Below are 56,425 nucleotides of genomic sequence, written 5' to 3'. Positions count from 1 at the left end.
TCGCCACCACCGAGCTCCTGCGCGCCGCGGGGGCCCGCGTGGCCGTCATCGACGTCCAGGACGTCCCTGTCGCCGTGGACCTGGCGCTGCGGTGCGACATCTCGGTGGAGGAGGAGGTCGTCTCCGGCGTGCGCCGGGCCCACGACGCCCTCGGGGGCATCGACGTGGCCGTGCTCAATGCCGGCGTCGGCGGTTTCGGCGCGCTGGTCGACCTGTCGAGCGCCGAGTGGGACCGGGTGATCGGGGTCAACCTGCGGGGCACCTTCCTGTGCCTGCGCGAAGTGGGCAGGGCGATGGTGGCGGGCGGTCGGGGCGGCGCGGTCGTGGCCGTGGGCTCGATCTCGGGGTTCCTCGCCGACCGGATGATGGGCCACTACAGCGTGTCCAAGGCCGGCGTGGCGGCATTGGTGCGCGTGGCCGCCCGAGAGCTCGGGCCCTTCGGCATACGGGTGAACGCCGTGGCCCCGGGGACGACAGACACCCCGATGTTCGCGTCGACCACGCGACTGCCCGGGTTCCGGGCGCGCGTCGCCGAGCGTGCCGCCCTCGGGGAGATCGGGACACCGCAGGGCGTCGCCCACGCCATCACGGCGTTGCTGCGACTCGACTGGGTGACCGGGCAGGTGTTGGCCGCCGACGGCGGCGTGTCACTGTGGAGCCCGATCGACCCGGCCGAGAGCCTGGGGTCGTAGCGCGCCGATGGGGGCCCGCGTCCACCACAGCGCCGTCCACGTCCGCGACCTCGACGCCAGCGTGGCCTTCTACCGCGACGGGCTCGGCCTCGACGTGCTCATGGACCGGGGGTTCGACGGCGACTGGCCGGCACTGTTCGACGTCCCGACGACGCGGCTGCGGTCCGTCTTCCTCGGCGACCGCAGCCACCCCGACGCCGGGGTGGTCGAGCTCGTCGTCTTCGGTGCCGGGCCCCCGGCCGGCCCGGGCGCCCGGCACGCCGCGGGCGCCGCCGGCCCGTCGCCGGGGCCGCCGCCGGGGCAGCCGCCCGCCGGCTTCTTCCTGCTGTCGTTCTTCGTCGACGTGGAGGAGGCGCTCGGGCGCCTGGCCGGCCTGGGGTACGGCCCGTTCCGCCGGATCGAGCAGCCCGGTCCGGCGGGGCCGGTGTCCATGGTGACCCTCGACGATCCCGACGGCGTGCTGATCGAGCTGATCGACGTGGCGGTCCCGGCCGGGGGCGACCGGCCGGGACCGGCACACGGGTAGGCACCGTGGCTGGGGGCGGGGACCGCATCCGCACCACGCACGCCGGGAGCCTGCCGCGGCCCCGGGCCCTCGCCGAGCTGCACGGGCGCCGCAGTCGGGGCGAGGTGGTCGACCCCGACGAATTGCGCCGGGCGGTGGAGGCGGCCACCGCAGCCGTCGTGGCCGCCCAGGTCGACGCCGGCATCGACATCGGCAACGACGGGGAGCAGAGCCGCGAGAGCTTCTTCACCTATGTCCGGCACCGCATGACGGGGTTCGGCGGGGCGAGCGAGCGCCCGCTCATGCAGGACCTCCTGGACCATCCCGACTTCCTGGACCTGGTGGTGCCGCGCAACCGTCGCCGCCAGGTGAACCTGATGGCCGCACCGGCGGCGGTAGGCGCCGTGGCCTACCGCGACACCACCGAGGTCGACGCCGAGTGTGCGCTGGTGGCCGGCGCCCCGTTCGAGCAGACGTTCATGACGGCGGCGTCGCCGGGCATCGTGGCCGCGGCGATGGAGAACCGCCACTACCCGTCGATGGAGGAGTACGTCGACGCCGTGGCCGCGGCGATGCGGGTCGAGTACCGCGCCATCGTGGATCGGGGGCTGCTCCTGCAGATCGACGCCCCCGACCTCGCGCTGGAGCGGCACACCCTGTTCGCGCCGCGCCCCCTGGACGACTTCCTGGCCTGGGTCGAGCTGGTGGTGGGGGCCGTCAACGGCGCCCTCGAGGGGATCGCCGCCGACCGGGTACGGCTCCATGTGTGCTGGGGGAACTACGAGGGACCGCACACGCTCGACGTCCCCCTCGACGAGATCCTGCCCCTGCTCTACCGGGCCCGGGTGGGCGCCCTCGTGGTGTCGATGGCCAACCCGCGCCACGCCCACGAGTACCGCTGCTTCGAACGGCACCCGCTCCCGGCGGGCATGGCCCTCGTGGCCGGGGTGATCGACACCACCACCAACTACGTCGAGCATCCCCAGGTGGTGGCCGAGCGCCTGGAGCGGGTGGTGGACGCCGTGGGGGACCCCCGGCGCGTGGTCGCCGGCACCGACTGCGGCTTCGACACGTCGGCGGGCATCGGCGACATCGCCCCGTCGGTGGTGTGGGAGAAGCTCAGGGCGCTGCGGGCGGGAGCGGACCTGGCCACGGCGAGGTTGTGGCCCGCCACCTGACGGGCGGGGCCCCCACAGCACACGCATAAGGTGGGGCCGACCGGGCGCGACGGCGCCCACGACCGAGCGGTGAGGTGCCGATGGAGTACGTAAACCTGGGGAGCACGGGCCTGCGCGTGTCGCGCGTCTGTCTCGGGATGATGAGCTTCGGCAACGACAGCGACCGCGCCTGGGTGCTCGACGAGGACGCCGCCGAGCCCATCGTGCGGGCGGCGGTGGAGGGGGGCGTCACCTTCTTCGATACCGCCGACACGTACTCGAACGGGGCCAGCGAAGTCGCCACCGGCCGGCTCGTGGGCAAGATGCTCACCCGCGACGAGGTCGTCATCGCCACCAAGGTGTTCATGCCGGTGACCCCGGGGGAGAACGGCGGCGGTCTGTCGCGCAAGCACGTGCTGTCGGCCATCGACGCCTCGCTCGGTCGGCTCGGCATGGACTACGTCGACCTCTACCAGGTCCACCGCTGGGACTACCGCACGCCCATCGAGGAGACCATGGCCGCCCTGCACGACGTCGTCCGGTCGGGCAAGGCGCGGTACATCGGCGCCAGCAGCATGTTCGCCTGGCAGTTCGCCAAGGCGCAGCATGTGGCCGACCGCAACGGTTGGACCCGGTTCGTGTCGATGCAGCCGCACTACAACCTCCTCTATCGGGAGGAGGAGCGCGAGATGATCCCCCAGTGCGTCGACCAGGGGGTCGGGGTCATCCCGTGGAGCCCCCTCGCCCGGGGCGTGCTCACCGGCAACCGCACCCGCGACGGCGAGCGGCGCACCACCCGCTCGGGGACCGATCCCTTCACGGACTACCTCTACAGCCAGCCGTCGGACTTCGACGTGGTGGACCGCGTCGCCGCCGTGGCCGCCGAGCGCGACGTCCCGCCGGCGCAGGTGGCGCTGGCGTGGCTGCTGCACAAGCCCGGCGTCACCGCCCCGATCGTGGGCGCCACCAAGCTGGCCCACCTCACCGACGCGCTGGCGGCCGAGAAGCTGTCCCTCGCCGCCGAGGAGATCGCCCGCCTCGAGGAGCCCTACCTCGCCCATCCGGTCCTCGGGCACTCCTGACGCCGCCGTGCCCCCGGCCGGCCGCGGCGCCCGCCCGGGGCGCGGCGCCCCGGCGCGTCGCGCTCAGACCAGGATGCGCTCGTCGGGGGCGCGCACGCCCACGACGGCGAGCACCCGCCCGAGCCCGAGGAACATCCCGCAGCACATGGTGAGGTCGGCGAGCTCCTCGTCGGAGAACGCCGCGTGCAGCCGTCCCCACAGGTCGTCGCCCATGCCCAGGTGGTCGATGGCGAAGCGCTGGGCGAATTCGGCGGCGAGGCGCTCGCGCTCGCTCAGCGCCGAGCTCGCCCGCCAGTCGGCGACCTCGCCGTAGAAGCCCTCGTCGACGCCGGCGGCCGCACCGTGGCGGGCGCGGGTGTCCTGGCACACCACGCAGTCGTTGATGAGGGCGATCGTCCACCGGGCGGCCTCGCGCTCGCGCAGCGCGAGCGTGGTGTTGGTGTAGACGGCATCGGAGAGCGCGCCCATGCCCACCGCCATCTCCGGGCGCAGCAGCGCCCAGTCGACGTGCTCGCCGTAGCCGCGTTCGGGGAACGAGATCCGTGCCATGCCCGAACGCTACCGCGCCCGCTCGTGCCCGGCCGGGTCCCGGGGACCGCCGCCGCCCCTCCGATGGGGCCCCTGCGCCGCGGCCCATGCGCTGAGGCCCGCGCGCTGCGGGATGGTGCGAGGATCGGGACGGCGCGATCGGAGAGGAGCCGGGCGGGTCGCCCGGGCCTGACAAGGAGGCGATGATGCGGTTGGACGCAGGCAAGGTGGCCGTCGTCACGGGGGCGGCGAGCGGGATCGGCCTCGGGCTGGCGGAGCGGTTCGCCCGGTCGGGGCTCGACGTGGTGCTCGCCGACGTCGACGAGCCGGGCCTGCAGGCGGCATCCGAACGGGTGGGCGCGGCCGGCGTGTCGACGCTGGCGGTGGTCACCGACGTGAGCGATCCCCGGGCGGTGGAATCGTTGGCGGCCGCCGCCGTGGAGCGGTTCGGGTCCGTCCACGTCGTGTGCAACAACGCCGGGGTGGTGAGCCTGGCCGACCCGTGGTCCGGCCCGCTGGCCGCATGGGAGTGGGTGGTGGGCGTCAACCTGTGGGGCGTCGTCCACGGCGTCCGGGCGTTCCTGCCGCTCCTCGTCGCCCAGGGTGAGGGGCACATCGTCAACACCGCCAGCATGGCCGGGCTCGCGCCGGGGTTCGGTGCGGCGTACGACGCCACCAAGCACGCCGTGGTGGCGCTGACCGAGGACCTCTACACCACGCTGCGCATGACGGGGCTGCCCGTCGGGGTGAGCGTCCTGTGCCCGGGATGGGTGCGCACCGGGATCATCGACGCCGAGCGCAATTGGCCGGGGCACATGGGGGCCGTCCCGCCGCACGGGTTCGGCAGCGGCGTGATCGCCACCCATGTCCGGCGGGCCCTCGACGAAGGGGCCCCCGTCGCCGCCGTGGCTGACGCCGTGGCCGACGCCGTCGAGGCCGCCCGGTTCTGGGTCCTGCCGCACCCCGAGTTCGTGGACCTCGCCGTCCGGCGTTGGCACAGCATCGCCGAGGGCGCCGACCCCGAGCCGATGCAGGACGTGCCCGGGCTCCCGCCGGCGGGCCAGATCGCCGGGGAGATCGCCGCCCTGCTCACCCCGCCGGTGTCGTAGGCCACCGCGCCCCGGCGCCAGCAGGCCCGTGCCCACCCGCGGTGGGGCGGAGCGCGGGCCTACCCTAAGCCGGTGCGGGGCGCGGCGTCTGTGGTCGTGGTGGGGTCCGGAGCGGCCGGGCTCACGGCCGCCCTGGCCGCCGCGGGTGCGGGCGCCGACGTGCTCGTGCTCGAAGGCGCGGGCGCCGTGGGGGGGACGACCGCCATGTCGGGCGGCGTGGCGTGGCTGCCGGGCCACGGGCGCGCGCCGGGGGTGTGCGGCGACGACGATGCGGGCCGAGCGCTGGCGTACCTGTGCGCGGCGGCGGGCGGCGACGTGGACGTCGGGCTCATGCGCGCCTTCGTCTCCGACGCCGGCAGGGTGGCCGCCGAGCTGGAGCGGCGCACACCCCTGCAGTGGGAGGTGCTCGCCCACTGGCCCGACTACCGCGGCGAGCTCACCGGCGCCAGCGCGGGTGGGCGGTCGCTGTGGCCGCGGGCCCTCCGGCTCCCGGCGGCGGTCGAGGCCCGCATCCAGCCCGCCCTCGACCAGCCGAGCCCGGCGGAGGCGACCCCGTCGGCGCGATCGCGGGCCGTGCCGGCCAACGACGGGGTGGTGCTGCGTGGCCATGTGCGCGGCCGCGCCCTCGTGGGTGGCCTGCTCGCCGCGGTCCTCGACGCCGGCGCCGAGGTGAGGACGCGGGCGCGTGCCGGCGCCCTGATGGTCGACGACGGCGCGGTGACGGGCGTGGTCGTCGACGGGCAACACCACACGGGACGGGTCGTGCTCGCCGCCGGTGGCTTCCAGCACGACGCCGGCTTGGTGGCCGAGCTGCTGCCGGGCGCGGCCGTCGCCCCCATGGGGCCGCCGGGCTGCGCCGGCGACGCCGTGCGCATGGCGCGGGCGGCCGGTGCCGTGCTCGGCAACACGGCGGAGAGCTGGTGGATGCCGGCGATGGCGGTGCCGGGCGAGGCGGTCGGGGGCACCGCCCACTACCGGCCACTGCACGGGGAGCGCGCCCAACCGGGGGCGATCATGGTCGACGCCACCGGCCGGCGGTTCGTGGACGAGGCCCAGAACTACGGCGACGTGGGCCGGGCGATGCGGGGTGCCGGCCCGGGTACCGACGCGCCGGCGCCGGCGCCGGCGCGGGGGACGGCGCCCTGGTGGCTCGTCTTCGACGCCGCCTACCGCCACCGGTACCCCGTCGGGCCGCTCGACCCCGGCGGGCCCGACCCCGGATGGCTGGTGCGGGGAGACGACCTCGCCGGGCTGGCACGCGCCACCGGGTTGCCGGGCGACGCGCTGGCGGCGACGGTGGCCCGCTTCAACGCCGGCGCGGCGATCGGCGAGGACCCCGACTTCGGCCGGGGCTCGTATCCCTACGACCGGTGGATCGGGGACCCGGGCGCTGCGCACCCGACGTTGGCACCGATCACCGAGGCCCCCTTCTACGCGCTGGACGTGCACCTCGGATGCATGGGCACCAAGGGGGGGCCGCGCACCGACGACCGCGGGCGCGTGCTGTCGGCGTCGGGCCGGCCGATCGCCGGCCTCTACGCCGCGGGCAACGCCGCCGCCAGCCCGTTCGGCACCGCCACCGCCGCGGGTGGGGCCACCCTGGGCCCGGCGCTCGTCTTCGGGTTCCGCGCCGGCGAGGCCGCGGCGGGCGACCGGTGACCGACACCCGCCGGGGCCCGGCCGCCGACGCCCGGCGCGACGTGCCGCACGGCGCCCGCATCGTGCAGGCGCTGCTCGACCAGGAGACCCGCCCCGTGCCCCCTGCCCTGCGCGCCGTGGGCAGCGCCCTGGAGGACGCCGCCGGTGGACGGCCGTCGGGTGTGGCCCGGGCGCGCTACACGAGCCGCGCCGTGCACGACCTCGAGGTCGACCGGGTGTGGCGGCGGGTGTGGCAGATGGCGTGCCGCGAGGAGCAGGTCCCCGAGGTCGGCGACTGCGTCGTCTACGCCGCGCCCGGAGTGTCGCTCGTCGTCGTGCGCAGCGCACCCGGCGAGCTCCGCGCCTTCCACAACTCGTGCCTGCACCGGGGGACGCAGCTGCGCACGCAGCCCGGCCACATCGGCGAGTTGCGCTGCCCGTTCCACGGCTTCACCTGGGATCTCGACGGCTCCTTCGCCGGCATGCCGTGCCCCTGGGACTTCCCCCACGTCGACGCGGCGAGCTTCGGCCTGCCCGAGGCCCGGGTGGGGACGTGGGGGGGCTTCGTCTTCGTGACGGTCGACCCCGAGGCGGAGCCCCTCGAGGACTACCTCGAGATCCTCCCCGAGCACTTCGCCCCGTGGGACCTCGGTGACCGGTACCTCGCCGCGCACGTGGTGGGCGCGGTGCCGTGCAATTGGAAGGTGGCCCTCGAGGCGTTCATCGAGAGCTACCACACCGTGGCCGTCCATCCGCAGCTGCTCACCACCAGTGGCGACGCGCAGACCCAGTACGACGTGTACGACGGTGTCCGCCACGTCAACCGCATGATCACGCCCGTCGGTATCGCCAGCGAGCACGTGGGGCACCCCGTGGCCGAGCAGGACATCGTCGACGCCATGTTCCTCACCAAGGACGACCCCGACGCGGTGGTCCCCGACGGGTCCACGGCCCGGCAGGTGCTGGCCGATCGCACCCGGCGGCGACTGGCCGAGCGCACGGGGGGCGACTATTCCACCGTCACCGACTGCGAGGCCCTCGACGCCATCGAGTACTTCGTCTTCCCCAACTTCGTGCCGTGGGCCGGGTACACCACCCCCCTCGCCTACCGGTTCCGGCCCGACGGCGACGACCACCGCCGCGCCGTGATGGACGTCATGCTGCTCGAGCCCGTGCCGGTGGGCGGCCCGCGGCCCGCACCTTCCCCGACGCGCCACCTGGCCGACGGCGAGCGCTGGGCCGACGCCCCCGAGCTCGGGTACCTCGGCCGCATCCTCGACCAGGACACGGCCACGCTGGCGCGGGTCCAGCGCGGCCTCGAGGCGTCCGACGGCCCCGCCGTCACCCTGGCGAGCTACCAGGAGAGCCGCATCCGCCACTTCCACGACACACTCGGCTCGTACCTGGGGGAGTGACCGTGCCCCGGCCCGCACCCCTGCTCACCTCCTGCTGGGAGGCGGACGATGCCGATGGCCCCCTGGGCACGACGGTGGGCGGGATCCTGCGCGACGCGGCGCGTCGCAGTCCCGACACCGTCGCACTCGTGGAGGGTGTCCCCGAGCTCGACGAGCGGCGCCGGTGGACGTACGCGCAGCTCCTCGCCGACGCCACCCGCGCCGCGCACGCCCTGGTCGAGCGGTTCGCGCCGGGCGAGCGGGTGGCGGTGTGGGCCCCGAGCATCCCCGAGTCGCTCGTCCTCACCTACGCGGCGGCGTTGGCGGGCTTGGTGCTCGTCCCCGTCAACCCCCAGCTGCGCGCCGAGGAGGTGGGCCACGTGCTGCGTCAGTCGGGGGCGTCGGGCCTGTTCCTCGTGGCCGAGCACCGGGGCCTCGACCTCGCCGCCACCCTGGCGTCGGTGCGCGCCACGATCCCCGCCCTGCGGGAGGTCGTCGACCTCGGTGCGTGGGAGGCCTTCTGTCCCCCCGTCGCAGGCTCACCGGAGGCAGGCTCACCGGAGGCAGGCTCACCGGAGGCAGGGCCCCCATCGTGGGACGCCGCGCCCTCGCGGGTCATGGGCCCCGACGACGTGGCCCAGCTCGTGTACACGTCGGGGACCACCGGCGTCCCCAAAGGGGCGCTGCTGACCCACCGGGGCATGACGAACGCGGCGCGCCTCGGTGCCCTGCGGTTCGGCATGCGGCCGGGCGACGTCTACGTGCACACCATGCCGCTGTTCCACGTGGGCGGGCAGGTGGTCGCCTTTCAGCTGTGCCAGTCGTCGGCCACCACCGTGCTCGTGCCGTCGTTCGACCCCGGACTGGTCCTCGAGCTGGTGGAGCGCGAGCGGGCCACCCTGACCTGCGGGGTGCCGACCATGCTGCTCGCGCTCGTCGAGCACCCCGACTTCACCCGCCGGGACCTGTCCTCGCTGCGGGCCGTGAGCGGGGGAGGGGCCGTCGTCCCCACGGAGCTCGTGCGCCACGTGGAGAAGGCCCTCGGCGTGCAGTTCGCCATCGTGTTCGGCCAGACCGAGGCGAGCGGATTCATCTCGCAGACCCACCTCGACGACGCGCCCGAGGACAAGGCCGCCTCCCTGGGCGTGCCGCTGCCGGGCGTGAGCGCCCGGGTGGTGGACCCGGCCTCCGGTGCCGTGGTGCCCTGCGGCGCGGTCGGTGAGCTCGAGGTGCGCGGGCCCAACGTGATGGCCGGCTACCACGAGCTGCCCGAGGCGACGGCGGCGAGCTTCCGGGCCGGCGGGTGGCTGCGCACGGGCGACCTCGTGACCATGGACGACCGCGGGTTCCTGCGCATGGCGGGGCGCCTGAAGGAGATGATCGTCTCGGGAGGCGAGAACATCTTCCCCGTCGAGATCGAGAACGCCCTCGCCGAGCACCCCGACGTGGCCCGGGTCGCCGTGGTGGGCGTGCCCGACGACCGCTGGGGGGAGGCGGCCGTGGCGGTCGTCCTGCCCGTGGCGGGGCGCTCCCCGTCCGGGGTCGGGCTCGAGGGGTACCTCCGCGAGCGGCTGGCGGCTTTCAAGGTGCCGCGCCGGTGGCGCTTCGTCGACACCTTGCCGCTCACGGCGAGCGGCAAGGTGCAGAAGCACGTCCTGCGCATGCAGCTCGCCGACGACCCGGCCGACCTCCCCGGCTGATCCGCTCGCGGCCCTCCTTGTGGGGGTGCGCCCCCGGTGTCACCATGAGTCCCGCACCACCGGCGAGGGGGCCACGGGCCGGCAAGGAGGGACAGCGTGCACGACCTGATCGTCCGTGCCGGCACCGTCGTGGACGGCACCGGGTCACCGCCGCTCACCGCCGACGTGGCTGTCGACGACGGCCGCATCTCCATCGTGGGTGCGCTGGCCGGCGCCGCCGCCCGCCGCGTGATCGACGCCGAGGGCATGCTGGTCACCCCCGGGTGGGTGGACGTCCACACCCACTACGACGGGCAGGCCACGTGGGACGAGGTCCTGGCCCCGAGCGCGTGGCATGGCGTCACCACGCTCGTGACCGGCAATTGCGGCGTGGGGTTCGCTCCCGCCCGCCCTGACCGTCACGACTGGCTGATCGGCCTCATGGAGGGTGTCGAGGACATCCCGGGCACGGCGCTCGCCGAGGGGATCGAGTGGGAGTGGGAAACGTTCCCCGAGTACCTCGACGCGCTGGAGCGCCGCCGCTGGACCGTCGACGTGGGCACGCAGGTGGCCCACGGCGCGGTGCGCGCCTATGTGATGGGCGAGCGCGGCGCCCGCAACGAGCCCGCCGACGCCGCGGACATCGCCGCCATGCGCGCCATCGTGGCCGAGGCCCTCGCCGTCGGCGCGCTGGGTTTCTCCACGTCCCGCACCATCGCCCACCGCGCCATCGACGGCGAGCCGGTGCCGGGGACCTTCGCCGCCGAGGAGGAGCTCTTCGGGATCGGTGCCGCGCTGGGCGAGCTCGGCACCGGGATCTTCGAGCTCGCGCCCGTCGGCGTGGCCGGCGAGGACCTCGCCGCGCCGGCCAAGGAGGTCGACTGGATGCGCCGCCTGTCCGCCGCCATCGGCCGGCCCGTGACGTTCGCCCTCCTCCAGGTCCCCCCGGCCCCCGACCTGTGGCGCGAGCTGATGGACGCGTCGCTGGCCGCCGCCGACGAGGGTGCGCAGCTGTGGCCGCAGGTCGCCGCCCGGGCCACCGGCCTGCTGTCGGGCCACCACACCACCTACTGCGTCCTCGACGTCGTCCCCGCGTACCAGGCGCTCAAGGCGCGCCGGCTGGCGGACGCCGATCTGGCGGCGGCCCTGCGCGACCCGTCGGTGCGCCGGGACATCCTGTCGTTCCGGCCCGACGAGGCCACGGCCCGGGCCCTGGCGGACGGGTTCGCCATGACGTTCGTCCTCGGCACGCCGCCGAACTACGAGCCGGGCCCCGAGGACTCGCTGGCGGCGGTGGCAGCGGCGGCGGGCCGCGACCCCCTGGACGTGGCCTACGACGTCATGCTCGCGGACGACGGGCACGGCCTGCTGTACGTGCCGATCCTCAACTACGCGTCGCTGAGCCTCGACCCCGTGCGCGAGATGCTCCTGCACCCGAGGGCCGCCGCCGGGCTCGCCGACGGCGGTGCCCACTGCGGGTCGATCTGCGACTCCTCGCAGCCCACGTTCATGCTGACGCACTGGGCCCGCGACCGGACGCGCGGCGAGCGGCTGCCGCTCGAGTGGGTCGTGAAGAAGCAGACCCACGACACCGCCGCGCTCTACGGGCTCACCGACCGCGGCACCCTCGAGCCCGGCAAGCTCGCCGACATCAACGTGATCGACTACGAGCGACTGCAGCTCACCTCGCCGAGGGTCGTGGCCGACCTGCCCGCCGGGGGGCGGCGACTGGTGCAGGGGGCTGTGGGCTACCTCGCCACCGTCAAGTCGGGGACGACCACGTTCGAGGGCGGCGAGGACTGCGGGGCGCGCCCGGGCGTGCTGCTGCGCGGGGCACGGTGAGAGCCCGCCGGTGTCAGGGCGACGTGCGGCCGGTGACGTATTCCAGGATGCGGGTGTGCTTCTCGGTGTCGAGCAGCATGAGGTCGACGAGCAGCGGCCACAGCGTGCCCGTGTAGGAGCGCAGCCGCCGCCGCAGGCGCCGGAGCTCCGTTCGGTCACGCTTCTCCGAGGCGAGAAGCGCCTTGGTCTGGGCGACGAGCTCGGCGTCGTTGTCGACGTCGCCGATCCCCGAGCGCGGCAGGGCGGGCACGGGGCTCGTGAGCGTCCCCCAGGCGATCGCCTCGGCGATCTCGGCGAGGGTCTGGTGGTGCCGGCGCTCGTCCTCGATGATGAGACGCACGAGGTAGCGGGTCGCCGCCGAGGTCGACTCGTGCGCCAGGCGCTCGTAGCGCTCCAGGAGCACGCCCTCCTCGCGGCCGTGGCGCGTGATCCACTCGACCAGGTCCCGCTCGTCGGCACTGGCCCCGGCCTCTCGCAGGCCCCGGGTCGCCGAGTCGAACGGGTCGTCCCGGGGGGGCGCCGCCGCCGACGGGGTGTGGTTCGAGAAGCTGTCCATGTCCACACTGTCGTCACAGGGGCCCGGGCGCGAACAGGGTCCAAGGTCCCGAGGCTCCCGGGCCGAGCGCCAGGCGGCATACGGTGGGGGCGATGACACCCGGTGGCGACACCCTGCGGCAGATGTTCGGCACCATGACGCTGATCGCGGCCTGCGACGACGCCCTGCGCAGCGCCATCTCGGCGGGCGAGGCGACCCTCTCCTACTACTCGCCGCGCGGCCAGGAGGCCGTGGCGGCGGGGTTCGGTGCCGCCCTGCGTCCCGATGACTACCTCGTGACCACCTACCGGGGGATGCACGACCAGATCGCCAAGGGCGTGCCGCTGCGCCCGCTGCTGGCCGAGATGGTGGGGCGGGCCGAGGGCACGGGCAAGGGGAAGGGCGGGCCCATGCACGTCGTGTGGCCCGACGCCGGGCTCATGCTGACGACGGGCGTGGTCGGCTCGGGCCTACCCATCGCCGCGGGCCTGGCCTGGGCGGCGCAGCGTGACCACGCCGGGGCTCCGGCGGCGGGCTCCGGTGCCGCCCGCGGTGCCGGGCCGCGCGTGACGGTCGCCTCGTTCGGCGACGGGGCCACCAACATCGGCGCCTTCCACGAGGCGGCCAACCTGGCCGCCGTGTGGCGGCTGCCGGTCGTGTTCCTGTGCCAGAACAACGGCTACGGCGAGCACACCGCCTTCGCCGACCATCAGCGCACCGCGCACGTGGCGCAGCGCGCCGCGGCCTACGGCATGCCCGGGGTGACCGTCGACGGCAACGACCCCGTGGCCGTGTACGAGGCCGTCGCCGAGGCCGCCGCCCAGGCCCGGGCGGGGGAGGGCCCCACCCTCGTGGAGGCCGTCACCTACCGGCTCTTCGGCCACGTCTTCGGCGATCGCATGGCCTACGTCGACCCTGCCGAGCTCGCCGCCGCGTGGGAGCACGAGCCCGTGGCCCGGTTCCGGCGCCGACTCATCGAGCAGGGGCTGCTCACCGAGGAGTCCGCGGCCGAGGTGGAGGCCCGGTGCGCGGCGCGGGCCACCGGCACCCTGTCGGAGGTCCTCGGCCTCCCCGAGCCCGGCGCCGACGAGGTGCTCACCGACGTCGTCTCGCGGTCGCTGCCGCTGACGGTGCCGGCGTCGGCACCGGCAGGCGACATGAGCGTGCGGTCCGCCATCACGCTGGCGCTCGACGAGGCCCTGTCGGCGGATGACCGCGTGGTGCTGCTCGGCGAGGACATCTCCGACACGGGCGTGTTCGGGGTGACCAAGGGGCTGGCGGCCAAGCACGGCAGGGACCGGGTGCGCGACACCCCCATCTCCGAGCAGGCCATCGTGGGAGCGGCTGTGGGCGCCGCCCTCGGCGGGCTGCGGCCCGTGGCCGAGGTGATGTTCATGGACTTCCTCGGGCTGTGCCTCGACCAGCTGGCCAACCACGCCGCCAAGCTCCGCTACATGTCCGGTGGCCTCACGCCCGTCCCCATGGTGCTGCGCACCGCGGTGGGTGGCGGGCTGCAGGTGGGGGCCCAGCACTCGCAGATGCTCGAGGCCTGGCTCGCCCACGTCCCGGGGCTGAAGGTCGTCGTGCCCAGCACGCCGTCGGACGCCCGGGCCCTGCTGGCGTCGTGCATCGCCGACGAGGACCCCTGTGTCTTCATCGAGCAGGTGCCCCTCCTCGCCCGCAAGGGGCCGGTCGACGGCACGCCGGTCCCGCTCGGCGTGGCCGACGTCAAGCGGCCCGGCTCGGACGTGACCGTCGTCACCTACGGTCGCCAGGTGCACGAGGCGGTGGCGGTCGCCGAGGCCCTCGCCCCCCGCGGCGTCGAGGTCGAGGTCCTCGACCTGCGGTCGCTCGTCCCCCTCGACGAGGCCGCCGTCGTGGACTCGGTCAGGCGCACGCGCCGGGCCGTCGTCCTGCACGAGGCCGTCGTCACCGGCGGTTTCGGGGCGGAGCTCGCCGCGGGGATCTCCGAGGTGCTGTTCGACCGGCTGGCGGCGCCCGTCCTGCGCGTCGGGGCCCTGCCCGCCCCGCTCCCCTACGCCAAGGGGCTCGAACGCCTCGCCCTGCCCGGGCCCGACCGCCTGCTCGAAGCGATCGAGTGGGTCATCGCCTTCTCGCGCTGAGCGCCCGGCCGTGCTGCTGCGCCTGCCCAAGATCGGCATGGAGATGACCGAGGCGGTCCTGGCGCGCTGGCTGGTCGACGACGGGGCCGTCGTCGCCAAGGGCCAGGCCCTCTACGAGATGGAGACGGACAAGGTCACCAACGAGGTCGACGCGCCGGTGGCGGGGCGGGTGCGACTGACGGCGCGGGAGGGCGAGACGTACCAGGTCGGGGACCCAGTGGCCGAGATCGGGCCCTGATCCCGGGCGGGGTGGCCCAGGTCGCGACAGCCCGACCGGGGCGCCCGCCGCCCGACGTCGCGACTGTCCGACTCGACGCCGGACACTGTCGGCGACGGCATGCCATCCTGGGCCGGCCCCGTGCCGCGTCGGCCCGGTGCTCTCGGAGGAGGCGTGGTGTCGCTGCCATGGCGCGGTCAGCTGGCGGGCCGCATGGACGAGCACGTCGTGACCTCGACGGCGCTGCGCGGCAACCCGCTCGGCGACGCCGTGGAGCGGCCCCTGTGGGTGTACGTCCCCCCGGGGTACGACGACGGCGACGCCCGCCTGCCGTCGGTCTACGTCATCCAGGGTTACACCGGCCACGTGGCCATGTGGGCCAATCGCGACCCGTTCCGCCGGCCGTTCCCGGAGGAGGCCGACGCGCTGTTCGCCTCCGGCCAGGCGCCGCCGTGCATCGTGGTGTGGGTCGACGCCTGGACCGCCTACGGCGGGTCCCAATTCGTCGACTCACCGGGGACGGGCAACTACCACACCTACCTCTGCGAGGACGTGGTCCCCTTCGTCGACGCCCGCTATCGCACGCTCGACGCCGCCGCCCATCGCGGCATCCAGGGCAAGTCGAGCGGGGGGTTCGGGGCGATGATCACACCGATGCTGCGTCCCGACCTCTTCGGCGGGCTCGCCTCTCACTCCGGGGACGCGCTGTACGAGTGCTGCTACATCCCCGAGTTCCCGAAGGCGGTGCGCGCCCTGCGGGCCTGGGACGGCGACATCGGCCGCTGGTGGGACGACTTCAGGGCGCGTCCCCCGTTCACGAGGTCGGAGGACCACACGCTGCTGATGCTGCTCGGCGTGTCGGCGTGCTTCTCCGCCGAAGAGGACGGCACACCCGTGCTCCCGTTCGACCCCGCCACCGGGATGCTGCGCCCGCAGGTCTGGGATCGCTGGCTGGCGTGGGACCCGGTGCGGATGGTGCCCCGGCACGCCGACGCGCTGCGCGCCCTGCGGGCGGTGTGGATCGACGCCGGCACGCGTGACGAGTGGTACCTGGACCTGGGCGCCGTGGCCGTGCGGGACGCCTTGGCGGGCGTGGGGGTGACCGACGTGCGCTTCGAGTTGTTCGACGCCACCCACGGCGGCGTCAGCTGGCGCTACCCGAAGTCGCTCGCCTTCCTGGCCGAGCGCCTGTCGCCCGTCACTCGCTGAAGATCTGCTCCACGAGCGTCGCCACCAGGCCGCCCACCAGGGCGTCGGACAGGTCCCGGGCGATGGTCGTGCCGACGTGCTCGCTGACCTCGCCGCCGGTCGTGGTGGGACCCACCTTCAGCTTGACCCGGACGAACTCGCACGCCTCGGTGGCCGTGATCGTCAGCCGGCCGGGCCCGCGGCCGCCGAACCGGTCGAGCCACAGGGCGAGGTCGAAGCTCCGCGGCACCCGGGCGGGCTGGTCGCGCAGGGTCTCGGTCACACGGGCCTCGAGGCCCCATTCCCGGAGCATCGCCGCGCTCGACTCCAGCACGGGGCGCAGCTCACCGTGGCACTGGGTGCGGAAGGCGTCGAAGGAGGCCTCCGCCTGCGCCCGCAGGGCGTTGTGGCGGGCGCTGCGGGCGGCGTCCCCCGACAGGCCCGCCGACAGGACCAGGTCGATCCGGGACTTCCACAGGTCCTCGCCACGCGCCGCGGGGTCGAACACCTGCGGCTCCGTCGCCCGCCGGGCCCGGGGCCCCGCCGGCGCGCCCGTGGGCACGACGGTGAGCGGCGACGGGGCGGCCGTCCGCCACAGCCGTTCGTCACGTCCGTTGTGCCCCACGGTGTGGGTGTCGTCGACGATGGACATGCGCCCCCCTGTTGACCGGCCGCCGCCCCCCGGCGCCGCCCGACGGTCCACCCTCGCAGGCCTTGCTCACCGGACCCTCTATGCCGCCTCAACAATCGGCCAACCGGGACGGGCCGCGTTCGGGCGTAGCCTGGGCCCGACGACAGGAGGCCGGGGATGATCGAGACGTCCGAGATCGAGATCACCTTCACCGAGGACGGCGACCACACCGAGGCCCGGGCGTCCCTCCTCCTGCGAGGCGCGACCTTCACCGGGTGGGGGCGGGCCCGGCGCAATCCCGCAGACCCCGACGTGCCCATGGTGGGGGAGGAGCTCGCCGCCGCACGCGCCCTGTCCGAGCTGGCGCACGCGTTGGTGGAGGGCGCCGCTCAGCTCATCAGCGATCGCGAGGTCGGCCCCGCTCGTCCGGAGACGTGAGCGCGGCGGTCGCGCCCCTGCTGCACTGCGCCGGCCTCACGCGGAGCTTCGGCGACCGGCTGGCCGTCGACGACGTCAGCTTCGCCATCGAAGCGGGCGAGATCTACGGGCTCCTCGGCCCCAACGGCGCCGGCAAGACGACCACCATCAAGATGGTGTGCGGCCTGCTCCGGCCCGACCGGGGGACCATCACCGTCGACGGGCGCCCGGCGGCGGACGACCTCTCGGTGAAGAGCCTCATCGGCTACGTGCCCCAGGACGTCGCGCTCTACCCGGACCTCACAGCCCACGAGAACCTTGCCTTCCTGGGCCGCCTCTACAAGCTGCGCGGCGCGCTCCTCGGCGAGCGCGTGGGCGAGGCGCTCGAGCTCACCGACCTCACCGATCGAGCCGGAGACCGGGTCGACTCCTTCTCGGGCGGGATGAAGCGCCGGCTCAACATCGCGGCCGGCCTGCTGCACCATCCCAAGCTGCTCGTCCTCGACGAGCCCACCGTCGGCGTCGACCCCCAGAGCCGCCACGCCATCCTGGAGCGGGTGCAGGCCTTCGGCCGCACGGGCATGGCCGTGCTCTACACCACGCACTACATGGAGGAGGCCGAACGCGTCTGCGACCGGGTCGGCATCATCGACCGCGGGCGCCTGGCCGCCGAGGGGACGCGACGCGAGCTCGTCGCCCAGCTCGGCGAGCGGGACCGCATCGAGCTCGGCGCCACCGGGGACCTGGAGCGCCTGGCGGCGGCGTGCCGCGCCGTGCCCGGAGTCGACGAGGCTGCCACCGCCGACCACGCCGTGCACCTCCTGGCGACCGAGGGCCGCCGGGTCCTCCCCGCCGTGCTCGAGGCGGCCGAGCACGCCGGCAGCACGGTCAACAGCGTGGACGTGGTGGAGCCCGACCTCGAGGCGGTCTTCCTCCATCTCACCGGCACCGCCCTGCGCGAGTGAGGGCGCCCTGATGCGCACCGCCCTCGTCATCGCCCGCAAGGACCTGCGCCAGCGGGTACGGGACCGGTCGGCCATCGTGATCGGGCTGGTGGCGCCACTCGGCATCGCGGCGATCATGAGCCTGGCCTTCAAGGGCACCGAGAGCTTCCACTTCACGTTGGGCCTGGTCGACGCCGACCACGGCCCGGTGGCGAACGGCCTCATCCGCGCGTTGCACGATCCGGGTCTCCGCCAGATCATCACGGTCACGCCGATCGACTCGCGCGCCGCTGCGGCCGCCGCCGTGCGCCACAGGAAGGTGGCGGCCGCCCTGGTGATCCCCGCCGGCCTGTCGGCGTCCGTGTCGGGGGCCCACCCGCTCCCGCTCACCGCCGTCACGAGTGTCGACGACACCGTGTCCGGAAGCATCACCGCGTCCATCGCCTCGTCGCTCGTGGCCCAACTCAACGCGGACCGGTTGTCGGTGGCCACCGCGCTCGCCGCCGGCGCACCGCCGACGGAGGTCGCCCATCTGGCGGCCCTCGCCGGCCGGCTGCGGATCCCCGAGCAGGCGGTGCAGCGCCCTGTGGGCGCGCACCAGCTCAAGACCGTCAGCTACTACAGCCCCGGGATGGCCATCTTCTTCCTGCTGTTCACTGTGAGCTTCACCTCGCGCAGCTTCTTCGTCGACCGCACCCAGGGCATGATCGAGCGCATGCGGGCCGCGCCGGTCCGGCCGATCGAGATCCTGGCCGGCAAGGCGCTGTCGGTGTTCGTCTACGGGATCCTCAGCCTGGGCACGATCGCCGTGATCACGTCGGCGGCGTTCGGCGCCGACTGGGGGAGCCCCCTGGCGGCCGGGATCCTGGGCCTCGCCCTCGTGATCGCCGTGGTGTGCGTGACGGCGCTCGTGATCGGGATCTCGCGCACGCCGCGCCAGGCCGAGGGGATCTCGTCGATCGTGGTCTTCGGGCTCGCCCTGCTCGGCGGGAACTTCATCTTCATCTCGGCGGCCCCGCCCATCATGCGGCACCTGGCGTTGCTCACGCCCAACGGATGGGCCATGCGGGGCTTCACCGACCTGGCGACGATCGGGGGCGGGCTCGGTACCGTGGCCATGCCGGTGGCCGCCATCCTGGTGTTCAGCGCCGTGGTCGGGACCGCGGCCGTCGTGTTGGCGCCGCGGGCGGTGACGGCATGACCTCCTCTCCGGCGGCGCGGCCCGGGCCGTCATGACGGTGCTCGCCATCACCCGGGCGTCGGTCCGCAGGATCGTGCGGGACCGCACCGCGCTGTTCTTCATCCTCGTGCTCCCCGTCATCGTCATCGTCATCGTGGGTGCCAGCGTCCGGGGATTCGCCACCTTCCGGGTGGGTGTCGTCGACCTCGGTGCCGGACAGGCCGGGCAGCAGCTCACCGCCGCGCTCGACCGCGCCGGGGACCTCGCCGTGACGCGCTACACCTCGGTCCCTGCGCTCACCAAGGCGGTGGCGCGTTCCGAGGTGAGCGTGGGGGTGCTCCTGCCCAAGGCGATGGACGCCGTCACGCGCGGCGGTGGGATCGTGGAGGTCCCGGTGCTCGCCGAGCAGGCCAACAGCACCCAGCAGGCCGCCGTGACGGCGGTGTCGTCGGTCGTGACCCACCAGGGCAGCCTGCTCCAGGCCGCCCGCTTCGCCTCCGAGATCGGCTCCGGGAGCGTGGCCCGGAACCTCTCCCGGGCCGCACGCGTGGAGCCCGGGGTGGCACGCGTCGTCGTGCACGCCGTGCAGGCGCAGTCGAGCCGCAGCGTGCTCCCCGAGGGCTTCAGCTACAGCGCCCCCACCGAGCTCGTGCTGTTCGTGTTCATCACCGCCCTGGCGGGCGGGGCGGCCATCATCGAGACGCGCCGGCTGGGGATGTACGAGCGGATGGCCACCGCGCCCATCCGCGCCCGCACCATCATCGTCGGGGAGGCGCTCACCTACGTGACGATCGCCCTCGTCCAGGCCCTGCTCATCGTCATCGTCGGGGCTGTGGCCTTCGGGGTGTCGTGGGGCAACCCGCTGGGCGCGGCCGCCCTCGTCCTCGTGTGGGCGCTGGTGGGGGCGGGCGCGGGCATGGTGGCGGGCACGCTGTTCCGCACCCCCGAGCAGGCCACCGCCATCGGCCCGGCGTCCGGCATCGCTCTGGGGATGCTCGGGGGATGCATGTGGCCGCTCGCCATCGTGAGCAGCGCCATGCGCACGGTGGGCCACATCACGCCGCACGCCTGGGCGGTCGACGCCTGGACCACCCTGCTGGCACGGGGCGGCACCGTGGTCACGATCGCCCCCCAGTTGGGCGTGCTGGCGCTGTTCGCCGCCGGCCTGCTGGCGCTCGCCACCGTTCGGCTGCGCCGCGTGCTCGTCTGACCCGTGGCCGTGCTGCTGTGACCGCGGCCACCGGGGCGGCGCCGGATCGGCCGCGGCGGCGCTGCGCCCGCCGGTTCTACCGGGGGAGGCGCTTGGGGTTGCCGGACTCCTGGATGGGCATCTGCTGGATGCTCGGCACCGGGTACGGCGCCGGGTCGTTGACGTCGAGCTCGCTGAGCTGTTGGAGCAGGCACTCCCTCGAGACCCGGGGATCGTCTCTTCCGGGCGTGGCGGGCAGCGTCGGCACCGACCGGTCGGGTGTCGACACGTGGAGCGTGGAGGTGAGGTCCCCGGTCACCGAGCGGCGCCAGGCCGAGATGTTGGGGGCGTGGACGCCGAAGCGGGTCTCGAGGAAGCGCATCTGCGAGGTGTGGTCGAAGGTGTCGGAGCACACGTAGCCACCGCGGCTGAAGGGCGACAGCACCAGCATGGGGACGCGGAACCCGAGGCCCACGGGCCCGGCGATCCCGTGGGCCTGGGAGGGCAGCGGGTCGACGGTGAGGTACTCGCCCGGGGTCCCGGGCGGGGGCGTCGGCGGCGCCACGTGGTCGAAGAACCCGTCGTTCTCGTCGTACATGACGAACAGCACCGTCTTGGACCACACCGTGGGGTTGGAGACGAGCGTGCGCAGCACCCCGTGGGTGAAGGCCATCCCCACCGCCGGCGGGGACGGGGGGTGCTCGTCGAGTCCCACGGTCGGCATGATCCAGGACACCTGGGGGAGCGTGTCGCCGGCGACGTCGCGCCGGAAGTCGTCGGGGTAGAGGGGGTTGAAGGCCCGGCGGAAGAGCTCGGACGAGGGGTCCTTGTACTGGGAGAAGTACAGGAGGATGTTGTCCGACACCGCCATCTCGACACCGCTGTCCGGGCGGTAGGCGGCCCCCTTGCCGTTGTAGGTCTTCCACGAGACGCCCGCCGCCTGGAGCCGCTCGGGGATGGTGGGCCACGACACGCTGAACTGCGCGCTGTCGGCGCTGTTGGTGAACAGGACGGGGCCGCCCTCGTGCCCGTCGGGCCCGAGCGTCCCCGACACGGCGTGGAGGCGGTTCGGGTGCGTGGGGCCCATCACCGAGCAGTGGTAGCCGTCGCACAGGGTGAAGGCGTCGGCCAGCGCGTAGTAGAAGTCGAGGTCCTGGCGGGTGTAGTAGCCCATGGTGAGCACGCCGCTCCCGGGGCCCTCGAACGCCGGCATCGTGTGGGTGGAGACCCAACGGTCCATGGCACCGCCGTTCCAGCACATGTGCTGGGCGTCCCAGTCGTGCGACAGGTCGAAGGTGCACTCGGCGTCGGCGCTGGTGGTGTCGAGGTGGAACGGCAGCAACGTGTCGGCGTGGGCGGCCCCGCCACCGGCATCGGCCGGCCAGGACTGGGCGAACACGCCGGGGTCGCCGGCGCGATGGTCGTCGAATCCCCGCACCCCCGGGTAGGTGCCGAAGTAATGGTCGAACGACCGGTTCTCGAGCATGAGGTAGACGACGTGCTCGACGGCGCCGAGGTCGGACCCTGCCGCGCCGATCGACGCGGCGCGCTGGGCGGTCGACCGGCCGCACGCCGCCAGCAGGGCGGCCGCCGCACCCCCGAGCCCGCCCCCCAGCACCTCCCGGCGCGTGTAGCGCTCCCGTGCCACGGCGGCATTCTGGCAGAGACCGGCGGGCGGTGCCGTTGACCGCAAGACTGGTGATCGCCATGCCGTCGGACGCATCCTCCCGGGTCGCACTCCTCGTGGTCGACGTCCAGAACGACTTCTGTGAGGGCGGCTCGCTGGCGGTGACCGGCGGCGCCGCAGTGGCGCGGGCCATCGCCGCACATCTCGACGCCCACGCCGCCGACTACGAAGCGGTGGTCACCACCCGCGACTGGCACGTCGACCCCGGCGCCCACTTCGCCTCGGCACTGCGCTCGCCCCCGGACTACACCAACTCGTGGCCGGACCACTGCGTGGTGGGGACGCCGGGTGCCGACTATCACCCGTTCATCGACGGCGCACTTTCCCGTCACGCCGAGGCGGAGTTCCTGAAGGGACGGACGACGGCGGCCTATTCGGGGTTCGACGGCACGCTCAACGGCGACGGCGAGACGCTCCTCGTGAACTGGCTGCACGCCAGGGCCGTCACCGCGGTGGTGATCGCGGGGATCGCCACCGACTACTGCGTGCGTGCCACCGCTCTCGACGCGGTGGCGGCCGGGTTCCCCACCACCGTCCTGGTCGACCTCTGCGCCGGGGTCGACGCCACCACCACGCAGGCCGCGTTGGCGGAGATGGGCGCCGCCGGCGTCCGGATGGTCAGGGTCGGGTAGCGCCCGCGCCGACCGCACGCCCGGCGCCGGCCGACCTCAGGCCGAGCATGAGAGTGGCTCCCCGCCGTTGAAGGCGACCATGTCGGCGAGGGCCGCCACGACGTCGACGGGATCGCCGGGGCGGGCGCCGGTGCACTCGGCCATGGCGCGGTGCAGGTTGCCGACGAGGCGCTCGGGGTGCTGCAGGCCGGCGAAGGGGCCGAGGTCGGCGCGGTGGGCGGCCTCCAGGGGCGTCATCCCGGCGTGCACGGCGTCGGCCGCCGTGGCCTGCAGGAAGCGCAGGTACTCGCCCGCCACGTCGACGGCCCCGACGCCGCAAGGCTCGCCGTGGCCAGGGACGAGCACGTCGGCGTCGAGCTCCGTCACACAGTCCAGCGCGACCAGGGACCCGGCCACCGATCCCATGAGGACGAAGGGCGTCCCCCCGTTGAACACGAGATCGCCGGTGAACAGGATCCGATGGTCCGGCACCCAGGCCACCACGTCGTTCGTGGTGTGCGCGGCGGTGCCGAAGTGCTGGAGCTCCACCCGCAGGTCGTCGACGTGCACGGTCAGGCGGTGTTCGAAGGTCACGAACGGGGGAGCGGGCTCGAGGTCGCCCCAGTCGACCGGCTCCCAGATCCCGTCGGGGCGCAGGATCCCGAAGGCCTGCACGGCCTGGCGGCAGCCGTCGTGGCCGATGACGGTGGCCTCGGGGAGCAGGCAGTTGCCGTTGGTGTGGTCGCCATGGTGGTGCGTGTTGACGATCATGCGGGTGCGGGGCCGCCCGGGGGTGGCGAGGGAGGCGGCGACGGTGTCGACAGCCTCGACGAAGGCACGGGTGCGCCGCTCGGTGGCACACGTGTCGATGTACAGCACGGACTCCCGGCCGACGACGAACCCGGTGTTGTTGATCCACCACCCGCCGTCGGGCTGGATGAACGCGTACACACGCTCGGCCAGCTGGTGGGTCCGGGGCGGGGGAAGGCCGTCGGCCCGGGGGCGGTCATGGCGCCTCGAGGTCATGGCGCCGTCATAGCACCCCCGGGTGCGCCCTTCACCGGTTGTCGCCATCAGTGCGGGCGAGGATCGTCCGATGGGCCCGTGCGGAAGTCTCGGACAGGACCACGGGGCCGGTCGCGGCTGGTCCGGGCGGCGTTACCCGGCGCGTGACACCGGGTCGCTACCGTGCCCTTCGTGCGACACCGCGGGAGAGGGTTGGTCGTGATCCTGGCGGCGGCGGGCGCCGGCACCGCGACGGTGTCGTGCGGCGGGAGTCCGCCCCCGGCGTCGTCGTCGGCCCCGGCGCAGAGCTCGACGACCGCCCTCGGCCCGCCCCGGCCCGGCCCGGTTCCCACCGGGTCGAGCGGACCGGTCGTGTCCCCCGGCCACGGATGGGTGGCGGCCTCGGGGCTGCAGGGCCCGGTGCCCGGTCCCGGGTCGTGCCGCGACCGGTCGGCGTCCGACGGGGGCGTCCTCCCCGACCCTGCCTGCACGCCCGGCGCCGTCGACGCCACCGTGACCCAGGCCGACCTGGTCACGACCCTGTGCCGCCCGGGCGGCTACACGCGCTCGGTCCGGCCTCCGGAGTCGCTCACGGAGCCATTCAAAGCGACCGTCATGCGCGCCTACGACGCAACCGGGGCGCTCGGCGCGTACGAGCTCGACCACCTCGTCCCGCTCGAGCTCGGCGGGTCGAGCGACACCCGCAACCTGTGGCCGGAGCCCGACGACCGACCCGGGCGCGGCGTCGCCAACAGCAAGGACCGCGTCGAACGCGACCTGCACGACATGGTGTGCGCGGCGGTTGCCGGCCGTCCGTCCGTGCCGCTGCGCGTGGCCCAGGACCTGGTGGCCACCGACTGGACCACGGCGATCCCCAAGGCCCGGGCAGCGCTCGTGCCGGCGCGCTGAAGAGGCGCCCGGCGACCGGCACCGGTGGGCGGCCGATGGACGGGTCACATAGAGTCGCCCGAATGCGCATCCTGGTGCTGGGCGCCGGTTTCGGCGGGCTCGAGCTGTCGACGAGGCTGTCCGAGGAATTCGGTGACGAGCTCGACGTCGTCCTGATCGACAAAGGCGACGGGTTCGTCTTCGGATTCTCCAAGCTCGACGTGATGTTCGGTCGGGCGCTGCCCTCGGCCGTCGTGCACCCCTACAGCGACCTCGCCAAGCCGGGGCTGCGGTTCGTGCAGACGACCATCCGCTCGATCGACCCGTCGGCGCGGCGCGTCGAGACCGACGCCGGCGCTTTCGAGGGCGACATCATGGTCGTCGCACTCGGTGCGGACCTCGATCCCTCGGCCACGCCTGGCCTCGTCGAGGGAGGCCATGAGTTCTACACCGTGGCGGGCGCGTTCGCGCTGCGCGACGTGCTGGCGCGCTTCGACGGCGGCGCCGTGGTCGTGGCCGTGACGTCGACGCCGTTCAAGTGCCCGCCGGCGCCGAGCGAGGCGGCGCTGCTGATGCACGACTACCTCACCGGACGCGGCATCCGGGAGGGCTCCGAGATCTCGCTCGTCATGCCCTTCGGCGTTCCCATCCCGCCCTCCCCGGGAGCCTCCGAGGCGCTCCTCGTCACCTTCGCCGAGCGGGGCATCTCCTGGTACCCGGAGCGGCTGGTGCGCGGGCTCGACCCTGACCGCAGGCGCGTGCTGCTCAGCGACGGGGAGGAGATGCCCTACGACCTCTTCCTCGGCGTCCCCGTGCACCGCGTGCCGCCGGTGGTGGCGGAGTCCGGCCTGGCGGTCGGCGGGTGGGTCCCGGTGGACCCGCGCACCCTCGAAACGGCCTTCCCGGGCGTGTACGCCGTCGGGGACGTGACGAGTGTGGGGACCCCGAAGGCGGGCGTCTTCGCCGAGGGGCAGGCCTCGGTGGTGGCCGAGCAGATCGGTGCCCGGCTGCGCGACGGCACCGAGCCGGCGACGTACGACGGCCACGGGGTGTGCTACCTGGAGTTCGGGCACGACCTCGTGGCCAAGGTCGACGTCACCTTCATGAGCGGGCAGGCCCCCGTCGGGGACCTGGAAGGACCGTCGGCTGCCCTCGCCGCCGACAAGGGCGACTTCGGCGCGAGCCGCATCCGCCGCTGGTTCGACCGCACCTGGGCCCCCGTCTGGTAGTCGGTCGAGTCGGCGCGGCGGGGGAGGCAGAGCACCGTCACGGGTGCACGCCACCTTCCGGAGGTGGCCGTCGGGGGTCGCTGAATTGCCCGGAGTACTTGCCCCACGGCGCGGCCCTGTCAGTCCGGGCGGCGGTCGCCGTCCGCGGGCAGGTCGCCGGGTCGCGCCGGGACGACCACGACGGGCCGCGACGAGTGCTGGACGAGCTGGAGGCTCGAGCTCCCGAGCTGCAGGCCGGGGAATCCACCCGTGCCCCTGCTCCCCACCACGAGGAGATCGGCGTCGTGCTCGTCGCCGGCGGTGAGGAGCGCGATGACGGGGTTGCCCTCCACCAGCAGGCACCGGTGTGCAACCGGCGACGATCGCAGCGGCTCGCACCACTGTTCGAAGGCGCGCTGCACGTCGTCGTGGTGTCCCGCCGAGGGGACGGCGGGGCCCGGCAGGTGGGTGAGTAGGCCGAGGGCATGGACCGCCACGACGTCCGCCCCGAGCGCCTCGGCCAACGCCACGGTCCACTGCAGCGCACGCTGGGCGCACGCCGAGCCGTCGACGCCCACGAGGATTCGCCGGGGCACGCTCACGTAGGCTCCTCGCCGTCCGGGCCCGGTGCATGAACGCGCCGGGCCGTGTCCACGGCGTCGCCGCCCGGCCCGCCGCTGGACGCCGCTTCGGGGCGGAAGTCCGCCTCCATGACCGCTGCCAGAGTGGCGCCCACCGAGGCGCGCAGCGCATCGAGGTCGTAGCCGCCTTCGAGGACGAGGGCGAGGCGCCCCGGCCGGGGCGCGAACCGCTTGACCCGTCGGGCGATGTCGGCGAAGTCGCCCGCGGTCAGGTGCAGGCCCGCCATGGGGTCGGCGCGGTGCGCGTCGAAGCCCGCCGAGACGAGCACCCACGTCGGCGCGAAGCGCTCCACGACCGGGGCCACGACGTCGTCGAGCGCCCGCAACATGACGTCGCCCGTGGTCCGCGGCGGCACCGGGATGTTGACCGTGAGCCCGAGTGCTCCCGGGCCGCCGGTCTCGACGACCCGGCCGGTGCCGGGGTAGAGCGGCCACTGGTGCGTCGAGACGTACAGCACGCGTGGGTCGTCCCAGAAGATCGCCTGGGTCCCGTTGCCGTGGTGCACGTCCCAGTCGACGACGAGGACCCGCTCGCCTCGGGCCGCCAGGGTGGCGGCCGCGACGGCCACGTTGTTCAACAGGCAGAAGCCCATCGGCTCGTCACGAAGGGCGTGGTGTCCCGGCGGCCGGGCGGCGACGAAGGCGACGTCGCCGTCTCCCCGGTCCAGTGCGTCGACCGCCGCCAGGACCGCTCCCGCCGCCACCAGGGCGGTGTCCCAGGACCCCGGGCCGGCGAGGGTGTCGGGGTCGAGCTCGCCGCCCCCCGCGTCGCAGAAGGCGCGCAGCGCCTCGAGGTACGACAGGGGATGGACGAGTGACAGCTCGTCGTCGGTGGCCCGGCGCACCCCGAGGGTGACCACGGCGTCGCGCAACCCCGCCTCCTCGATCCCCTGCAGCGCGGCCAGCACCCGTGCGGGCTGCTCGGGGTGCGAGGGCCCGACATCGTGGCGGTCGAGCTCGGGGGACGCCGCGACCAGGAGCACGGGCCCACACTACGACCGGTTGCGTTCCGGGCCGTCACCGGGCCAACGTCTCGAGCTCGTCCACGAGGTGAGCGGTGCCGTGGTCGTCGGTGATGGTCGAGGGCCCCGGCGCAGGGGCCGAGGTTCTCGGGGCGCGCCTCAGGGCAGGCAGCGCCGGCAGGCTGCGGGCGGGCCGGCACACTGCGCCGCGCTCCACGCCTCGAGCGTGCCGGTGGTGGTGGCACACACCTTGGGCGCCTTCGCCGTCAGGGACCGAGGAGATCCTGCCGTGGTGCGCAGCGAGGCACACGTCACGCGGTGCAGCACCGGGGGACGAGACGATCCCGGCCGCGCCGCGTTGAGGACGAACCCGGCGGGGTGCGCGTCCAACCACGCCCGGTACCCGGCGTCGTCACCGCGGAAGGTCGTGACGTCGCGCGAGGGTGCGACGGGCTGCTCGACGGTGCCCACGGGTCGGGTCGCGTCGCGCGGACGCCACCGTCGGGACGAGGACCGCAGGGCGGAGATCGCGGCCCCGGTGCCCCCGTCGGGCCCGCCGGGCGACGCCGCCCGGGTGCGCCGGACGATGACCGAGGGCTTGGGGAGGGGCTCGGCCGAGGGCATGGGCCGCAGGGCTCCGAGCGACCCGTGTGCCGACGAGTTGTATGCGGACGGGTGACGTGACCGGCCGTCGTCGACCGAAGCCACCGGCGGCCGGTCCCAGGCGGCCGGCATGGCGGCCCGCGTGCCGTGGGCGGGCTCGCCGCGGCGCGTTCCCGCCTCGATCGACGACACGAGCTTCACGTGTGTCTCCGCCGCCGCGACGGGGGTGAGGCGCCTGGCCGCCACCGTCGCAGGCCCCAGCGCCGGCTCTGCCTGTGGCACCGGGCGCAGCGCCGGCTCTGCCTGTGGCACCGGGCGCAGTGCCGGGTCCGCCTGTGGCACCGGTCGGAGCGCCGGCTGGTTGGCGCCGACCGGGCGCAGCGTCGGTGGGGTGTCGTCCGTCGTGCTGACGAGCCGGACGTGGGCCTCGGGCGCGATGGCGGCACGGGGGTCGGGGATGGGGGCCGGCGCACGGGTGGTGGGGAGGACGAGCGCCCGAACGGCGTCGACGATCGCCTGCATGTAGTCGGCGGAGCGCCCCGCGGGGTCCTCGCCGAAGTGGTGCCACCGGCGCTGCTCGTAGAAGAGGCACCCACGCAGCTCGTCGAGCGTCGTCGGGAGCGAGCGGTCGCGCGTCCAGCGTTGCACGAAGCGGTTGGCGAGCTCGGGGAGGTCGTCCCAGTACGCGTAGCCGTCGTACGACAGGGCGAACTCCGACACCGCGTCCCAGTCGCCCCGGTCCGGCACGTCGGTCTCCCGCAGGGAGGCGTTGGCGATCGCCGATCCCGCGAAGTCCCCGTCCGGCGTGGTGCGCGCGTCGGTCCACCGGAGTGCGGGGCTGGGTCGATGATGGGTGCCGTTGGCCGACGGCGTGATCGTGCGGTACGCCGGGAGCGGCGCGGGCCGCCGGCGCCCCAACACGCTCGTCGCCAGGCCGCGCAGCCGTCGGGTGGTTCGGGGCCCCTCGCGTCGCTGCGCCCACAGTACCGACATGCCCAGTCCCCCGTTTCTCGGTCCCTACGAGCCGTTCGTGTCGGCGCGGGCGTGGGCCTCGTGCCGGGTGCGGGCGGCAGGGTGCGAGGGCGAGGTCCCCGATCGGTACGCCGCGGCCCCGTCGACCGCCAGGGGCGGCCCACCGGTGCCGGGGGGACAGGGACACAACGCCATCCCAATTGATATCGGCACCTCCTCCGGTTGGTTGAGCAGCTCACGCAGCGTGCCTACCGGGCCGCCGCCGTCCCGCGCACCGTGGTGGTCGCCGCCGGGCCTCCCTGCTGCCTGCGTGCCCCGTGCCCGGGAGGTGCCGTGTCGGTCGGGAAGCGTCGATAGCCTCCACCCCCGATGCCGCCGGTTGTTGTCGCCAGCTACAACGTCCACGGAGGCGTCGACGGCTGGGGCCGACCCTTCGACGTGGTGGGCACCTGCCGCCGGATCGACGCCGACGTCCTGGTGCTCCAGGAGTCCTGGGCCTCCGACGGCCAGGCGACGATGGCCGAGCGGGTGGCGGCCGAGCTGGGTTACGCGGTCACCGAGCTCACGCTCGCCCGGGGACGGATCGTGGCCCCCCGCGCGGACGTGGGGACGCGATGGGGCCCTCGCCCGTGGGCGCGCAACGCGTACGGGCTGCGGCTCGAGCGTCGCCACCCCGGCCCTGGCGAACGGCGGGCGCACCGCGGCGCGCCGCCGCGTGCGATCGAGCACGGTGAGTGGCGGATCGCGGTGCTGTCACGCCTGGGCGTCCGCCGCACTTCGACGATCCGTCTCGGTCAGCTCGACGGTGACCCCGCACGCCGGGGTGCGATCGTGGCGGAGATCGCCGTTCCCGGCGCGGCGCGTGATCTCCGTGTCGTCGGGACGCATCTCGCCCATCTCAGCCAGGGATCCCCCCGTCACATCGCCGCCCTACGGCGAGAGCTGGCGTCGTCGGACCCGTGCGTGCTCGCCGGCGACATGAACATGTGGGGACCCCCTCTGTCGCTCCTCCTCCCGGGTTGGTCGCGCGCCGTGCGCGGCCGGACGTGGCCGGCGTGGACGAGATGGCCACTCGCACAGAGTGACCACATCCTCGTCACGAACGCCGTTGGTACGGAGGGTGGTGAGGTGCTCGCCATCCCCGGCTCCGACCATTTCCCGGTGCGCGCCCGGCTTGTGATCTGATGCACGAACATATTGCGGGCGCGTGACGACGATCGCGGGTAGGTTTCTGCACACCGGTGGCGCCGACGCGTTCCCGGGCAGGAACTAGGTGGCGCAAAACCAAGGATCACCAGGGACCTTCGACCCTGTTGCCTCGCTTCGGACACATCACATGCTGTGAGGGCGTCCTCGTCGCATTCAGTGCTACAGACCGGTTTCGCTTTTGGGCGGACGGTTGAGTTCAAGACCCAGACTTGGGAGAAAGTGGGATGACCATGGGGAAACAACGCAACGTGAGGCGGCTGGGGGTTGTTTCCCTTGTGCTCGTCGTGGGAATGATCGCCGCCGCGTGCAGTAGCTCGACGACGAGCGGCACCACGACGACGTCGGGTGGCAACGTCCCGACGAACATCAAGGCGACGTCGTTCACGAGTGACTTCTCGGTCATGACGAGCCTCCGGTCGCTGGCCAGCCAGGGCCACGGCATGATCGGCGCACTGTTGCCGGACACCGCCTCGTCGGCCCGCTACGTGTCGTTCGACGCCCCGTACCTGGCCCAGGCGTTCCAGAAGGCCGGGCTGACGTCGAGCCAGTACAAGATCGACAACGCCCAGGGCTCCGACTCCACCGAGCTCACCCAGGCCCAGGCCGATATCACGGCCGGGGCGACGGTCCTGCTCATGGACGGGTTGGACTCCGGGGTCGGGTCGGCCATCGAGTCGTACGCCAAGTCCCACGGCGTGAAGGTCATCGACTACGACCGCATCAGCCTCGGCGGCAGCCGCGACTACTACGTCAGCTTCGACAACGTGAAGGTCGGTCAGCTGATCGGCCAAGGTGCCGTGGACTGCATCTCCTCGTGGAACGTCACGAGCCCGCACGTGTTCGAGCTCGACGGCTCCCCGACGGACAACAACGCCACGCTGTTCGCCCAGGGTTACAACTCGGTGCTCTCGCCGAAGTACACGGCCGGCACGTACACGAAGGTCGGTGAGCAGGCCGTCCCGAACTGGGACAACCAGCAGGCGCTCACCCTCTTCCAGCAGCAGTACACGGCCCACAAGGACATCAACGTGGTGGTGGCGGCCAACGACGGGCTCGGCAACTCGGTGATCTCGGCGCTGAAGACGGCCAACGTCCCGGCCAAGAAGATCCCCGTGACCGGCCAGGACGCCACGCTCCAGGGCATGCAGAACGTGCTGTCGGGCTACCAGTGTGGCTCGGTGTACAAGCCGATCTACCTGGAGGCGCAGGCGGCCGTGGCGCTGGCGCTCTACCTGCGGGCCGGCAAGACGCCCCCCTCGGGCCTGGTGAACGGCACCGTCAAGGACACCACCGGGAACGTCAACGTCCCCTCGGTGCTCCTGACCCCGGTCTGGGTCACCGCGGCGAACATGAACGCCACCGTCATCAAGGACAAGTTCATCCCGGCGTCCACACTGTGCGCGGGCACCTTCGCCAGTGACTGCACGCAGGTGGGGATCACCCCGTAACACAAGGAGTAGGCGTCGGTGGCGCTCAGGCGCCGCCGACGCCGGGAAGACGGAGAACCTCGGCAGTGGTGGCACCATCGCCGTGAAGGTTCCGGCGTCGCCGGGCCGCACCTGCCAGAATGCAGGTGCGGCCCGGTCGCCGCTCGGGCCAGTGCCGGGCACTCGCAAAGGGGGCGAAGGTCGGTTGAGCACCGTCGAGGAGGCGGGCACCACGTCCGAGAGCGTGGGCGGTGGCGGGCGGGCGGAGCGGCCGGCCGGCGCACCGCTCCTCGAGCTCCGGGGGCTCAGCAAGAACTTCGGCCCCGTCCAGGCGCTGACCGCCGTCGACCTCGTCGTGCCCACCGATCAGGTGACCGCCCTGGTGGGCGACAACGGTGCGGGCAAGTCCGTGCTCATCAAGTGCATCGCCGGCATCCACGCACCCGAGCACGGCCAGATCATCTGGCAGGGCCGCCCCGTCCACATCCGGACGCCCAAGGACGCCGCCGCTCTGGGCATCGAGACCGTGTACCAGGACCTCGCCTTGTGCGACAACCTCGACATCGTCCAGAACATGTTCCTGGGACGCGAGCGGCTGCGCCGCAGCATCCTCGACGAGGATTCCATGGAGAAGGCCGCCGCCGAGACGCTGTCGGGGTTGGCGGTGACGAGCGTCCGGTCCATCCGCCAGCCCGTGGCCTCGCTGTCGGGTGGTCAGCGCCAGTCCGTGGCGGTGGCGAAGGCGGTCATGTGGAACTCCAAGCTCGTGATCATGGACGAGCCCACCGCCGCCCTGGGCGTGGCGCAGACCCGGATGGTGCTCGACCTGATCAAGCGACTCGCCGACCAGGGCCTGGCCGTGATCGTGATCTCCCACAACCTGAACGACGTCTTCGAGGTCGCCGACCGCCTCGCCATCCTGCACCTCGGGCGCCTGGTGTCGAGCGGCCCGGTCGCCGAGTACGACCGCCAGCTCGTGGTGGAGCTCATGGCGACCGGCGCCGCCACCCGGTCGGTGGGCGACGAGCGCCCGTCGGCCGCTCCTGCCCCCGGCGATCAGCAAGGGGTGGGTTGATGGCCAGGATCGACGAGCCCGTGCGCGGCGTCGAGTCGACGCGTGACGGCCGCGAGCCGTCGGCGCCGGCCGGTGAGGTCGAGCGCCTGACCGACCTCACCGCCAGCGAGGTGGCCGTGCCCCTCGCCCCCGAGCTCGTCGCCAACTCGTTGGGCGAGTACTTCCGGGGCTGGTGGTCGCGGGTGCGCGGCGGGGAGACGGGCGTGCTGCCCGTCATCGTCGGGCTCATCCTCATCGGGGTCATCTTCCAGGTCGCCAAACCCTTGTTCCTCTCGGCGGGGAACCTGGTGAACCTGCTCGTGCAGGCCGCGGTGTTCATGTTGCTCGGCATGGCCGAGGTCTTCGCCCTGCTGCTCGGCGAGATCGACCTGTCCATCGGCTTCACTGCCGGAATCGGCGGCGTCGTCGCGGCCGAGCTGGTCAAGGCGCAGACGGGGTGGCCGTGGTGGGCGGCGGTGATCGTCGCCGTGCTCGCAACGGCCGGCATCGGGGCCGTCCAAGGCCTGATCATCACGCTGCTCGGGCTGCCGTCGTTCGTGGTGACCCTCGGCTTCCAGCTGGGCCTGCTCGGCCTCATGCTCATCATCCTCGGCCAGGGCGGCACTCTGCCCATCAACGACGCCGTCATCAACGACCTCGCCAACGGGAACCTGACCGTGGTCGCGGGGTGGATCATCCTGGTCGCGCTGGTGGCGGGCTACGGCTTGCTCACGTGGTCGCGCGACGGCGGGCGCCGCCGCAGCGGACTGGTGGCGCCTCCCGTGAGCATCACCCTGCTGAAGGTCGTGGTGGTGGCCGGCTTCGGCGTGGTCCTGGTCGCGATCTGCAATACGAACCGGGGCGCGCTGGTTCCGATCCGCGGCATGCCGTGGGTGGTGCTCATCGTGCTCGGCGTGCTCGGGATGTGGAGCCTCCTCCTGGGGCGCACCAAGTTCGGCCGGTACATGTACGCCGTCGGCGGCAATCCGGAGGCTGCCCGTCGCGCCGGTGTGAACCTGATGCTCATCCGTACCGTGGCGTTCACCTTGGCGGGGTTCACGAGCGGTATCGCCGGCCTCATCTACGCGTCCCAGCTGCGTTCGGTGTCCACCACCCTCCAGGGCGGCCAGCTCGTGCTGTTCGCGGTGGCCGCCGCGGTGATCGGCGGGACGAGCCTGTTCGGCGGTCGGGGCAAGGCGATCCACGCCGCGCTCGGCGGCATCGTCATCGCCGCCATCTACAACGGGATGGGACTGCTCGGGCTCAGTGCGGCGTCGCAGTACATCGTCACCGCGCTCGTGCTGCTGGTTGCCGTGACGGTCGACGCCCTGGCTCGGCGGGGGCGCACCGCCCGGTGACCGCTCGGGCGTGGCCCGTCCGGTGCACGCCGCACCGGCGTCGCAGGGCCACCGGCGGTATACGGACAAGGGAACGGTGAGCGACCCCGCGGACCTGCGGGTGGCGCTCGTCGGGTACGGGCTGGCGGGGTCGGTCTTCCACGGGCCTCTCGTCGCCGCCACGCCGGGACTCGCCCTCACGACCATCGTCACGGGCGACCCGTCGCGGCGCGCCCGGGCCCGACTCGACTTTCCCGGCGCCGCCGTGGTGGGGAGCACCGACGAGCTGTGGGCGGATGCCGGCGCGCACGACCTCGTGGTGGTGGCCACGACGACCGGCTCGCACGTGGACGTCGCCACGGCGGCTGTCGACGCCGGGCTCGCCGTGGTGGTCGAGAAGCCGCTGGCGCCGCGCGCCGAGCCCGGTCGTACCCTCGTGGACCGTGCCGCCGCCGCCGGCGTGATGCTCACGGTGTTCCACAACCGACGCTGGGACGCCGAGTTCCTGACGCTGCGACGGCTCGTCGGCGCGGGTGTCCTCGGCGACGTGGTGCGCTTCGAGTCGCGCTTCGAGCGGTGGCGCCCCGACCCCTCCGTCGGCGCCTGGCGCCACGAGCTCCCGGCCGACGACGGGGGAGGGGTGCTCCTCGACCTCGGCATCCACCTGGTCGACCAGGCGCTGGTCCTGCTCGGCCCGGCGACCCACGTCACCGGGGAGGTGGCGTCGCGCCGTGGCGGTGCCGACGACGACGTGTTCGTGGCGCTGCGGCACGCGTCGGGCGCCATCTCGCACCTGTGGGCGAGCGCGGTGGCGGCCGCTCCCGGGCCCCGCCTGCGGGTCCTCGGGCGCGAGGCCGCTTACGTGGTGGAGCACCTCGACGGCCAGGAGGACCAGCTCCGGGCCGGCCGCCGCCCCGGTGACCCGGGGTTCGGCGTCGAGCCCCCGCTACGGTGGGGACGGCTCCGGCGGGGCGACGACGGCGAGCCGGTGCCGAGCGAGCCCGGGCGGTGGCCCGCGTTCTACGAGGGGGTGGCACAGGCGCTGCGGGGCGGCGGTGCACCGCCGGTCGACCCCGCCGACGCCGTGCGGGCCCTGCAGGTCCTCGACGCCGCCCGGCGCAGCGCCCGGGAGGCGTCGGTCGTCGCACTCTGATCCCGGTCGCCCGCGGGCACGGGCGTCGGGCCGTGTGCTGCGCCCGCCGCCGCTGTGCTGCCGTGCGCTGCGCCCGCCGCCGCTGTGCCCGGTGCCGCGCCAGACCCTTCACTTGACAGCGAGTATCTGTATCAGGATACTCGGCTACGGATAGCCCTCGGGGAGGTCTGACGGTCGACATGGCACGCCGCAAGGTCGGGAACCCGCTCGCCCTGGCCGTGCTGGGCTGTCTCTCCGAGCGGCCCATGCACCCCTACGAGATGGCCACCACGATGCGCGCCCGCCACAAGGACGAGAGCATCAAGCTGAACTACGGGTCGCTGTACACGGTGGTCGAGGCGCTGGTGCGCCACCGGTTGATCGAGGCGCACGAGACCGTGCGCGAGGGACGGCGCCCGGAGCGGACCGTCTACCGCATCACCGATGCCGGCTCCCACGAGCTGGTGGACTGGTTGGGTGAGCTCGTGAGCACGCCGGCCAAGGAATACCTCCGGTTCGAGGCGGGATTGTCCCTGTTGCCGGTGCTGTCGCCGTCCGAGGCGACGAGCCTCCTGGCCATCCGCTGCCAGCACCTGGAGGTCGACCTCGCCCAGCGCCGCACCGTCCGCGACCTGATCGGGGAGCAGGGCGTGCCGCGTCTGTTCGTCGTGGAGTACGAATACACCACCGCCCTGCTCGAGGCCGAGCTGGCGTGGACCCGCTCGCTCGTCACCGAGATCGAGGCGGGGTCGCTCGAAGGTATCGAGATGTGGAAGGACTTCCATCAGCAGGACCGGGGTGCCGCCACGGCCGGCACGAGCGGTCCGGACAGGAGATGAGCGTTTCCATGGCGTCGACATCGACCACACCTGCCATCGAGGCCCACGATCTGCACAAGACCTTCGGCGGCACCGTGGTCGCCCTCGACGGGGTGAGCTTCGCCGTCGAGCAGGGGACGGTCTTCGGCCTGTTGGGGCCGAACGGTGCCGGCAAGACCACCGCGGTGCGGATCCTGACGACGATCATCAATCCCGACGCGGGATGGGGCCGCGTCCTCGGGTACGACGTCGTCCACCACGCCGACACCGTGCGCCCGCTCATCGGGCTGGCGGGCCAGTACGCGGCCGTGGACGAGAACCTCACCGGCCGGGAGAACCTGACCATGGTGGGGCGCCTCAACCACCTGGCACGGGACGTGGTGGCCCGGCGGGCGGTCGAGCTCCTCGAGCAGTTCGGGCTGAGCGACGCCGGCGACCGACCGCTCAAGACCTACTCGGGGGGGATGCGACGCCGGCTGGACGTGGCCGCCGCGCTGGTGGCGCGGCCGAAGGTGCTGTTCCTCGACGAGCCGACCACCGGCCTCGACCCCCAGAGCCGGATGGATGTGTGGTCGATGGTCGAGGGCCTCGTGGGCGAAGGCACCTCGGTGCTTCTCACCACGCAGTACCTGGAGGAAGCCGATCGCCTCGCCGGCCACATCGCCGTCGTCGACCGGGGCCATGTCATCGCCGAGGGGACGCCGGCACAGCTCAAGGCCGATCTGGGTGCCACTGTGCTCGACGTCGGCCTTCCCGACGCCGAGGCGGCTCAGCGCGCCGCGGTGATCCTCCAGACGGTGGGAGCCAAGAGCCCGACGGTCGTGGGGTCGATCGTCGAGCTTCCGGTGGACGACGGGCCCCGGGTCGCCATGGAGGTGCTGCGCCTGCTCGACCAGCACGCCCTCGCACCCACGACGTTCCGGCTGCGCGAACCGAGTCTCGACGACGTGTTCCTGGCGCTCACCGGCCAACGGGCCGAAGAGGACGGTGCCGGGCCCGAGGGCGCGCCCGCGACGGAACCCGGTTCACGCCGCCGCCGCCGCCGGGCCCGGGCCGCGGCGGGGACGACCGGCGACGGAGGTGGACGATGACGACCACGGTGATCGGCCCGGGCACGGGTGGACCGCCCGGGCCGGCGGCCAAGCCGACGGCGGCGTCGCGGGTGCACTGGGTGATCGCCGACACCCTGACCATCACCAAGCGCAACCTGATCTCCTACACCCGGACACCCGAGGCGCTGTTCTTCTCCACGCTGCAGCCGATCATGTTCGTGCTCCTGTTCCGCTACGTGTTCGGCGGGGCGATCAACCCCGGGAACCACCTGAGCTACATCGACTACCTGATGGCCGGCATCTTCGTGCAGAGCGTGGCCTTCGGTGGGATCGGTGCGGCCGTCGGGCTCGCCGAGGACCTGCACGAGGGCCTGATCGAGCGGTTCCGGGCCCTTCCCATGGCCCGCTCCGCCGTTCTCGCCGGCCGGACCACGGCCGACCTGGTGCGCAACGTCTTCGTCGTCGTGCTCATGACCGGCGTGGGTGCCGCGGTGGGCTTCGACTTCCCGAACGGAGCGCTCGGGTTCCTCGCCAGCGTGGCGCTGGTCCTCTTGTTCTCCTACGCGTTGCTGTGGGGGTTCGCCTTCGTCGGGCTCATGGCGTCGAACAGCGAGACCGCGCAGGTGATGGCGTTCCCGATCCTCTTCCCGTTGATCTTCGCGTCACCGGCGTTCGTGCCCGCCAGGCAGCTTCCGGGCTGGTTGCGTGCCTTCGCCAACCATCAGCCCGTCGGGGTGGTGATCAACGCCATGCGGGCGCTCATGGTCGGCCCCGCGGCCGGCGTCGGCAGTACCTCGGGCCACGTCGTCGAGGCCCTGGCGTGGTGCGCGGGGCTTCTGCTGGTGCTGGCGCCCTTGGCGGTGTGGCGCTACCGCCGCACCAGCTGATCCGCCGGGGCGCTACAGCCGTCCCGGGTGGCCCGGCGCGGCGCGCCGCGCCCGGCTCACGCCGGGTAGGAGACGAGGGTGGGCGGCCCCTGCGGGCTCGTGACCGAGGGCCCCGGTCCGGTACTTCCCAAGGACGCGAAGCTGACGGCTCCTTGGGGCGCGGTCACCGTGACCGGCTCGCCCCATTTGCTGAAGGTCATGGTGAAGGCACTCTGCTGGTTGTCGATCTTGCCCTGCTCCGAGTACCGCACCGGCACGTGGTCGGAGGCGGCGACGTAGAAGGTGGCGGAGCCCTTCGCCTTCTGGGTCTGCCCGTTGACCGAGACGTTGGTCATCGGCCCGGCGATCCCGAGGACACGGCGTCCCGACAGCGTCGTGGGGTCCAGTGGGCGGTGTGGCACGAAGGCGATGTTGTCGGCCAGGGCGGAGTGGGCGGTCACCGCCGCGTACACCGACTGGTAGGGGGCGTCCCCGGGGGAGAGGAAGATCCACTGGCCGTCCTGGGCGGTCGCCGTCGCCGTGGGCAGGCCGAGCTGGTCGACCAGCTCCCGGGCATCACCTCGGAAGTAGCACGCCGAGCCGACCACGAGGACCGTGAAGGTGTGGGGGCCGATGGTGATGACCTGTCGGCCCGACGACCTCCCGGCGTCGCCGACGGTCGTCTGCGTGGCGCCCTGCGACGTGAAGCGCGACACGTAGTGGAAGCTGCCCTTGCGCTCTGCCGCCCGCAGCGAGGAGTGCAGCAGGCTCCGGGCCGCGGGGGAGACGAGGGGGATGGGCCCGGGGCCCGACGTGATGAGGAAGGCCACGCCGCCGCCCACGAGGAGCGCCACCACGAGCGCCACGGCGACGACGGTCACCAGGGTCCTGCGCCGTCGGCCCGGGACCAGCGAGCGACCGAAGTCGTCGCCGAGGTCGGCCCCCTCCGCCCACGGCTCGAGCGGGGCGGGGTCCGGGCCCGTGCCGGCGGCAGGGTCGTGATCGGGCGGGTCGAGCGGCGCGGGGGGCACCCCCGGCGACGCGTAGCCGGGGGGTGGGGGCGGGGTCGGTCCGGCGGCCGCGGGCGGGCCGCCCGGCTCGGGGAACCCCGTCAGGGGGAGGGAGGCAGGGGCGGCCCACGGCGGCGGCACCGGGCTCGTCGGGAGGCCAGGTGCCGCGCCGGGTCGGGCGGGCCCGGCGTCGCCGTTTCGGGTCTGACCCGTGTCGTCCGGCACACGCTCAGACTACGCCCCACCCACGGGGTGCCGTCGCACCACGGAGCGCCTGGGATTCCTCAGCGGAACGGCGCGCGGGCCACGACGAGGCGCGACGAGGCCTGGACGCGCAGCACGCCGTCGTGCTCGAACGGGCGCAGCAGCTCCGTCGCCCGGGACAGGAACTGGATGCGGGCCTGCTGGGTGCAGTCCCGCCAGGCTCGCGACAGTGGTGGCAGCGACGGGTAGACGCGCACCCACTGCGCCACGCGGGGCAACGCCGTGAGCATCCTGACGGTGCGCACCGACACGTCGGTGAACCCGGCCGCTCGCGTCAGGTCCCGGAGGTCCTCGATGCGGTGATAGGCGAACGCGTCGAGGAGCATCTCGACCACGCCCGATTGGTCGAGCCCGGCCTTGATGGTGGCGTCGAGCTGGGCCGCGAAGGCAGGGTTCTCCTCGATCGGGCCCCATGTCGTGATGCCGAGGCGACCGCCGGGGGCGAGGACGCGCCGCATGTCCTCGAGCGCGGCGACCGGGTCGGCGAACCGGTGGAGCGCGTGCTGGCAGGCGACGACGTCGAAGGCCGCGTCGGGGAACGCCAGCCGGGCGTCCTCCCACGTCTGCCATTCGACGATGCTGGTGATGTCGATGCGCCGGGCCGCCTCGATGGCCGCGGGCGAGGGGTCGATGCCCACCACCCTGCCGGTGTGGCCGACGACATGGGCGGCGAGCCGCGCGAAGATCCCCGTGCTGCAGGCGACGTCGAGCACCCGCGCACCGCGGACGACGACGAGGGCGTCGAGGGCGCGCTCTGCGAAGCGACGGCCGAACGCGGGGTCGTAGTGCTGCGCGTAGACGGATGCGGAGGCCTCGTCGTCACACGAGCCGGGGCCGGTGACGGAGTGTGCCGTTCCGGCGCGCGTCGACGGCGCCCTCGGCGCCACGCAGCCGGCGCGCGCCACGGCGGCAGCGTCGACACCAGTGGCTCGTGGTGGTGCGCTGACGTCGGTGTCGTGGCCGGGTACCACGGAAAGCGAGGCTATCGGACCGGTCGAACGACTTGGCGGACCGTGGTCGCCGAACCTCGCGCGCGTGGCGCGTGCGTCGGTACCGCTCGTGTCGCAGCGGTCACCGTCGCCGGACGGGCAAATGCAACGGCACCGACGACGGGTTCCGGGAACCGCACGGGGAGCCCACACCGACGGAGCGTGGGTGACGCGCACGGATCGTCACGGTGCCCGTCGTCGCCCGCCGCGCTCGGCGGCCGCCCGGAGGTGCTCGGTGAGAGCGTCGAGGCGGGCGTGCGCGTTGGCCCCGCTGGTCGACGGCATCACGTATGCCGGACGCCCGCCGATGCCCTCGGGTTGGGGGCCTGTCGTGGCGCCGGGGTCGACCGCGACCCGCCACCCCGACAGGCCCACGAAACACACGGCATCCGGCTCCAACCACCGCACCAACCGCTCGACGCGTGCCATGCCCGCCCGGTACTCGACCGCGCCCAGCACCGAGGCGCCCGGGGTGGCCCGTTTGACCAGATCGGTCATCCCGACCCCGTGGACGCGCAGCGCGTGGAACGCGTCGCGGTCGCGGGTGACGACCCCGGCCGCCAGGGCCGCGGGCCAGAACCGATTGCCCGGCCGCGCATAGCCGACGCCGGCGTCCGCGGCGTACCGGCTCGGGTTGAGGCCCACGACGAGCAGGCCCATCCCCGGGCCGACGGTGTCGGGCAGCGAGCGGGCGCGCCGGGCGCGGCCCCGCACCACGTCGCCGTCGAGCTGCACGTTCTCGACGGCGAAGCCGGCGCCCACGAGGACGTCGAGGAGGCGCTCGGGCGTCCACGCCGCGAAGAACCGCCCACCCACGTCGTCGTCGGGCAGCGCGTCCCCCTCGTAGTCGCCGGCCAGGACCTGGAGGTCGAGCGGGGCGTCGGTCACCAGCGCGCCGTGCAGGTGGGCGAGCGCCGCCGGGAGCCGGGCGCTCGGGAGGTGGAGGTAGCTCATGTTCGCCCACCCCCCGTGCAGCGTGCCGCGACCGAACGGGAGCGCCTCGAGATCGGCCTGCACCAGGGCGGCGGCGGGTGCCGCCCGCCGGCACAGCTCCAGCATGCCCCGGGCGGCGTCGAGGCCGACGACGGGCAGGCCGAGGTCAGCGGTGTAACGCCCCGCCCCGCAGCCGAGGTCGACACGCAGGGCTCCGCCGGTCACCTGGCGGGCGAAGGCCCGGGCATCGGCGCGGCGCACAGGGCGGCGGCGGGCCGCCCAGGCCGCACCGCGCGCGTCGTACACATCGATCGTGGCCCGGTCCATGCCCGGCCATCTTGCCCCGGGCGCACCGGGCGCACCGGGCGCACCGGGCGTCACTCGTCCAGGCCGACCGGCTCCCCGTCCACCATCTGGTCCAGGTACTCAGACAGGCCGTAGCCCACGCGCCCGTCGTCGAGCGTCCAGGTCGTGAGCCCCTCCGAGATGCGGGTGGTGAGCTCGTTGCCCTCGGGGTCGCGGCGCCGGTTCCGCAACGGGATGAGGCGCTGCACCGAACCGCGCACGGTCCATGTCCGTGCGCCGGTGACGAGCTGCGCCTCGATGCCGTGGTGGTACCGCTGCGCTCCCTCCCAGGTGGAGCGGATTCGGAAGTCGTGGCAGAGGTGCAGCTCGTGCCCGTCCCACACGAAGCCGCCGCGCCTCCCCGGGCCGTCGCGCCGGGCGATGCGCGAGCCCATGAACCCGAAGTCGTCCCCGACGTTGCCGGTGAGCCAGCGGTAGTACCACGGGGCCTGCCAGTACCGTGGCCCCCAGCTGTGGTCTCGCAGGCCGTAGCCGTGCACGTCCCACCGGTCGTCGCCGACGTGGACCGTGCCCCGTGCCGCCACGAGCTGTTCGTAGTGGCCGCGCGCGAACTCCTCGCCCGGGCGCTCGACCGGCTGGTCGGGCTCCCCGCCCACCATGGCGGAGCACCCTCGGTAGACGAGCTCGACGGCGCAGCCGGCATGGGGGTTGTCCGCGAACGCCCGGCGCGGGTCGGCCATCTGCAGGGGGTCGTCCAGCAGGACGGCGGGTCCCCGGTAGCCGACGCGCAATTCCTCGAACGGCTCGACGACCTCGAAGCGCATGCCGGCGGCGTCGAAGGCGTCGTTGGTGGTGATGCGGGGGCGGCGGAACATGAAGGCGACGCGGCCGTCGGGCAGGAAGAGGCACATCGTCATCTCCCCGGCCCCCTCGTTGGCCCGGTTCCCCAACCGGAAGAAGCCGCCGAGACGGGCGGCCGGGTCGTAGACGTTGAAGTACATGGATTCGTTGAAGTTGGGCTCCGGGCCCAGCTCGTGCATGTACTCGTCGTGGGGTTCGAGGCGGACGCCGATGCCCCGAACCCTACCGGCGAGGTCGTGGGGTGGTCGGTAGTCTCCCGGCATGGTCGGTGCCGATCTGGTCGAGGGGCTGCAGGCGGTCGTCGGGCGCGCCATCGGGGAGGTGGTCAGCGTCGAGGACCTGGCCCGGTTGCCCGGGGGGGCGTCGCGTGAGACGTGGAGTTTCACGGCGCGCCGGCGCGACGGCACAGGGCAGCGTCTCGTCCTGCGCCGCGACCCGCCCGGTGCACCGGGGTCGGGACTGCGCCTCGAGGCGTCGCTCCTGGCGGCGGCGGCGCGCGTCGGTGTCCCCGTGCCGCGCGTGGTGGCGGCCGGGGGTGAGACGGCCGGGGGTGAGACGGCCGGGCCTCACGGTCTCGGCGCCTCCGCCGCATCTCACGGGCTCGGCGCCGCGTTCATGGTCATGGAGTTCGTGGAGGGCGAGACGATCCCGCGTCGGATCCTGCGTGACGAGCGGCTGGCGGGCATCCGCCCCGTCCTGGCCGAGCACTGCGGCCGGGTGCTGGCCGCGATCCATCGCATGGCACCGGCCGAGGTGCCCGGGCTGGCCGGCGGCGACCCGCTCGAGCAGCTGCGCGGCCTGCTCGACCATCTGGGGCAGCCGCATCCGGCGTTCGAGCTCGGGCTCCGGTGGCTCGCCGAGACGCGCCCGCCGCCATCGGCGGAGTCGGTGGTGCACGGTGACTTCCGCAACGGGAACCTCATCATCGGGCCCGAGGGGATCCGGGCCGTCCTCGACTGGGAGCTCGCCCACGTGGGCGATCCGCTCGAGGACCTCGGGTGGCTGTGCGTCAAGGCCTGGCGGTTCGGTGCGGCGCTCCCGGTGGGCGGCTTCGGCACCACCGACCAGCTCGTCGGGGCGTACCAGGAGGCCGGTGGGGGCAGCGTGGACCCCGACGCCCTGCGCTGGTGGCAGATGCTCGGCACCGTTCGGTGGGGGGTCATCTGCATCGTGCAGGCGTTGACCCACACGACGGGTGCGGTCCGTTCCGTCGAGCTCGCCGCCATCGGCAGGCGGGTGTGCGAGGTGGAGTGGGACGTGCTGGAGCTGCTGCCGTGACCGGCGGTGCTGGGCTCCCCGATCCCCCCTCACCCGTGGGTGGGCGGCCCGGCGCCGCGCACGGGGCGCGCATATCGGGAGGATGGCCGCCGCACGACGTGCCGTCGGCGGCCGAGCTGCTCGACGCCGTGCGGGAGTTCCTGGAGTCCGAAGTCGTCCCGGCCACGGAGGGTCGGGTGCGCTTCCACGTCCGGGTGGCGGGCAACGTCGTGGGCATGGCGGCCCGGGAGCTCGCACTGGGCCCCACGCACGCTGCCGCCCACGCCGCCCGCCTGGCCACCCTGGGCGTGCGCAGCGAGGCCGAGCTGGCCGCGGCCATCCGGTCCGGCGCCCTCGACGGTCGGTCGGCGGAGGTGCGCGCCGTGGTGCGGGCGACGGTCGCCGACAAGCTCTCCGTCGCCAACCCGCAGTACGCGCGGGGTGCGGGCGGCGACGCCGACCCGGGGCCCGCGTCCCTGTAACCACGGCCGTCGGCGGGCCCGGACCGGCGGCGCCGCCGGCCGGTATGGTCGACCCATGCGATTCGGGATCGACGTGGCACAGCAGCGGGCGGAGTTCGGGGACATCGTCGAGCGGGTGCAGTTCGGGGAGGCACTCGGCTTCGACGGCGCGTGGGGCTTCGACCACTTCGTCCCGATGTACGGCGAGGGCCCCGGCAATTGCTTCGAGGGCATGACGACGTTGGCCGCCCTGGCCACGGCCACCAGCCGCATCCGCCTGGGCCTGCTCGTGACGGGCGTCACCTACCGGCACCCCTCCGTCCTCGCCGCCCAGGCGGTGACCGTGGACCACGCCAGCCGGGGCCGGCTGGAGCTCGCCCTCGGGGCGGCGTGGTTCGAGGCCGAGCACCGCCAGCTCGGCATCGAGTTCCCCCCCACCGGGAGTCGTTTCGACCGGCTCGAGGACGAGCTCGAGATCATGACGCGGCTGTTCAGCGGTGACGTGGTCTCCTACCGCGGGAAGGTGTTCAGCCTCGAAGACGCCCAGATGCGCCCGGTGCCGGTGCAGCAACCCCACCCGCCGATCTGGATCGGGGGATCGGGACGCCGTCGCACCCTGCCGTTGGCGGCGCGCCGGGCGGACGTGTGGCACACCTACGGCAGCCCCGAGCAGATGCGGGCCCTGTCGAGCGAGCTCGACCACCTGGCCGAGGACGCCGGGCGCGACCCCGGAGCCATCCTGCGGGCGTCGTCGCTCTCGCTTTCCGAGCCGTGGGACGAGGTGCGCGGCGCGATTGTCGCCATGCAGGACGTCGGCGTCCGCTATCTGGTGTGCGGATGGCCGGGGGAGGGGCGCGCCCGGGTGGAGGAGTTCGCCACCAGGGTGATGCCCTCGTTCACCGGTCCGTAGTCGGCACGGGCGCCGCTGCGGGGCGTGCGGCCCCTCCAGGGAAGGGGCGCCCCTTCGAACCGAGGCGTCAGCGTCCTTCGAACCGAGGTTCGCGGCCCTGGAGCATGGCGTTCACGCCTTCGACGGCATCGGCGGTCCCGGCCAGCGCCGTCTGCTCGGCGAGCTCGTGGCGCATGGCGGCGCGCGCTGCGCCCGCCAGGCCCCGGCGCAACGTGGCCCGGGTCGACGACACCGCCAGGGGCGCGCCTGCGGCGATGCTCGTCGCCGTCTCGAGCGCGGCGCCGATCTCCTCCCCGGCGGGCACGACGCGTTGCGCGATGCCGATGCGTTCCGCCTCGGGGGCGTCCACGCGACGCCCGGTGAGGAACAGATCGGCGGCGCGCCCGGGGCCGACGACGCGAGGCAGTGTGGTGCTCAGCGCGAAGCCCGGATGGATGCCGAGCCGGACGAAGCTCGCCTGGAACCATCCCCGGTCGCCCACGACGCACATGTCGCAGGCCAACGCCAGCCCGAATCCCGCGCCGATAGCGGCTCCCTGGACGGCCGCCACGAGCGGCACGGGGGACTCGAAGATCCGCGCCGCCTGGTCGTAGAACGCCGCGGTCCGGGTCTCGAACGCTCCTCCTTCGGTGGGATCGGGGGCCTCTCCGGACCGGAAGTCGGCACCGGCGCAGAACGAACGGCCCTCGGAGCAGATCACCGCCGAGCGGGCCACGCCACGCAGCGCCGTGATGGCGTCGGCGAGGGCGCGCAACACCGGTTCGGTGAGAAGATTGTGCGGCGGCCGATGCAAGGTGACGACGGCGGTGCCACCGTCGAGCCGTACCGACACATCGGCGTTCGATCGAGGCGTGGTGGCGTCGGTCATGGCGCGATTCGAGGCGTCGTGGGCGGGCGGCGGTGCGCGGGAGGTCGCGCTAGCCGCGGCCGCGCCGGCGGTGCCGCCGGCTCTTCAGCATGGCCGTCTCCGCTCCGGCGACGAGGTCGTCGAGCGTGTCGTGCTGGTGGAGCTCGGCGAAGCCGACACTGGCCGAAGAGCCGGGCGCCTCTTCGGCCAGGATGACGGCGAACTCCTTGAAGCGCAGCTCGGCCGTGGCCATGTCGGCGCCGGGCAGCGAGAAGAGGAACTCGTCGCCACCGAGCCGGCTGATCACGTCGTAGGAGCGCAGTGTCGCCCGCAGCGCGGCGGTCACCTTGCGCAGCAGTTCGTCGCCGGCGCGCGGGCCGCGGGTGTCGTTGACGGCCGTGAGGCTGTCGACGTTCAGGAAGCCCAGGACGAAGCGTTCCCCGCCGCGGCGGCAACGCTCGATCTCCCGGTCCAGGGCCGCGAAGCCGGCCTGGCGGTTGAAGACGCCTGTGAGCTCGTCGCGCGTGAGCCGCTCGGAGTCCCGGGGCGCCTCGGCGGACTCGCGTCGCAGCACCGCCGCCGGTGAGGGTGAGGGTGAGGGTGACGGTGCCCGCACGGGTTGCGGCGCGCCGTCGCCCTCGTACGCGGGGATCCGGGCGGGATGGTCGTCGACCGTTCGGTCCGACCGGTGCGAGCCCATGAACGTGGGCCGCCCTGGCGCGGACCGCTCGTCGTCATCGTTGACGGTGCCACGGTTGCCGGCGCCGCCGCCGGCGGACACCACGCCGCGCACCATGTCCGACCACAGTGTCACGATCTCGGTGACCTGGTCGGCGACGAGGTCGATGACGGCCTCGCGTTCTTCGGGTTCGAGATGGCGCAACCGCTCGTGGAGCCGGGTGGCGCCGTCGGAGAGCGCGCTGGCCACCTCGAGCAACCGGTGCGCGGGGACGACGGGCGCATCGTCGAGGCTCGGGGCGGGGGCGCCCCGCTCGTCCCGGACGGCGGAGAGCCGTCGGGGCCCGACGCGTGGTCCGTCACCCAGGTCCTGCATGTCAGCTCCCCGTCTCGTCGCCACCGCCGGTGACCATGAAACTACACCTCTGTGACTCCTGCACCCCGGATGCCCAGGGGTCCAACGGCCCTGGTGGGGGTGCTGCGTGGTCATCGAAGATGGGGGGCGGAGGCCCGCCACGAGCCACGGTCGGGGGCCTTCGGCAACCGGCCGCGACCGTTAGGAACGCCCATGGCGACCACCGTGCCCGACGCTCGACGGCTGCGAGGGAGTCCTCGGGCCGTCCCCTCTCCGGGTGCAGGGCGGGCCCAGGGTGCAGGCAATCGCGGGGAGGGGGGGCGATCCCGGGCTGCGCAGCGGTCGCGTCGGGCGGAAGGCCGGCGCTGGTGGGTGCTGGTGGTGTTGTGCACCAGTCTGCTCATCGTCAGCCTCGACAACACCATCCTGAACGTCGCCTTGCCGTCGATCGTGCGCGACTTCCACGCCTCGTCGAGCGACCTGCAGTGGATCGTCGACTCGTATGCCGTGCTCTTCGCCGGCCTGATGCTCGTCCTCGGCAGCGTCGGTGACCACGTCGGGCGCAAGCGGGTGTTCATGGCCGGTTTGGTGGTGTTCGCCACGGGCTCCGCCCTGTCGGCGTTCTCCGGGTCACCCCACTGGCTCATCGCGTCGCGCGCCCTCATGGGCGTCGGCGGTGCCGCCATCATGCCGTCGACCCTGTCGATCCTCACCAACGTCTTCACGCAGGAGCGTGACCGGGCCCGCGCCATCGGCATCTGGTCGGGGACGACGGGGATCGGCATCGCCGTCGGCCCGATCGCCGGCGGCTGGCTGCTCGCCCACTTCTGGTGGGGGTCGGTGTTCCTCATCAACGTCCCGATCGCCCTGGCGGGGGCGGTGGCGGCGTTCTGGCTCGTGCCCGAGTCGAAGGACGCCACCGCCAAGCGACCCGACCCCGTCGGCGGCGTGCTGTCCACGGTGGGCACGGGTCTGCTGCTGTGGGGGATCATCGAGGCGCCCAACCAGACCTGGTCGTCCCCGCGGGTCCTCGGTGCCCTGGCGCTGGCCGTCGTCGTGCTGACGTCCTTCGTGTTGTGGGAGCGGCGCTCGACCCACCCCATGCTCGACCTGTCGTTCTTCCGGTCCCGCCGGTTCAGCGCCGCCATCGGTTCGATGTCGTTCGTCATGTTCGCCCTGATGGGAGCGCTGTTCCTCCTCACGCAGTACCTGCAGTTCAGCCTCGGCTACAGCCCCTTCGCCGCCGGGCTGCGGGTGGGGCCCGTCGCCCTCGTCATCCTGGTCGTGGCGCCCCTGTCGAGCCTCCTGGTGCGCGGGGTGGGTACCAAGGCGATCGTGGCGTCGGGCATGGCGACGATCGCCGTCGGCATGGGCCTGCTGTCGCGGACCACGACGGCCGGCAGCTACGGCGCGGCGCTGCCGGCCCTGCTCCTGCTCGGGATCGGCACGGGGCTGGCGTTCGCCCCTTCCACGGAGTCGGTCATGGGCTCGGTGCCCCGCGAGAAGACCGGTATGGGCTCGGCCACCAACGGCACCGCCCTCCAGCTGGGCGGCGCACTCGGGGTCGGGGTGCTCGGGAGCCTCCTCGCTTCTCGCTACCAGGGGCGGCTCGACCCCGTCCTGGCGCACCAGGCGGTGCCGGCCCCGGCCCTGCGCCTCATCGACAGTTCGCTCGGCGGTGCGCTGGCCGTGGCGCAGCGGGTCGGCGGGGCCCAGGGCGCCGCGCTGGCAGGGCTCGCCCGGCGGGCCTTCGTGAACGGCATGGACCTCGCCATGGTGGTCGGGGCGGTGGTGGTCACCGTGGCCGCCGCCCTGGTGCTGGCGTTCCTGCCGAGCCGGTCCGACCGGTCGGGGCCCCCGTAGCCGCCGCGTGGCGACGCCCCGGGGCCGGGCGCCCGCGCCGCGTGCCGGGCGGGCCCGCCGACGGGGGGGCGGTCCTGTCTCAGCAGGCCCGGGCCCGTTCGAGGCAGGGGTCGAGCGCGTCGAAGGCCACCGGGACGTCGTCGGCCGACATCGCGAAGAGCAGTGCCGACACGGCGTCGGCACCGGCCTGCGCGTACTGCTCGGTGATGGCGGGGTCGAGCGGCTTGAAGTACGGGCACACCGTGACGCGCACCTCGGCGCGACGCCGACCCTGCTCGTCGAGGTGGGCATCGAGTCGCGCCAGGGCGGGTGGCAGGTCGCCCGGCGCGCGGTTGAAGGTGTGCCACCCTTGCGCGGCGCGCGCCGTCCGGCGCAGCGCGGCCTCGCTCTCGCCCCCGATATGGATGGGTGGGTGGGGATCCTGGAGCGGCTTCGGATGGAGGTTGGACGGGGGGAGCGTGTAGTACTCCCCGGAGAACGACGACGGGTCGTCGCACCACAGCGCGCGCAGGACGTCGAGGTATTCGTCGCAACGGGCGCCGCGCGCCGCCCACGGCGCGGCCACCGCGTCGAACTCCTCGCGCAGCCAGCCCACGCCCACCCCGAGGTCCACGCGGCCCCCCGACAGCCAGTCCACGGTCGCCACCTCCTTGGCCGTGTACACCGGGTTGCGCTGCGGGAGCAGGCACATGGCCGTCCCGAGACGCACGGTCGTGGTCAGGCCGGCCAGGAACGCCAGGGTGGTGAAGGGCTCGAGCAGCCCCGTGCCCGGTGGCAGCGGCACCCGCCCGTCGTCGGCGTACGGATAGCTCGACTCGTACTGCTCGAACGTGACGACGTGCTCGCCCACCCAGATGCAGCCCACACCGCGTGCCTCGGACTCGGCCGCCACCGCCGCCAGGAGCTCGGGGGTGGCGAACGGGTTGGCGGTGGGCAACCAGATGTCGAAGTCCACGGAGGCTCTCAACCGGCCGTGTGCGCGGCCGGGGAGTCGACCCGGAAGACGGGGTGCTCGGGAGCGATCCGCCGCAGCTCGTCGTCGGGCGAGTCGGCCGATACGCCGTCGAAGAACCTGCCCACCTCGAATTTCCAGCGCCGGAGATAGGCGCACAGGACGGCGACCTTCTCGTCGTCCACCCCGGGGAGCTCCTCGGCGTTGAAGGCCTCGACGCGCCGGCCCACCACCAGCTCGCCCGAGCGCGCCGTGCGCAGGTTGCGCACCCACTGCGTCTCGCCGCGCGGTGCCACCAGGTAGCGCCGTCCGTCGAGGGTGAGCAGGTTCACCGGTGTGCTGCGCCACTGGCCCGAGGTGCGGCCCCGGACGCGCAGCACACGTGAGCCCCAGATGCTCAGGCCGAGCCGGGTGGCCGCGGCCACGAGGCCGTTGAAGGCCTTGTCGGCGGACGTGGGCTGCCGGTAGGAGGGCACGGGGCCATCATGGCAAGGCCACCGTCGCCCGGCCACCCGGGCCGGCGCCGCCGGCATCGGCCCGCTCGACGGGCCGCGGGCGCCGGCGACGGCCAGGGCCGGCCCCGGTGCGGGTGCAGTCCGCGCGGCCAGGCTCAGCGCAGGTGCAGCCCGCCGTCCACCATGACGATCTCGCCGGTGACGTAGCGGGCGGTGACGAGCCCCAGGATGACGTGGGCGACGTCCTCGGGCGTGGCCGACCGCTGCAGGGGGGCGTGGGCCCGGACGAACTCGCGCACCAGGTCCCAGTCGGCGGTCCAGGGTGTGTCGACGAGGCCCGGCGCCACGGCGTTGACCCGGATGTCGGGCCCGAGGACGTTGGCGAGCAGCTCGGTCATGTGGCTGACGGCCGCCTTCGAGGTGGCGTAGGGGATCGAGCTTCCCCGGGTGGTGTGCCCGGCCACCGACGACACGTTGACGACGGTGCCGTCGCCCGTGGCGCGCAGGTGGGGGACGGCGGCCACGGTGACCTGCCATGTGCCGATCACGTTGACGTCGAAGATCCGCCGCCACACCTCGGGCGTGGCGGCGTCGAGGTCGGGGTGCGCGATGACCTGGGTCGTGCCGGCGTTGTTGACGAGGACGTCCAGGCGGCCGTGGTCGGCGACGACCCGGTCGACGAGGGCGCGGGCCTGCTCCAGGTCGGCCACGTCGGCCTGGACGTAGGTGGCGCCGGGGAGCTCGGCCGCCAGCGCCCGTCCCGCGTCGACCGACGTCGAGGAATTGACCACCACGGCGGCGCCCTCGGCCGCGAACGCCCGGGCCGTCGCCGCCCCGATGCCGCTCGAAGAACCGGTCACGAGGGCCACCTTGCCCCCGAGGCTTGCTGGCATCGCATCTCCTCCGTCCGGCCGGGTCGGCCCGTGGGGAACCCCTGTTCTCTTACCAGGGTTGTCGCTACGGTGGCGCCATGCGCCTGGCGAGCTTCGTCGAACCGAGCTCCCCGTCCGTCGTCCGGACGGGCGTGGTGGTGGGCGACGAGGTGGTCGACCTCACCGACCCGGCCGTGGCCCTCCCCGGGGACATGAGCGAGCTGCTCGTCGCCGGGCCCGGGGCGATGGAGCGCGCCGACGACGCGCTCCGGTCACGGGCGCGCCGGCTCGGGATGGGCGCGGTGCGGCTGCGCCCCCCGGTCCCCCGGCCGGCCAAGGTGCTCGGCATCGGCCTGAACTACGCGGCGCACGTGGCCGAGACGGGGGCGCAGACCCCGCAGTACCAGGTCTGGTTCAACAAGCAGCGCACGTGCGTGATCGGGCCCGACGAGCCGATCGAGATCCCGACCGTCTCTCCCCAGGTCGACTACGAGGGCGAACTCGCCATGGTCGTGGGCCGCCGCTGCCATCGTGTCTCCAGGGACGCAGCCGCCGACGTGATCGCCGGGTTCACCGTCCTGAACGACGTGACCGTGCGCGACTGGCAGTGGCGCACCCCGACGTGGACGCTGGGGAAATCGTTCGACACCCACGGTCCGACCGGCCCGTGGATCGTCACCACGGACGAGGTCGGCGACCCGCAGGGCCTGCGCCTCCGGACGTGGGTCAACGACGAGCTGCGGCAGGACTCGTCCACCGGCGACATGATCTTCTCGTGCTGGGAGCAGGTCGAGTACCTCTCCTCGGTGTTCACGCTCGAACCCGGCGATATCCTCTCGACGGGCACCCCCGCGGGCGTCGGCATGGGCTTCGACCCGCCGAAGTGGCTCGTGCCCGGCGACACGGTCCGTATCACCGTCGACGGCGTCGGCACGCTCGAGAACCCCGTCATCGCCCAGCCGGCGCCCTGAGCGTCGCCTTTCGAACCCCGGCAGGGCCGTGACCGCCGACCGCGCCGATGGCGCAGACCGCGCCGACGGGACGGCACCCCACGGTGCGGCGCTCGACGGGACGGCGTCTGGCGCGTCCCTGCGGGTCACGCGGAGCCTCGCCATCCCCCTCGACGAGCTCATATGGCGATTCTCGACGAGCGGCGGGCCCGGGGGACAGCACGCCAACAAGGCCAGCACGCGCGCCGAGGTGACGTTCGACGTCGCCGCCTCGAGGTCACTCGGGCCCCGCCAGCGGGCCCGGCTGCTCGAGCGCCTGGGGCCGACGGTCCGGGCCGCCGCCGGGGACGAGCGCTCCCAGGCCCGCAATCGCGAGCTGGCCCTCGAACGCCTGGCGCAGCGCCTGGTCGACGCGTTGCGGGTGGAGCGACGACGGGTACCCACCGCGCCGTCGGCGGCGGCCCGGGCGCGACGCCTCGCCGACAAGCGGCGGCGCTCGGCCCGCAAGCGCGACCGGGCCCGGCCGGGGGAGGACGACGGCTGACGGACGACGGCTGAACGACGACGTCAGGCGCCCGTCAGAGCGCGTCGGGGCGCAGCAGCGCGTCGCTCCCGCCGTCGACGAAGAGCACCGAGCCGTGGATGAACCCGTTGGCGGGGTCGAGGAGAAAGCCCACGGCGGCGGCGATCTCGGCCGGGGTGCCCCGCCGGCCCATCGGGACGGGCAGGGCCTCGATCAGGGGGCCGAGCACGGGGTCTGCCAGGCCGCCGGCGAGGAGGGGTGTGTCGACCGGCCCGGGGGCCACGGCGTTGAGCCGCACCCCGGCCTCCGCCCAGGCCTGGGCCCGGCGACGTACCGCACGCGTGAGGGCGAGCTTGCTCGTCCCGTAGACGGTCGGCCCGTCGAGCGCCGCGGCCGCGGCCAGCGCCCCGTCCTCGTCGCCCTCGAGCAGACGACCGAGGAGCTCGGGGGCGGGCGGCGTGAGCCCGGCCGAGTTCGACGCCATGGCCACGGCCGCCGGGGCTTCCCCCTCGGCGAGGGCGGGGAGGAGCCCGTCGAGCACGCCGACGGCGCCGAAGAAATTCACCGCGGCGATCAGTTCGGTGGGGTCGACCTGCGGTCCCAGCCCGGCGCACACGACGACCCCGTCGAGGCGCGCGCCGCAGCGTTCGGTCACGCCCTCCACCGCCTGCGCCCGTCCCTCCGGATGCGAGAGGTCGGCGATGACCTCGGCGTCGCGCAGGTCCACCCCGATCACCCGGGCACCGCTTCGCTCGAAGCGGCCGTAGACCGCCGCGCCGATCCCGGACCCCGAGCCTGTCACCGCGATCGTGCGCCGCCGTCGCGGCGCGTCGGTGACCTCACGGGTGCGGGTGGCGTCCATGCGCCACGTTGTAGTCGACAGGGGCATGCCGGCGCCCGTCTCGGGACTTTGGACCCTGCCGGTCCTGCGCCGTCCGGACCATGCTGGCCGTGGGGATGACGCCGGGAAACCGACCGAGTCCCTGGGGTGCGTCTGGAGTGCCGCCCACCTAGGACGCATCCCTGGCCGTCCCCGGTGAGCAGCACGGGCCTTCGAGGACCGTTTCTGCAGAGCTCGCCGGGGGCGGCCGCTCTCGTTCGGGATTCGTGCCGGACGCGCCGCCGACGCGCGGCCGACGCATCCTGCGCGGCGCGTGCGCGACGGGGATCAGGCGCAGTCGCGACAGACCGGGGCGCCGGCGCCCACCAGCTGCACACGTTTGCGCACCAGGAAGCACGACGGACAGACGAACTCGTCGATCCCGCAGGGGGCGACGTCGGTGGACCCGTCGAAGCCGTCACGCGCCCGCGCCGGGGCGCGCTCCGCGTCGCTGGCGTCGCCGTCCTCGGCGCCATCCTCGCCGTGCTCGACGAGGGCGAGGCGCTCGAGGAGCACGACGTCGAGCTCCGCCTCGAGGTCGTCCCCGTCGGTGCCGTCCAGGGTGTCGTCGCCGTCACCGGCGTCCTCCGCCACCGCCCCGTCCCCGGCGTCCTCCGCCACCGCCCCGTCCCCGGCGCGGACGCGTGGTGCCCGCGCGGCGAAGCCCGACTCGGCCACGGGCCGGCTCTCGACGGCCTCGTCCTCGTCGTCGTCGCCGTCGTGGATGAGGTCCTCCAGCGTGACCTCGAGCGTGTCTTCGTCGACGTCCTGCTCGAGGACGTCCTCGTTGTCGAGGTCCTCCTCGAGGATCGCCTCCTCGTCGCGCTCGACGACGGCCAGCTCCTCGGGGGGCTCGAGGTCGGGCTCACCTTCGGTGAAATGGGCCTCGGCCGGCTCACGGTGCCTCTCGGCCACCCGCATGGGCACGCCTCCTTCTCCGTGACCGCCTGGACCGGGCCCGAAGGCCTGGCGCGGGCCTGTCGTCTCACTCGTCAGCATCGGACCGGGGGACGGCGGGCGCAAGGGCTTTTCTGCCCACACCGGGCCCCGTCGACGGGCGCAGGGCGGCAGGGCCGGGCAGAATCCGGTCCGTGCATATCCCGGCCAAGGTCGACTACGGCATGCGGGCCCTCCTGGCCCTGGCCGATCGGGGCGAGCCGACCACGGCGGAGGCGTTGGCCGACGCCCAGCGACTCCCCGCCCGGTTCCTGGGGGCGATCCTCATCGACCTGCGCCGGGCCGGGATCGTCTCGAGCCAGCGCGGCTCCGAGGGCGGGTACCGGCTGGCCCGCCCGGCGAAGGAGATCACGGTGGCCGACGTCATGCGGGCGCTCGACGGCCCGCTGGCCGAGGTGCGCGGGCTCCGGCCCGAGGCGGCGCGTTACGAGGGGGCGGCCGTCCACCTCCAGGACGTGTGGGTGGCGGTGCGGGCCAGCATGCGCAACGTGCTCGAGCGGGTGACCCTCGACGACGTCGTGGCCGGGCGGCTTCCCCGCGCGGTGGCGAAGCTGACCGAGGACCCCGACGCCTGGGCGCCGCGCCGCTGATCGGACGATCAGGCGGGGTGGGCCCGGTCGGCTCCTCCGAACGGCCGGGCTTTCGCCGGCTCGCTCCACACGTCGCCGAGGAAGTCGGCGATCTCGGCGGTCAACCGCTCCGGCGAGATGCGCAGCTCGAGGATGGAACGGGCCTCGAGGAGCCTGGCCCTCGGTAGCTGGCGGGCGAGGTGGTCGGCGTCGGTGAACGGGTGGATGAAGTCCACCTTGTGCCCGATGACGAGTGCCGGCACGGCGATGGCGTGTCGCTCCTCGTAGGTGGGGGTGATCGGGCCCACGAGCATGCCGTGCAGCACGGCGGCGGCCTCCTCGGGCTCGAGGGTGAGCATCGTGAGGACGCTGTCGAGCACGGCCACCTTCGTCTTCGGCATCCGGCGCGCCATCGCCGCCACCAGGCGGACCAGCGGCGCCGCGTAGTGGACGCCGAGCAGCATGGGCAGGAACACCATGGCCGCGCCCGGGACCGCCCACTCCAGGACGGGCATCTCCACCAGCAGACCGCGGACGCGCTCGGGCGCCTGCACGGCGACCTGCAGGCTCACGTTGGCGCCGAGCGACACGCCGCCCACCACGGCTTCGTCGATCCCCAGCTCGTCGAGGAGGGCCACGACATAGTGCGCGTAGGAGTCCATCCGGTGCGCCGACGCGTGCCGGGGCTTGTCCGAGTTGCCGTGCCCCGGCAGGTCGAGCAGGACCACCTGGAAACCCCGGGTGGCCAGGTCCGCCGCCAGGCGCCGGCTCAGCTGGCTGTCGAGGAGGAGCCCGTGGAGGAAGACGAGCACCCGGGGGCCCTCGCCGTGGCGCTCGTAGTACAGGCGCAGCCCCTCGACCTCGAACGTCCCTTCCTCGAACGCCCGCCGCTCGAACAGCGAGCCCAGGCGGGCGACGGGGGCGGTGGTCACGGCGTCGAGGCCCCGCAGCGCCTGCAGCCACGGACGGGACGCGCCCGCTCCGGCGCCCGGACCTGCGCCGCCATCGTCCGGCCGCGGATCGACCGGCTCGTTTTTCCGAGGAGTGGTGGCGAGACCGCTCCCAGTGTCAGCCGTCACGCATTCGACGATACCCGCCCGGCGTCGGAGCCCGCACTTTGCCCCGGTCGGACCGACGCACCGGCCTGGACCCGGGGGTCGCAGGCCGGTGCGTCTCGAAGAGCTCGTGCGTGCCCGCCCACCCCCGCCGTCGTGGGGAGCGGTGCCGCCGCCCCGGTGGGCCTCTGAGCGGTGCCGCCGCTCAGGTGAGACGGAGCCGGCGCGAGCAGCTCGGCCACTGTCCCCAGCCGCTCCTGGCCTGGAGCTGCTGGGCCGCCTGGTCCTGTACCGCCGGGGACGCCTGGGACGGAAGCCCCGGCAGCCCGAGCCCATGCCACGTGGCCAGGCTGAATTGGTAGGCGCCGTAGTAGCCGTTGCCGGTGTTCTCGGCGTAGTCGCCGCCCGACTCGCACTGCCGCAGTCCGGCCCAGACGTCGCCGGTGGCGGAACGGGCGGGCGCGGGCGCCGCCGCGGTCGCCGGCGTGACGGCGGCCGGAGGACCGGGCGCTGCCGGGTGCGGTGGTGGCGGTGGTGGCGGTGGTGGTGGTGTGTGGGTGTTGACGTACCCCACCCAGGTCCACACCATGGTCATGAAGTGGGCCCGGGCTGGTCGCAACATGCCGATCCGGGGCGGCTCGCCGCCCGTTGCCGGGGCTGCACGGCCTGTTGACGTGTTCTGCGCGTACGACGGCAGGGCCGCCGCCGCCAATCGAAAGCCGGTCCGACGGATGTCGGTCCCGGCGGCGTGATGAGGAGAGCTCGGCCGGTGGTCGATGAGACTCGTGCCGAGCAGCACGGCGATGGCAACGCCGTAGAGTCGGTGCTTCCGCATCTTGCGCCTCCTTGAAGTTCACGGGATCCCCGTAGGGCTCCAGGTGGGCTTGGGAATGCGGGCGCCCGTCGTCTGAGCATTCGTCTCGCGGAGCCGGCGCCGGGAAGGGCGGGCGGCCCTG

The 56,425-nt window shown here is 73.7% G+C and carries 55 protein-coding genes (1 of these 55 cut by a window edge); 34 read left to right on the top strand and 21 right to left on the bottom strand.

What is annotated here, in order from left to right:
- From VMV22_12990 to VMV22_12975, 4 genes are all read left to right on the top strand, one after another.
- Window positions 1-692: the 3' portion of an SDR family oxidoreductase gene (locus VMV22_12990; GenBank protein ID HUY23245.1), read on the top strand. Its footprint begins 55 nt before the window's first position; the window shows 692 of its 747 coding nt (coding positions 56-747); its start codon lies beyond the left edge, outside the window; its stop codon occupies window positions 690-692.
- Between the two features lie 7 nt (window positions 693-699).
- Complete coding sequence (locus VMV22_12985) at window positions 700-1,218, top strand: VOC family protein (GenBank protein ID HUY23244.1); 519 nt, start codon at window positions 700-702, stop codon at window positions 1,216-1,218.
- 5 nt (window positions 1,219-1,223) lie between these two features.
- Window positions 1,224-2,375 carry a hypothetical protein gene (locus VMV22_12980; protein HUY23243.1) on the top strand — a complete coding sequence of 384 codons (1,152 nt, stop codon included), beginning with the start codon at window positions 1,224-1,226 and terminating at the stop codon, window positions 2,373-2,375.
- Window positions 2,376-2,455: 80 nt separating this feature from the next.
- Window positions 2,456-3,436: an aldo/keto reductase gene (locus tag VMV22_12975; GenBank protein ID HUY23242.1), complete on the top strand. Its 981-nt coding sequence runs from the start codon at window positions 2,456-2,458 to the stop codon at window positions 3,434-3,436.
- Window positions 3,437-3,499: 63 nt separating this feature from the next.
- On the opposite strand, the gene VMV22_12970 is transcribed toward VMV22_12975, so the two are convergent.
- On the bottom strand, window positions 3,500-3,985 hold the full coding sequence (locus tag VMV22_12970; protein HUY23241.1) for a carboxymuconolactone decarboxylase family protein: 486 nt from the start codon (window positions 3,983-3,985) through the stop codon (window positions 3,500-3,502).
- A gap of 185 nt (window positions 3,986-4,170) precedes the next feature.
- Between VMV22_12970 and VMV22_12965 the strand changes: the two genes are divergently transcribed.
- The 5 genes from VMV22_12965 to VMV22_12945 all read left to right on the top strand — a co-directional run bounded on the left by VMV22_12965 (window position 4,171) and on the right by VMV22_12945 (window position 11,626).
- On the top strand, window positions 4,171-5,073 hold the full coding sequence (locus VMV22_12965; GenBank protein ID HUY23240.1) for an SDR family NAD(P)-dependent oxidoreductase: 903 nt from the start codon (window positions 4,171-4,173) through the stop codon (window positions 5,071-5,073).
- 72 nt (window positions 5,074-5,145) lie between these two features.
- A complete protein-coding gene (locus VMV22_12960) occupies window positions 5,146-6,732 on the top strand; it encodes an FAD-dependent oxidoreductase (protein ID HUY23239.1) in 1,587 nt (528 codons plus the stop codon).
- The gene (locus VMV22_12955) at window positions 6,729-8,126 is read left to right on the top strand and encodes an aromatic ring-hydroxylating dioxygenase subunit alpha (GenBank protein HUY23238.1); all 1,398 of its coding nucleotides are present in this window, start codon (window positions 6,729-6,731) and stop codon (window positions 8,124-8,126) included. The genes VMV22_12960 and VMV22_12955 overlap by 4 nt, the downstream gene beginning before the upstream one ends.
- A gap of 2 nt (window positions 8,127-8,128) precedes the next feature.
- Complete coding sequence (locus tag VMV22_12950) at window positions 8,129-9,805, top strand: class I adenylate-forming enzyme family protein (protein ID HUY23237.1); 1,677 nt, start codon at window positions 8,129-8,131, stop codon at window positions 9,803-9,805.
- Window positions 9,806-9,901: 96 nt separating this feature from the next.
- The gene (locus VMV22_12945; GenBank protein ID HUY23236.1) at window positions 9,902-11,626 is read left to right on the top strand and encodes an amidohydrolase family protein; all 1,725 of its coding nucleotides are present in this window, start codon (window positions 9,902-9,904) and stop codon (window positions 11,624-11,626) included.
- A 13-nt stretch (window positions 11,627-11,639) separates the two neighbouring features.
- On the opposite strand, the gene VMV22_12940 is transcribed toward VMV22_12945, so the two are convergent.
- Window positions 11,640-12,182: a hypothetical protein gene (locus tag VMV22_12940; protein ID HUY23235.1), complete on the bottom strand. Its 543-nt coding sequence runs from the start codon at window positions 12,180-12,182 to the stop codon at window positions 11,640-11,642.
- 92 nt (window positions 12,183-12,274) lie between these two features.
- Here VMV22_12940 and VMV22_12935 point away from each other — a divergent pair, with 92 nt between their 5' ends.
- The 3 genes from VMV22_12935 (at window position 12,275) to VMV22_12925 (ending at window position 15,710) form a co-directional block, all read left to right on the top strand.
- On the top strand, window positions 12,275-14,284 hold the full coding sequence (locus tag VMV22_12935; protein ID HUY23234.1) for a thiamine pyrophosphate-dependent enzyme: 2,010 nt from the start codon (window positions 12,275-12,277) through the stop codon (window positions 14,282-14,284).
- A 10-nt stretch (window positions 14,285-14,294) separates the two neighbouring features.
- Window positions 14,295-14,522 carry a lipoyl domain-containing protein gene (locus tag VMV22_12930; protein ID HUY23233.1) on the top strand — a complete coding sequence of 76 codons (228 nt, stop codon included), beginning with the start codon at window positions 14,295-14,297 and terminating at the stop codon, window positions 14,520-14,522.
- A 153-nt stretch (window positions 14,523-14,675) separates the two neighbouring features.
- On the top strand, window positions 14,676-15,710 hold the full coding sequence (locus tag VMV22_12925; GenBank protein HUY23232.1) for an alpha/beta hydrolase-fold protein: 1,035 nt from the start codon (window positions 14,676-14,678) through the stop codon (window positions 15,708-15,710).
- Here VMV22_12925 and VMV22_12920 read toward each other — a convergent pair.
- Window positions 15,700-16,341 carry a hypothetical protein gene (locus tag VMV22_12920; protein ID HUY23231.1) on the bottom strand — a complete coding sequence of 214 codons (642 nt, stop codon included), beginning with the start codon at window positions 16,339-16,341 and terminating at the stop codon, window positions 15,700-15,702. The genes VMV22_12925 and VMV22_12920 overlap by 11 nt on opposite strands.
- 156 nt (window positions 16,342-16,497) lie before the next feature.
- Here VMV22_12920 and VMV22_12915 point away from each other — a divergent pair, with 156 nt between their 5' ends.
- From VMV22_12915 to VMV22_12900, 4 genes are read left to right on the top strand one after another with little or no spacing between them, the layout of a single operon-like run.
- The gene (locus VMV22_12915; GenBank protein ID HUY23230.1) at window positions 16,498-16,758 is read left to right on the top strand and encodes a dsRBD fold-containing protein; all 261 of its coding nucleotides are present in this window, start codon (window positions 16,498-16,500) and stop codon (window positions 16,756-16,758) included.
- Window positions 16,755-17,702 carry an ABC transporter ATP-binding protein gene (locus VMV22_12910; protein HUY23229.1) on the top strand — a complete coding sequence of 316 codons (948 nt, stop codon included), beginning with the start codon at window positions 16,755-16,757 and terminating at the stop codon, window positions 17,700-17,702. The genes VMV22_12915 and VMV22_12910 overlap by 4 nt, the downstream gene beginning before the upstream one ends.
- A 10-nt stretch (window positions 17,703-17,712) precedes the next feature.
- A complete protein-coding gene (locus VMV22_12905; GenBank protein HUY23228.1) occupies window positions 17,713-18,882 on the top strand; it encodes an ABC transporter permease in 1,170 nt (389 codons plus the stop codon).
- Window positions 18,883-18,913: 31 nt separating this feature from the next.
- Window positions 18,914-20,071, top strand: a complete 1,158-nt coding sequence (locus VMV22_12900; protein HUY23227.1) for an ABC transporter permease — start codon at window positions 18,914-18,916, stop codon at window positions 20,069-20,071.
- Between the two features lie 76 nt (window positions 20,072-20,147).
- Here VMV22_12900 and VMV22_12895 read toward each other — a convergent pair whose 3' ends face one another.
- Window positions 20,148-21,698 (bottom strand): alkaline phosphatase family protein, encoded by a 1,551-nt coding sequence (locus tag VMV22_12895; GenBank protein HUY23226.1) that lies wholly within the window; start codon window positions 21,696-21,698, stop codon window positions 20,148-20,150.
- A gap of 59 nt (window positions 21,699-21,757) precedes the next feature.
- Here VMV22_12895 and VMV22_12890 point away from each other — a divergent pair, with 59 nt between their 5' ends.
- Window positions 21,758-22,369, top strand: coding sequence for an isochorismatase family protein (locus tag VMV22_12890; GenBank protein HUY23225.1), 612 nt, complete (start codon window positions 21,758-21,760; stop codon window positions 22,367-22,369).
- Between the two features lie 36 nt (window positions 22,370-22,405).
- Here the strand turns inward: VMV22_12890 and VMV22_12885 are convergent, their stop codons facing one another.
- On the bottom strand, window positions 22,406-23,374 hold the full coding sequence (locus VMV22_12885; GenBank protein HUY23224.1) for an MBL fold metallo-hydrolase: 969 nt from the start codon (window positions 23,372-23,374) through the stop codon (window positions 22,406-22,408).
- A 171-nt stretch (window positions 23,375-23,545) separates the two neighbouring features.
- Here VMV22_12885 and VMV22_12880 point away from each other — a divergent pair, with 171 nt between their 5' ends.
- Together VMV22_12880 and VMV22_12875 are read left to right on the top strand one after the other, a co-directional pair.
- On the top strand, window positions 23,546-24,262 hold the full coding sequence (locus VMV22_12880) for a hypothetical protein (protein HUY23223.1): 717 nt from the start codon (window positions 23,546-23,548) through the stop codon (window positions 24,260-24,262).
- A gap of 62 nt (window positions 24,263-24,324) precedes the next feature.
- The gene (locus VMV22_12875; protein ID HUY23222.1) at window positions 24,325-25,470 is read left to right on the top strand and encodes an FAD/NAD(P)-binding oxidoreductase; all 1,146 of its coding nucleotides are present in this window, start codon (window positions 24,325-24,327) and stop codon (window positions 25,468-25,470) included.
- A 119-nt stretch (window positions 25,471-25,589) separates the two neighbouring features.
- Here VMV22_12875 and VMV22_12870 read toward each other — a convergent pair whose 3' ends face one another.
- The 3 genes from VMV22_12870 to VMV22_12860 all read right to left on the bottom strand — a co-directional run bounded on the left by VMV22_12870 (window position 25,590) and on the right by VMV22_12860 (window position 28,648).
- A complete protein-coding gene (locus tag VMV22_12870; protein ID HUY23221.1) occupies window positions 25,590-26,045 on the bottom strand; it encodes a universal stress protein in 456 nt (151 codons plus the stop codon).
- 2 nt (window positions 26,046-26,047) lie between these two features.
- Window positions 26,048-27,073, bottom strand: a complete 1,026-nt coding sequence (locus VMV22_12865; protein HUY23220.1) for a histone deacetylase — start codon at window positions 27,071-27,073, stop codon at window positions 26,048-26,050.
- A 138-nt stretch (window positions 27,074-27,211) separates the two neighbouring features.
- Complete coding sequence (locus VMV22_12860) at window positions 27,212-28,648, bottom strand: hypothetical protein (protein HUY23219.1); 1,437 nt, start codon at window positions 28,646-28,648, stop codon at window positions 27,212-27,214.
- Window positions 28,649-28,996: 348 nt separating this feature from the next.
- On the opposite strand from VMV22_12860, the gene VMV22_12855 reads away from it, so the two are divergent.
- From VMV22_12855 to VMV22_12820, 8 genes are all read left to right on the top strand, one after another.
- Complete coding sequence (locus VMV22_12855) at window positions 28,997-29,812, top strand: endonuclease/exonuclease/phosphatase family protein (protein ID HUY23218.1); 816 nt, start codon at window positions 28,997-28,999, stop codon at window positions 29,810-29,812.
- 248 nt (window positions 29,813-30,060) lie between these two features.
- Window positions 30,061-31,284: a substrate-binding domain-containing protein gene (locus VMV22_12850; GenBank protein ID HUY23217.1), complete on the top strand. Its 1,224-nt coding sequence runs from the start codon at window positions 30,061-30,063 to the stop codon at window positions 31,282-31,284.
- Between the two features lie 184 nt (window positions 31,285-31,468).
- Window positions 31,469-32,338, top strand: a complete 870-nt coding sequence (locus VMV22_12845) for an ATP-binding cassette domain-containing protein (GenBank protein HUY23216.1) — start codon at window positions 31,469-31,471, stop codon at window positions 32,336-32,338.
- A complete protein-coding gene (locus VMV22_12840) occupies window positions 32,338-33,675 on the top strand; it encodes a hypothetical protein (protein ID HUY23215.1) in 1,338 nt (445 codons plus the stop codon). Before VMV22_12845 ends, VMV22_12840 begins: the two co-directional genes overlap by 1 nt.
- 76 nt (window positions 33,676-33,751) lie before the next feature.
- A complete protein-coding gene (locus VMV22_12835; GenBank protein ID HUY23214.1) occupies window positions 33,752-34,807 on the top strand; it encodes a Gfo/Idh/MocA family oxidoreductase in 1,056 nt (351 codons plus the stop codon).
- A 179-nt stretch (window positions 34,808-34,986) separates the two neighbouring features.
- Window positions 34,987-35,625, top strand: coding sequence for a PadR family transcriptional regulator (locus tag VMV22_12830; protein ID HUY23213.1), 639 nt, complete (start codon window positions 34,987-34,989; stop codon window positions 35,623-35,625).
- 8 nt (window positions 35,626-35,633) lie between these two features.
- On the top strand, window positions 35,634-36,695 hold the full coding sequence (locus tag VMV22_12825) for an ATP-binding cassette domain-containing protein (GenBank protein HUY23212.1): 1,062 nt from the start codon (window positions 35,634-35,636) through the stop codon (window positions 36,693-36,695).
- Window positions 36,692-37,543 (top strand): ABC transporter permease, encoded by an 852-nt coding sequence (locus VMV22_12820; GenBank protein HUY23211.1) that lies wholly within the window; start codon window positions 36,692-36,694, stop codon window positions 37,541-37,543. The genes VMV22_12825 and VMV22_12820 overlap by 4 nt, the downstream gene beginning before the upstream one ends.
- 56 nt (window positions 37,544-37,599) lie before the next feature.
- Here the strand turns inward: VMV22_12820 and VMV22_12815 are convergent, their stop codons facing one another.
- The 4 genes from VMV22_12815 to VMV22_12800 all read right to left on the bottom strand — a co-directional run bounded on the left by VMV22_12815 (window position 37,600) and on the right by VMV22_12800 (window position 42,148).
- Entirely contained in the window at window positions 37,600-38,553 is a 954-nt protein-coding gene (locus tag VMV22_12815; GenBank protein ID HUY23210.1) for a hypothetical protein, read from the bottom strand.
- 263 nt (window positions 38,554-38,816) lie between these two features.
- Window positions 38,817-39,767, bottom strand: a complete 951-nt coding sequence (locus tag VMV22_12810; protein ID HUY23209.1) for a methyltransferase domain-containing protein — start codon at window positions 39,765-39,767, stop codon at window positions 38,817-38,819.
- A 201-nt stretch (window positions 39,768-39,968) separates the two neighbouring features.
- Entirely contained in the window at window positions 39,969-41,045 is a 1,077-nt protein-coding gene (locus tag VMV22_12805) for a methyltransferase domain-containing protein (GenBank protein ID HUY23208.1), read from the bottom strand.
- Between the two features lie 50 nt (window positions 41,046-41,095).
- Window positions 41,096-42,148 carry a hypothetical protein gene (locus VMV22_12800; protein HUY23207.1) on the bottom strand — a complete coding sequence of 351 codons (1,053 nt, stop codon included), beginning with the start codon at window positions 42,146-42,148 and terminating at the stop codon, window positions 41,096-41,098.
- On the opposite strand from VMV22_12800, the gene VMV22_12795 reads away from it, so the two are divergent.
- From VMV22_12795 to VMV22_12785, 3 genes are all read left to right on the top strand, one after another.
- On the top strand, window positions 42,147-43,163 hold the full coding sequence (locus tag VMV22_12795) for a phosphotransferase family protein (protein HUY23206.1): 1,017 nt from the start codon (window positions 42,147-42,149) through the stop codon (window positions 43,161-43,163). The genes VMV22_12800 and VMV22_12795 overlap by 2 nt on opposite strands.
- Window positions 43,164-43,261: 98 nt before the next feature.
- The gene (locus tag VMV22_12790) at window positions 43,262-43,624 is read left to right on the top strand and encodes a DUF6285 domain-containing protein (GenBank protein HUY23205.1); all 363 of its coding nucleotides are present in this window, start codon (window positions 43,262-43,264) and stop codon (window positions 43,622-43,624) included.
- A 55-nt stretch (window positions 43,625-43,679) separates the two neighbouring features.
- The gene (locus VMV22_12785; protein ID HUY23204.1) at window positions 43,680-44,513 is read left to right on the top strand and encodes a TIGR03560 family F420-dependent LLM class oxidoreductase; all 834 of its coding nucleotides are present in this window, start codon (window positions 43,680-43,682) and stop codon (window positions 44,511-44,513) included.
- 67 nt (window positions 44,514-44,580) lie between these two features.
- On the opposite strand, the gene VMV22_12780 is transcribed toward VMV22_12785, so the two are convergent.
- Window positions 44,581-45,381 (bottom strand): enoyl-CoA hydratase/isomerase family protein, encoded by an 801-nt coding sequence (locus VMV22_12780; GenBank protein HUY23203.1) that lies wholly within the window; start codon window positions 45,379-45,381, stop codon window positions 44,581-44,583.
- Window positions 45,382-45,430: 49 nt separating this feature from the next.
- Window positions 45,431-46,414 carry a GGDEF domain-containing protein gene (locus VMV22_12775; protein ID HUY23202.1) on the bottom strand — a complete coding sequence of 328 codons (984 nt, stop codon included), beginning with the start codon at window positions 46,412-46,414 and terminating at the stop codon, window positions 45,431-45,433.
- Between the two features lie 351 nt (window positions 46,415-46,765).
- Between VMV22_12775 and VMV22_12770 the strand changes: the two genes are divergently transcribed.
- A complete protein-coding gene (locus VMV22_12770) occupies window positions 46,766-48,256 on the top strand; it encodes an MFS transporter (GenBank protein HUY23201.1) in 1,491 nt (496 codons plus the stop codon).
- A gap of 79 nt (window positions 48,257-48,335) precedes the next feature.
- On the opposite strand, the gene VMV22_12765 is transcribed toward VMV22_12770, so the two are convergent.
- The 3 genes from VMV22_12765 to VMV22_12755 form a co-directional block, all read right to left on the bottom strand.
- Window positions 48,336-49,211, bottom strand: a complete 876-nt coding sequence (locus tag VMV22_12765) for a TIGR03619 family F420-dependent LLM class oxidoreductase (protein HUY23200.1) — start codon at window positions 49,209-49,211, stop codon at window positions 48,336-48,338.
- 8 nt (window positions 49,212-49,219) lie between these two features.
- Window positions 49,220-49,684, bottom strand: coding sequence for a nitroreductase/quinone reductase family protein (locus VMV22_12760; GenBank protein HUY23199.1), 465 nt, complete (start codon window positions 49,682-49,684; stop codon window positions 49,220-49,222).
- A 134-nt stretch (window positions 49,685-49,818) separates the two neighbouring features.
- A complete protein-coding gene (locus VMV22_12755) occupies window positions 49,819-50,556 on the bottom strand; it encodes a glucose 1-dehydrogenase (protein ID HUY23198.1) in 738 nt (245 codons plus the stop codon).
- A gap of 77 nt (window positions 50,557-50,633) precedes the next feature.
- Here VMV22_12755 and VMV22_12750 point away from each other — a divergent pair, with 77 nt between their 5' ends.
- Together VMV22_12750 and arfB are read left to right on the top strand one after the other, a co-directional pair.
- Window positions 50,634-51,506 carry a fumarylacetoacetate hydrolase family protein gene (locus VMV22_12750; protein HUY23197.1) on the top strand — a complete coding sequence of 291 codons (873 nt, stop codon included), beginning with the start codon at window positions 50,634-50,636 and terminating at the stop codon, window positions 51,504-51,506.
- Window positions 51,507-51,534: 28 nt separating this feature from the next.
- On the top strand, window positions 51,535-52,029 hold the full coding sequence (gene arfB / locus VMV22_12745; protein HUY23196.1) for an alternative ribosome rescue aminoacyl-tRNA hydrolase ArfB: 495 nt from the start codon (window positions 51,535-51,537) through the stop codon (window positions 52,027-52,029).
- 34 nt (window positions 52,030-52,063) lie between these two features.
- On the opposite strand, the gene VMV22_12740 is transcribed toward arfB, so the two are convergent.
- Together VMV22_12740 and VMV22_12735 are read right to left on the bottom strand one after the other, a co-directional pair.
- Window positions 52,064-52,870, bottom strand: a complete 807-nt coding sequence (locus VMV22_12740) for an SDR family oxidoreductase (protein ID HUY23195.1) — start codon at window positions 52,868-52,870, stop codon at window positions 52,064-52,066.
- Window positions 52,871-53,176: 306 nt separating this feature from the next.
- Window positions 53,177-53,809, bottom strand: coding sequence for a DUF4193 family protein (locus tag VMV22_12735; GenBank protein ID HUY23194.1), 633 nt, complete (start codon window positions 53,807-53,809; stop codon window positions 53,177-53,179).
- Between the two features lie 170 nt (window positions 53,810-53,979).
- Here VMV22_12735 and VMV22_12730 point away from each other — a divergent pair, with 170 nt between their 5' ends.
- Entirely contained in the window at window positions 53,980-54,435 is a 456-nt protein-coding gene (locus tag VMV22_12730) for an Rrf2 family transcriptional regulator (GenBank protein HUY23193.1), read from the top strand.
- 8 nt (window positions 54,436-54,443) lie between these two features.
- Here the strand turns inward: VMV22_12730 and VMV22_12725 are convergent, their stop codons facing one another.
- Window positions 54,444-55,346, bottom strand: coding sequence for an alpha/beta hydrolase (locus tag VMV22_12725; protein ID HUY23192.1), 903 nt, complete (start codon window positions 55,344-55,346; stop codon window positions 54,444-54,446).
- 328 nt (window positions 55,347-55,674) lie between these two features.
- Window positions 55,675-56,304, bottom strand: coding sequence for a transglycosylase family protein (locus VMV22_12720; protein HUY23191.1), 630 nt, complete (start codon window positions 56,302-56,304; stop codon window positions 55,675-55,677).
- Between the last annotated feature and the right edge of the window lie 121 nt (window positions 56,305-56,425).

It is taken from the genome of Acidimicrobiales bacterium (assembly GCA_035531755.1).
Taxonomy (GTDB): domain Bacteria; phylum Actinomycetota; class Acidimicrobiia; order Acidimicrobiales; family UBA8190; genus DATKSK01.
This window is presented reverse-complemented; position numbering and strand designations above follow the sequence as displayed.

Bases quoted from the DNA above. Each gene is read 5' to 3' on its own strand.
- VMV22_12740 (HUY23195.1), bottom strand. From the start codon at position 52,870: ATGGACGCCACCCGCACCCGTGAGGTCACCGACGCGCCGCGACGGCGG.
- VMV22_12720 (HUY23191.1), bottom strand. From the start codon at position 56,304: ATGCGGAAGCACCGACTCTACGGCGTTGCCATCGCCGTGCTGCTCGGC.
- VMV22_12855 (HUY23218.1), top strand. From the start codon at position 28,997: ATGCCGCCGGTTGTTGTCGCCAGCTACAACGTCCACGGAGGCGTCGAC.
- VMV22_12755 (HUY23198.1), bottom strand. From the start codon at position 50,556: ATGCCAGCAAGCCTCGGGGGCAAGGTGGCCCTCGTGACCGGTTCTTCG.
- VMV22_12900 (HUY23227.1), top strand. From the start codon at position 18,914: ATGACGGTGCTCGCCATCACCCGGGCGTCGGTCCGCAGGATCGTGCGG.
- VMV22_12850 (HUY23217.1), top strand. From the start codon at position 30,061: ATGACCATGGGGAAACAACGCAACGTGAGGCGGCTGGGGGTTGTTTCC.
- VMV22_12875 (HUY23222.1), top strand. From the start codon at position 24,325: ATGCGCATCCTGGTGCTGGGCGCCGGTTTCGGCGGGCTCGAGCTGTCG.
- VMV22_12920 (HUY23231.1), bottom strand. From the start codon at position 16,341: ATGTCCATCGTCGACGACACCCACACCGTGGGGCACAACGGACGTGAC.
- VMV22_12750 (HUY23197.1), top strand. From the start codon at position 50,634: ATGCGCCTGGCGAGCTTCGTCGAACCGAGCTCCCCGTCCGTCGTCCGG.
- VMV22_12915 (HUY23230.1), top strand. From the start codon at position 16,498: ATGATCGAGACGTCCGAGATCGAGATCACCTTCACCGAGGACGGCGAC.
- VMV22_12890 (HUY23225.1), top strand. From the start codon at position 21,758: ATGCCGTCGGACGCATCCTCCCGGGTCGCACTCCTCGTGGTCGACGTC.
- VMV22_12940 (HUY23235.1), bottom strand. From the start codon at position 12,182: ATGGACAGCTTCTCGAACCACACCCCGTCGGCGGCGGCGCCCCCCCGG.
- VMV22_12935 (HUY23234.1), top strand. From the start codon at position 12,275: ATGACACCCGGTGGCGACACCCTGCGGCAGATGTTCGGCACCATGACG.
- VMV22_12905 (HUY23228.1), top strand. From the start codon at position 17,713: ATGCGCACCGCCCTCGTCATCGCCCGCAAGGACCTGCGCCAGCGGGTA.
- VMV22_12985 (HUY23244.1), top strand. From the start codon at position 700: ATGGGGGCCCGCGTCCACCACAGCGCCGTCCACGTCCGCGACCTCGAC.
- VMV22_12795 (HUY23206.1), top strand. From the start codon at position 42,147: ATGGTCGGTGCCGATCTGGTCGAGGGGCTGCAGGCGGTCGTCGGGCGC.
- VMV22_12970 (HUY23241.1), bottom strand. From the start codon at position 3,985: ATGGCACGGATCTCGTTCCCCGAACGCGGCTACGGCGAGCACGTCGAC.
- VMV22_12785 (HUY23204.1), top strand. From the start codon at position 43,680: ATGCGATTCGGGATCGACGTGGCACAGCAGCGGGCGGAGTTCGGGGAC.
- VMV22_12825 (HUY23212.1), top strand. From the start codon at position 35,634: ATGGCGTCGACATCGACCACACCTGCCATCGAGGCCCACGATCTGCAC.
- VMV22_12820 (HUY23211.1), top strand. From the start codon at position 36,692: ATGACGACCACGGTGATCGGCCCGGGCACGGGTGGACCGCCCGGGCCG.
- VMV22_12830 (HUY23213.1), top strand. From the start codon at position 34,987: ATGGCACGCCGCAAGGTCGGGAACCCGCTCGCCCTGGCCGTGCTGGGC.
- VMV22_12840 (HUY23215.1), top strand. From the start codon at position 32,338: ATGGCCAGGATCGACGAGCCCGTGCGCGGCGTCGAGTCGACGCGTGAC.
- VMV22_12975 (HUY23242.1), top strand. From the start codon at position 2,456: ATGGAGTACGTAAACCTGGGGAGCACGGGCCTGCGCGTGTCGCGCGTC.
- VMV22_12800 (HUY23207.1), bottom strand. From the start codon at position 42,148: ATGCCGGGAGACTACCGACCACCCCACGACCTCGCCGGTAGGGTTCGG.
- VMV22_12885 (HUY23224.1), bottom strand. From the start codon at position 23,374: ATGACCTCGAGGCGCCATGACCGCCCCCGGGCCGACGGCCTTCCCCCG.
- VMV22_12780 (HUY23203.1), bottom strand. From the start codon at position 45,381: ATGACCGACGCCACCACGCCTCGATCGAACGCCGATGTGTCGGTACGG.
- VMV22_12735 (HUY23194.1), bottom strand. From the start codon at position 53,809: ATGCGGGTGGCCGAGAGGCACCGTGAGCCGGCCGAGGCCCATTTCACC.
- VMV22_12805 (HUY23208.1), bottom strand. From the start codon at position 41,045: ATGGACCGGGCCACGATCGATGTGTACGACGCGCGCGGTGCGGCCTGG.
- VMV22_12860 (HUY23219.1), bottom strand. From the start codon at position 28,648: ATGTCGGTACTGTGGGCGCAGCGACGCGAGGGGCCCCGAACCACCCGA.
- VMV22_12775 (HUY23202.1), bottom strand. From the start codon at position 46,414: ATGCAGGACCTGGGTGACGGACCACGCGTCGGGCCCCGACGGCTCTCC.
- VMV22_12965 (HUY23240.1), top strand. From the start codon at position 4,171: ATGCGGTTGGACGCAGGCAAGGTGGCCGTCGTCACGGGGGCGGCGAGC.